The sequence below is a fragment of the Mycetocola tolaasinivorans genome, assembly GCF_003667565.1.
GTDB classification, from domain to species: Bacteria; Actinomycetota; Actinomycetes; order Actinomycetales; family Microbacteriaceae; genus Mycetocola; species Mycetocola tolaasinivorans.
In genome coordinates this window covers 284890-342229 of the sequence record NZ_RCUX01000001.1, presented here as the reverse complement: position 1 = coordinate 342229, position 57340 = coordinate 284890, and the positions used below count along the sequence as shown (strand labels likewise).

Below are 57340 nucleotides of genomic sequence, written 5' to 3'. Positions count from 1 at the left end.
CCGACGCGACCCCTGCAGGATCGAACCCGCCCCGCCGGGCAGCATCGGGGTGATGCCGTTATCCATATCGCGGAGGTATCCACGAATCACCTTGAGCGGAAGGTAGTGATCGCGCTGCAGCGACAGGATCAGCCGAAGACGCTCGACATCCGCGGGCGAAAACTTCCGATACCCGGATCGGGTGCGCTCCGGAGAGACCAGCCCCTGCTCCTCCAGGAAGCGCAGCTTCGAATTACTGAGATCCGGAAAGTCACCGGATAGCCGCGCGAGTACCTGACCGATGCTCAGGAGGGTTGCGGCGCGCGCCGAGGAACCAGCGCCCGGCGCGGTTCGCCCGCGAGCGCCGATCCCGTCGGTACCTAAGTTTTCTGAACCTTCGGGGTAGGAGTGTGCAGCGTGAGCCGACACGACTTACGCGTCACCCGGGAGACGAACATCGTGACGCGACGGGTAGAAGGTGAGACGGAACTTGCCCACCTGAACCTCGGCACCGTCGTAGAGCTCAACACTCTCGACGCGCTCACCGGCGTGATAGGTGCCATTCAGCGACTTCAGGTCGTGCAGCTCGAAGCCCCCCGCGGCGGTGCGGCGGAACTCGGCGTGCTTACGCGACACGGTGACATCGTCAAGGAAGATGCTGGCGTTGGGGTGTCGACCCACGGTGGAGACGTCGGAATCGAGCAGGAAACGCGCACCCGTGTTGGGGCCGCGACGCACGATCAGCAGCGCAGAGCCCGGGGGAAGCGCACCGATAGCGGCCTGCTCTGCCTCGGAAATCTCGCGGTCGATCGGGGCAACAACGGTGCCCAGGTCCTGACTGTAAGCGGCCGTTGCGTCTACCGCGGGCTCCCCTGCGTCACCGCTTGCGGGCCGGCGCACAAACGACTGCGTGTGCGGGTTTTTGTCTTCGTAAATTGACACCGTGTACCTCCTTCGTCCAGCCTATCGGATCGCGTCGGCCCGCGGGAGCCCATCCGCCGGACATGCCGCATCCCGTCGTTTTCTTCGACTGTTTTTCTAACAGGAGCTATAAAAACGACGCCCGCCACCCCCAACATGCGGGACAGGATTGGCGAAATTCGCCGCGCGACCCGCGGATTTTTGGCAAAACCGGTGTGTTCAACACAGTTCTGCGCTAGTGTGAACGAGCAAGCTCAGTGTGCCGTGCGGTTCACCTCGATGTGCATCGAGGGGGAAGTCCACCGCAGACACACTCCGCACCAACACAGGGCCTCTCCCGGTCAGCACAGAGGGAGGGCCTCGGAAATTAGATGTCACGCACTACCTCGAAGGACCCGGCCACGGTGGCCGCGCGTTCATGGCCGTCTGGGCCCACCCCACAGCAGGGTGTCGCAGTCAGTTGTGCCGATGTCGATCGCGTTCGTAGCGTTTCTGGTGTGCCCCTCCGCGATCATGTCGCGCTGAGCACCTCGCTGCGTGAATCCATCGTGTTGGAAGCTTCCGTCCCCCGCGTCGGCCGTTTTACGGTCGCGCCTTCATACTCGTTCATACGGGGCCAGAGGGGTTTTGGTTTCGGCCAAAACCTGTCAGGATCCTCGGTGAACGTTGTCGCACCGTTGTTGTATTGCACAGGTTTTGGGGCAGTCACGTCTTCTTCGCAAGGCATGATCGCTTTTCTTCAGGAGCTAGCACAGAACACCGCGACGAACCGGTTCGAAACTCGTACCGGGTCACCTAAAGAAAAGAGATAATCATGGCAACTGGAACCGTGAAGTGGTTCAACGCTGAAAAGGGCTTCGGCTTCATCACCCCCGACGACGGTTCGGCTGATGTCTTCGCGCACTACTCGGCAATCGCATCGAGCGGCTTCCGCTCGCTCGACGAGAACCAGCGTGTTGAGTTCGAGACCGTTGCAGGACCCAAGGGTCTGCAGGCCGAGAACATCCGCGGCGTCTAATTCCGCGCACCCCGGTATCCCCGTCATCCACTCGGATGGCGGGGATACCGCTTTAAGCGTTCACTCCCCCGCGGCGATAGGCTGATCTCATGAATACCGAAGGGTCCGTGCGCCTCGACAGCTGGCTCTGGGCCGTACGCCGCTATAAGACGCGCTCCCAGGCCACCACCGCGTGCCGTGCCGGACACGTGCGCGTCAACGGAGACACGGTCAAGGCGTCCACCCAGGTCAAGCTCGGCGATGAGGTGCGGGTGCGCATCGCCGGCTTCGATTCGATCCTCGAGGTCACCGGCCTGATCACCAAGCGTGTGGGCGCACCGGCCGCGGCACTCGCCGCGAAGGACAACACTCCCCCGCGGCCCTCAAAGCTCGAAACCGCCGCACCTATTCTGCGCGATCGTGGTGCCGGGCGCCCAACCAAGCGCGAGCGTCGCGCGCTGGACGACCTGCGGGGCTTCGAGCGCGAGTAGCGCGAGCATAGCGGTAGACCGCGTACCGGCGTGGACCGGTATGTGCGAGGGCTCGTGCGTGCGGGTGCTAGTGCGTGCCGGTCAGTGAGGACGCGTCGGAGGGTACCGAGGGGTCCGCGGGGGTTGCCGGGGTGAGACCTGAGTGCACCAGCGAGATCGTGGCGCGGGCAACGCGCACGTAGTCATCACCGCGGGCGATACGACGTGATCCGGCCTCAACGAGCCCCTGAATGAGCTCGACCATGAGGCTGGGGTTTTCGACGCCCATCTGGTCTACCGCATCGCGCAGCGGCGACATCAGGGCCACGTGCAGCTCGATGACCTCGCGGCGGTGGTAGTCCGGCAGGCGGGTGCCGCCAAGTGCGTCGGCCACATCGTGCTTACCCTCGGCCACGAGGCGCAGGCTGGTGAAGATATAGCCGTCCAGACGCTCGGACGCGGTGGCGGAACCGGCGAGGGCTCGCTCGATTTCCCCGGTCCATTCGGCGAAGGACCCGAGGGCGATTTCGGCGAGCAGATCGGTGGCGGAGTTGAAGTACTCGTACACGCTGGAGCGTGCCAGACCGATACGCTTTCCAACCCGGGCGAGCGTGACCGCGTCAACGCCGGATTCGAGAAGCTCCTCGGTGGCGGCCTGGATCAGCTCATCCCGACGACGCGAGCGGTGCTCAGCAACGGTGGGAGCGGTGATACGTGGCATGACTCAAGTATCTCCCACGTTCGTCCAAAAGGTGTAATGATTCCGACATTCTGTCGGATAGGGTTTTAACCATGGAGATCCTGAGAAACGTTCTGCTCATCCTTCACTTCGTCGGTTTGGCCGCCATTCTGGGTGGCGCAATGACCCAGATCAAGGCCATCAAGACCGGCACGGCCCGCCTGGTTCCCGGCATTCTGCACGGTTCCTGGCTGCAGCTGGTGAGTGGCCTGGGCCTCGTCGCCATCGCCGAAATGAACTCCGCGATCGCGGTTGACCACATGAAGGTTGGCATCAAGCTGCTGATCCTGGTGGCCATCCTCGTGATCGCCCTGATCAACAAGAAGAAGGATCCGCTGGCGGGCTGGGTCATCCCGGCCATCGCCGGGCTCACGGTGGTCAACATCATCGTGGCGGTTGTGGTTCGCTAGCCAGCTCCCCGATTTTCCTCCCGCCGGGCCCCGTGCCCGGCGGGATTTTTATGCCCGCGCGGGGCCGTAAGCGTCCCAGATGTCCGCGGCGAGACGCTCGAGGAGCGGACCGGCCTCGGCCATGCTGCGGGCGGGATCGGGTTCGATCGAGGTAAGCGGATAGACCGCCCCGAGGTGGGCATCCCGCGCCTGCGCCGCGGTCAGCAGGGAACGCCCGCACACCGCGATCACCGGAACGTCGTGCGCGTGCGCGACCTCGGCCACACCGACTGGCACCTTTCCGCCGAGGCTCTGGGCGTCGAGGCTGCCCTCTCCGGTAATCACGAGGTCGGCGGCGCGAATGAGCGCGTCCACCCCGGTGAGCTCGCGCACCACCTCGATGCCCGGGCGCCGTTCGGCACGCAGGATTCCGAGCGCCGCAAACCCGACTCCCCCGGCCGCACCGGCACCCGGTGCGTCCGCGGCCGCGCGGATCGAATCGGCCCCTGTGCCCGAAGTATCGGCGAGCACGCGCGCCCAGCGTGCGAGCGCCGCGTCCAGGCGGTCGCGCAGCTCGGCGTCGGCCCCCTTCTGTTCCCCGAACACGTGGGCGGCTCCGCGCGGCCCACACAGCGGGTTGTCCACGTCCGAGGCCAGCACAAACTCGGTGGTGAAAACGCGCGGATCGACGCCGGTGAGATCGACCGATGCCAGTGATTCCAGGCCCAGACCGCCCGGTGGGATCGGTGAACCCTCGGCATCGAGCTGGAGAACGCCCAGGGCGCTCAGCAACCCTGCTCCGCCATCGGAGTTTGCGCTCCCGCCCACCGCGAGAATGACCCGGGAGGCGCCGTGATCGAGCGCCGCGCGGATGAGCTCACCGGTGCCCACGCTCGATGCGCGCCCGGCATCACGCTCCGCGGGCGGAACGAGATCGAGGCCCGAGGCGGTGGCCAGCTCAATCAGCGCGGTCTCCCGGCCATCCGTATCGGAAAGCAGGGCAAACGCCGTGTCAACCGGCACCCCGTTCGGCCCCGTGACCCGCACCGGGACGGCACGGGCGCCGGCGTCCAGGGCGGCGCGAAGCGTGCCCTCACCGCCGTCCGCGAGCGGCACCAGATCGATCTCCGGCGCCTCGGCCCCGCCGGCGTGCGCGGCCGCACGAAGGCCCCGGGCCAGGTGCGTCCCTACCGCCGGGGCGTCGAGCGAGTGCTTAAACTTATCCGTCGCGATCACGATCCGCATGGCGCGCGTAAGACCTAGTCGGCGTCGAAGGGGCGGACGTTGAACGCGGCCGCGAGAGCCATGATCTTGCGGGCGCGGCCGAGACGCGGAAGGTCCGAACCGTCGCGCACGATTTCGCCGCGCGCGGTGAAGTCCAGCAGGAAGGTGTTTGCCCAGCTGACGTCGGTGCGGGTGGGGCTAATGACCTCGTTGACCACGGGGGTCTGGTCGGCGCTCAGGCAGAGCTTGCCGGTCATGCCCATCATCACGGTGATACCGGACTGCTCGCGCAGAATGGGGTGGCTCTCGCCCACGGTCGGGCCATCGACCGGGCCGGGCAGGCCGGCGGCGCGGCTGGCCACCACCAGGCGGGCGCGCGGATAGGCCATCGCCTCACGGTCGGCGCTCATGCCGGTGTCGCGGCGGAAGTCGCCCGAGCCGAACGCCAGGCGGAAGGCACCGGGAGCGCGGGCGATGCGGCCGGCATCCTCGATGCCGAGGGCGGATTCAACGAGCGCCACCACGGGACGCTGGCCGCCCAGGATCTGGTGGGTCGCGGTGACCTGCTCGGGGTCCTCGGTCTTGGCGAGCATGACGCCCAGCAGGCCGGGTGCGTGGCGCAGCGCCTCGAGATCGTCGCGCCAAAACTCGGTGGTGTAGTCGTTGATGCGTACCCAGGCGTTGTTGCCCTCGGTGTGTAACCAGCGGGCGACGTCCTCGCGGGCCTGCGGCTTCCGGCTCGGGTCCACGGCGTCCTCGATGTCCAGGACTACCGCGTCGGCGGAGGAGCGAACACCCTGATCGATCAGATCCGGCTGGGTCGCGTTGACCAGTAGCCAGGAGCGGGCGAGATCCGCGGGTACCACGGTGCGACGCCGAGTAGAGGGAAGATCGATGGTATTCGTGGGCAGCGGTTCACTCAATTTTGTACTCTTTCCCATTCCTCAAGGCGTGGAATGTGTTCGCCGGAGGCTCGCGTGCCCGGGCAAAGCTCGTCCATGCGGGTTTCGCGACGGTGCGAGCGGCACCACGGGGCGGGCCAGCGTCCATCGTATCCCGGGGCTCCCCCGTACACGCCGTAGATCCAAAAAATCCCGTGCGACCACGCCGTTTGTTCACCCGAGCGGTGCGAACGGTACCGAAACTTTTGTTGCCGATACGGATACCGAGACCGCGGAGATCCGCGGTTTTACGCGCCTCGCGGGTCGATGTGGCGCGCCACCATCACCGCCGCCGACAGTTTGCCGTGGATTCAACAGGTCTGGTCGGGCAGACAGAAAACCGTGGCCCCCGTCTGGCTTCCGAGGCGAACCGGCCGTACGCTGGCACGTCGGCTAGACGATGGGCAGCAGCGCCGAGAGGATCGCGGGGCCACTGGCCACGAGCAGCCCGCCATCCGGGCGCTCACCCTCGGAACCGGCAAGCGCCCCGCCGGCCTCGGTGACGATGAGCGCACCCGCGGCGTAGTCCCAGGGGGCGAGGCCGCGCTCGAAGTAGGCGGCCACGCGGCCCTCGGCCACCGCGCAGAGATCCGCGGCGGCCGAACCGCCAATGCGCAGGTCGCGCACGATGGGGGTGAGTGCGGCCAGCACGCCCGCCTGCTGGCGGCGCACCGCCGGATCATAGGCGAGCCCGGTCTGGATGATGGCCCCGGCAAGATCCGTGCCGTCTAATACCCGGATCGGCCGCCCCGCGGAGGTCGCTCCCCCTCCGAGGTGCGCCGAGACCAGCGCACCGGCGCTGTTTTCGGCGCACAGCGCGATGGCCCCGGCCAGGGCCCGCCAGGTCGCCGGATCGATGGGAGCGCTCGGCTCCGCAGCGCTCACGGCAGCAACGCCCACCTCAGCCTCGCCTACGGCCGCAACGCCCACGGCGGCCACACTCACGGCAAAGGGCCCGGCACCGGTGACGAAGTTGGTGGTGCCGTCGATGGGATCCACGACCCAGACGACACCGCTGGTGCCGGGAATGGTGGCCGTACCCTCCTCGCCGAGGAAGCCGTCCTCCGGCCGGGCGGTAAGCAGGATTTCCCGCAGCAGGTGCTCGGCCTCGCGATCCACCTCGGTCACGACGTCGATGGCCGAGCCCTTTTCGATCACCCAGCCAATGCCCGTGCGGCGACGCTCCAGCACGTGCTCGCGCACGCGCACGGCGGCGTCTTCGGCGAGCGCGCGCAGCGCCGGGAGATCGTGGGTCTCGGCGAGGGTGGAATCAGGGGTGGGGGTACCGTGCTCGGTCATGGCCGCGCTCGCTTTCTGCTGTGCGCGGCGATTAGGACAGCCCGACAATGGGCTGCACCACCACGCGCTGTTCGGGGGTGTGGGCGGTGAGGAAGTCGAAGTCGCAGCCCGTGTCGGCCTGTCCGACGTGTCGGCGATAGAGCAGCGGCCAGCCGCGCAGGTCGCGGACCGGGGCGGGGGTCCAGGCGGCGCGACGCTCGGCGAGCTCCTCCTCGGAGAGCGCAACCGAGAGGCTGCGGGCGGGCACATCGAGCGTGATCAGATCGCCCGTGCGCAGCAGTGCCAGGGGCCCACCGATCGCGGCCTCCGGGCTCACGTGCACCACGCAGGAACCAAAGGCGGTTCCAGACATCCGGCCGTCACTGATGCGCAGCATGTCCGTCACGCCCTGCGCCGCGAGTACCCGGGGAATGGGGATCACTCCCCACTCGGGCATGCCCGGGGCACCGACCGGCCCGGCCCCGGTGAGCACCAGCACGGTGTCCGCGGTTACCGCGAGGTTCGGATCGTGAATCTGTCGACGCATGTCGGCATAGCTGTGCCAGACGAGCGCCGGGCCGGTTTGGACGGGGCGGAGTTCGGGTGCCGTGGCCACCCGCATGAGGCTGCCACGGGGGGCGAGATTTCCGCTGAGCACGGCGAAGGCGAGCGGCGCAACGGGATCTTCCAGTGACCGGATGGGCACGTGCTCCCCCACGGTCTCCGCCGGGCGCAGGTGCTCGGCCCAGGCGCGGCCGTCTCCGGCGCGAACCGAGGTGTCGACGTGATCGCCCAGCGCCTCGAGGAGGGCCGGGGTGCCACCGGCACGCTCAAAGTCGGCGAGCAGGCCCACGCCCGCGGGTTCGATATCGGCGAGTACCGGCACGGAGCGGGCAACCCCGTCGAGGAGCGCGCCGGTCAGGGTGATGCCCACCCGGCCGGCGAGGGCGATGAGGTGGATTACGGCGTTGGGTGAACCGCCGAGCGCGCACAGCGTGACCAGCGCATTGCGCAGGGCGGTCTCACTCAGAACGCGCTGCGGGGTTTCGGCGGGGTCATTCCGCAGTACCGACTCGGTGAGGGCGACCCCGCTGCGATACGCGGCGTCCGCCCGCTCGACACTTCCGGCGGCGGCACCGGCAGTACCCGGCAGCATGAAGCCCAGTACCTCGGTCAGGATCGCCAGGGTGCTCGCGGTGCCCATGGTGTTGCAGGTGCCGGGCCCACAGGCGAGCGCTCGCTCGAACTCCTTCCAGGCGGCGGAGTCGCGCGCCCCGCTCTGGCGCTCGTGATCGGCACGCCAGAGCGCGGTCCCGGTACCGAGGCTCGTCCCGTCGAGCACCCCGGCCTGTCGCGGGCCACTCACCACGGCGAGGGTGCGGATGTCCGCACTGAGCGCCCCCATCAGCGCGCCCGGAAGTGACTTATCGCAGCCGGCCAAAACAACCAGGCCATCCAGCGGGTAGGAGCGCGCGTACTCCTCGACCTCGATCGAGAGGAGGTTTCGGTAGAGCATTGCCGTGGGCTTCATCAGGTCTTCGCCGAGGCTCATCACCGGGAACACCACGGGGATTCCACCGGCGTCGCGAATGCCGCGCGACACGTCTTCAACCAGCGAGCGCAGTGGCAGGTTACACGGGTTCAGCGTCGAAGAGGAGTCGGCGATGCCAATGAGGGGTTTTCCCGCCTCCAGGTCATCGCTGATGCCGGAGTTACGCAGCGCCACCCGGTGCATCACCGCAATTTCCTCATCGCCCACAAACCACTCGGCACTGCGGGGGAAATCAGTCACGAGCATCCTTCGACGAGGGCGGGTGGGCGTGCGGGTGGGAGCCCGTCCCGATCATCGCAACAGGGCTCGATGGACGGAATGTGTCTATCTCGTGCCGCGCGGGTAAACAGATTCCGCCGGCCCGGCGGGCCTGGGTGAACAGTGCGAATCAGCCCGCGCGCGCCCCGCACGCACCGCCTCAGCGCGCCTAGAGTGACCACAACTACACGCCGTATTTGGACAATGGCGGCTGTTCGTGAGCGTGCCCCACGCACGCGCCCGCCGAGCCGGATACGGCCTCGCGCCACAACAAGGAGACCCCGGTGACCGACCCCGTGCAGCTTCGTGTTCCCGCCGAACGCCGCGACTATACGGTGGCCAGCGTCGCCCGCGCCCTGCGCGTGGTGGACGTGGTGGCCGAGGCCGGCACCGATGGGCTGACCCTCACCGAGCTGGCTCGGCAGGCCGGGGTGTCCAAGAGCGCCGGCTTTGCGATCGCCCGCACCCTGGTGGACGCCGGCTATATTCGCGAGGTGCATCCCGGCCCGCGCTATCGCCTGGGCCTCACCCTGGTGCGGCTCGGCGACCGAGCGGTGGAAACCCACCCGCTGACCGAGCTCGTCAAGCCCGTGCTGCACGACCTCACCCGGCGCACGCAGATGACCGCCCGCGCCGCCATCAACGATGATGGCTACCCGATGTTTATCTCTCGCGTGGACGCCCCCGGCGTGATCCGGTTCCACGCGCCGATGGGGGTGCGCGAGCTCCCCCACTCCTCGGCCGCGGGGAAGGCGATTCTCGCCCACCTGCCCGAGAGCGAGGCCATCCGCATCGCCGAGGAAACCGGCCTCCCCGCACGTACCCGCCGCACCATCACCACCGTGCCCGGGTTTTTGGAAGACCTACGTCGAACCCGCGAGCGCGGCTTCGGCATCGACGATGAGGAGGATGAGATCGGAGTGTACTGCCTGAGCGCACCCGTATTCGGATTGCACGGGGGCGTTTTTGGTGCCCTGTCGGTGACCACCATCAAGACCGGTGCGCCCGAGCGGCGTGCCGCCGAGCTGGGTGGGATCCTGCGCCGCTTTGCCGCGCAGATCACCGCCCAGATCGCCGGCCGGCCGCGGGGTCGCGACTAGTGCGGGCGCTGCGGATCCCGGCCCCCGGGACGCTGCACCTCGCCGAGGTGCCCGAACCGGTCGCCGGACCCGGTGAGGAGATCTACCGACCCCACCTGGTGGGCCTGTGCGGCACCGACCTCGACCTGATCGACGGCCTCGTGGATCCCGCATTCGTGCGGTATCCACTGACCCTCGGCCACGAGTGGGTCGGCCGGGACTCCGCCGGGCGCACCGTGGTGACCGAGGGGCTCATTCCCTGCGGTTCCTGCGTGCGCTGCGAGGAGGGCCGCGAGAACCTCTGCGCAACCTATGCCGAGCTGGGCTTCACCCGGGACGGTGCCGCCGCCGCGACCCTCGCGGTGCCGCGGCACCTCGCGCACGAGATCGCCGCCGGGGTGGACCCCACAGCCGCGGTCATCGCCGAGCCCGCGAGCGTGGTCTATCGCGCCCTGGAGCGGGCGATCCCGACCCCGGGCGCACGCATCCTAATCATCGGTGACGGCACGATCGGCCTGCTCGCCGCGGCCCTCGCCCGTGTGTGGGAGCCCGAGCGGGTAGATCTCCGGGGCCTCCGTACCGAGCAGGCGACCCTCGCCGAGCATGCCGGGGTCGACCGCTTCCTCACCCGTCGCGCGGCCAAGGGCTACGACCTCGTGGTGGAGGCCTCGGGTTCCCCCGCGGGCGTCGCCGCGGCCCTCGCGGCCACCCGGCGCGGCGGTACGCTCGCGCTCCTGGGCTATCTGGGCCGGGATGTCCGCTTCCCGCTGGACGTCGACGCCCTGATCAACGCGGACCTCACCGTGTTGGGCAGCTTCGCCTCCACCTCGGCGTCCTGGCGCTCGGTCGTGGAGCTGATCAACGCCGGAACCCTGGATGCCGGCTGGCTGGTGACGCACCGCTTCGCGCTCACCGACTACGTGGCCGCGGTGGACGCCCTGCGCCACCCGCACGGGGCCCGCGGCAAGATCGTGCTGGAACTGCCACAAAACTAGCCGAACACACAACGAGTGGGACACACAAAAGCACCGGATGGGAACTCCCATCCGGTGCTTTTGTGTGTGCCCTACTTGATACCCGAGCGCAGGAACGAGTTGATGAACCCGCGCTGCCCGATCAGGAACGCCGCGAGCAGCGGGCCGATCACGATGACCGTACCGGCGGCCATCTTCGGGAAGTCCATACCGGTCTCCGGCGCCAGGAAGCGCACCAGACCCACGGTGATCGGTCGGGTCTCATCCGAGGTGGCCACGATCATCGGCCAGAGGAAGTTGTTCCACTGGGTGGACACCGACACCAGCGCGTAGGCGATCAGGCTGGGCTTTGCCGCCGGAAGGAACACCTTCCAGAGGATGCCGAGCCGCGAGCTGCCCTCAACCTGTGCGGCCTCGACGAGCTCATTCGGCACCGTCATAAACGCCTGACGCAGGAAGAAGATACAGAAGGCGCTGGCCACATACGGCAGGCCGATACCGGTGATGGTATCGAGCAGACCGAAGCCGGCAACCGTGCGATAGTTCTCCGACATGAACACTTCGGGGAAGATCATCAGCTGAATCAGGACAAACGCGAAGAGAGCGTTTTTGAACGGGAAGGTAAACCGGGCGAACGCGTACGCGGCCAGGGCACCAAAAACGAGCTGCGCCAGGGTGATGCCTACCACGAGCAGGGTCGTGTTGAGGTAGTACTGGCCAAAGGGTGCGGCACCCCAGGCGTTCACCAGGTTGTCAAACCCGAACCGGCTACCCGCCGGGGACTCCACGATCACCGAGCGCACAAACACGTACGCCAGCGGGGCGATCCAGAGCAGACCGGCGACCCAGGCGAGTACCCGTTCGATCCGGTCCGAGGTGGTCAGGATGCGATCCACGCGGGTCTCCTAGCGGTAGTGGATCTTGCGATCCATGAGTTTGATCTGGATCAGCGCGAGTGCAACCAGCACCGCGACAACCACGAGCGAAATGGCGGCGGCGAACTGCGGCCAGTGCTGGGCGAACGCCACCTTATAGATGTAGAACAGCAGCAGGTTGCTGGCGTTGTCCGGCCCGCCCTGAGTCATCACGAAGACGAAGTCGACCATCTTGATGCTGTCCGACAGCGCCACGATCGCCGCGAACAGCGTGGTGGGCATGAGCAGCGGAAAGCTGACCTTCCAGAAGTGACGGAACTTGCCCGTACCCTCCAGGCGCGAAGCCTCCTCGAGCTCCGGATCGATGCCCTGAAGTCCGGCGAGGTAAAACAGCATGAAGAACCCGGCCTCCTTCCAGATCATCATGACCATGAGGGAGGGCAGGACCAGGCTGGGATCGCCGAGCCAGTCCGGGGTGGGGAGCCCGATCGCGCCGAGGATCGAGTTGATCACGCCGATGTTGGGCTGGTAGAAGTACATCCAGATCACCGCCACCGCAACCATCGGCAGGATGGCCGGGGCGAAGACGCCGGCGCGGAGGAATCCGCGGCCGCGCACGTTCTGGTGCAGCAGGACCGCGAGAAGCATCGCGAGGCCGAGGGAGACCGGAACGGTGATCAGGGAGAAGAGCAGGTTGTTTCCGAGGGCCCGCAGGAACACCTCGTCGGTGGCGAGACGCTCGTAGTTACCGAGGGTGAAACCGTCACCGTTACGCTTCTGGGTGCTGGAGATCAGCGAGCCGATGAGGGGCTTGACGGTGAACAGCGCCAGGAAGATGAAGGCGGGCAGGAGGAGGAAATAGGCAAAGCCGGCATCCGGCAGTCTGCGGGCGAGCCGGAACGGATTCCAGGCCCACCGCGACCGCGGTGGCACGACTGCGGGGGCGTCGGTCATGACGAGGGAGCAGCCTTACGGGTGAGGGGTGTGTGGGGTGGTTATCCGGAGACGGCCGGGCCCGCGGTGGTGTCCGCGAACCCGGCCGGTGTTCCGGGTGTTACTTGTGCTCAGCGAGGATCTTGGTGATCTCCGCCTGAGCCTTGCTCAGTGCTTCCTTGGCGTCGGCACCGTTCAGCAGTACCGACTGCAGGGCCGGGGCGAGGGTCTGGTAGACCACGCGGTCACGGTCGACGGTGGCCATCTCGGGGATGGCGTCGGCGACGGCGTCGTGGGCGGCGATTGCCTGCGGGAACTTCTTCACGTGGGCGACCATTGCCGGGTCGTTCCAGGCTGCATCCGAGGTGGCGATGTAGCCGGACTTGACCGATACGTCGGCGGCGCGCTCCGGGGTGGTGAGGAACTTCGCGAGGGTTACTGCTGCCTCACGCTGCTTGTCCGAGACGCCCTCCTGGAAGAGCATCAGGCTGCCACCACCGGTGGGGGCACCCGCTGCGACGTCCTTCGGCAGTGCCGAAACGCCCCAGTCGAAGGACGCCTTGTCCTGGATGGTGCCCATACGGCCCGAGGTGGTCCAGAGCATTGCGGTCTGGCCGGCGAGGAAGTCGTCGGTCGAGGTCGACCAGGCAACCTCGGTGCTCGGGGCGATGCCCTCGGCTCCGAGCGAAGCCCAGAACTCGAGTGCCTTCACGTTCTCCGGGGTGTCCAGGGTGACCTTGGTGCCGTCGGCGTTGCTGATCGCGCCGTCACCACCGGCCTGCTGCACGAGGGCCTGGTACAGCCAGTAGGCGGTACCGGTCGAGGTCGGGATGAACAGACCGTACTTGGCGCCACCCTTCTCCTGGGTTGCGCGGGCCGAGTCCAGCAGCTCGCTGCGGGTAGCCGGGCCGTGCTCCGGGTCAAGGCCAGCCTTGGTGAAGAAGTCCTTGTTCCAGTACTGCACGATGGTCGAGCGTGCGAAGGGCACGCCCCAGACGTGGCCGTCGCCATCGATCGAGTTCTTCATGAACTGCGGGTAGAAGCCGTCGAGCCACTTCTTGCTCTCGTCGTCCTTCAGGTAGTCATCCCAGCTGGAGATGGCCTTGCGCTCGACCAGGTCGAGAACGAAGGTCTGGTCCATGATGGCCAGGGCGGGTGCCTTGCCACCGTCGATCGCGGTGTTGACCGCGGTCAGGGTCTGGTCGTAGTCGCCCGAGTAGACGCCCTTGACCTTGATCTTGGGGTGCTCGGCGGCGAATTCCTTGAGGTAGCCGTCGATCAGGGTGCCCAGGGTACCAACCTGGTCGGGGTAGTAAAACTCGATGCTCACTTCTTCATCGGCCGGGGCAGCGGGTGCCGCAGTCGAGCAACCGGTCAGCGCGACGGTGAACGCAAGTGCGGCACCGGCCGTGGCAAGAAGCTTCTTGCGGATCGGGGAAGACATGGGAGATAGGGTCCTTTCTGGAACCAGAGGGGGTGTGATTGAAGGGTGTTACGGGGAGGAAAAGTGTGGGGGCCGAGGCGTGACTAGGACGCCTGGGCAAGGATCGGGCGCGTCGCCTCGGGAATGCGCACCGAGTCTTCGGCGGCAAAGAGGTGAACGTGCTCGAGGGAGGCCGAGAGCACCGACTGGGCGGGCACCGCGTGGGCGGCGCGGACGCGCACCCGGAGGCGCTGTCCGCCCACGCCGTAGGTCGCGAGGCGGTCGGCACCCAGCAGCTCCTGGCGCTCGAGGGCACCGGGCAGGGTGAAGGCATCGGCCGAGGCGGCCGTGCCGGGCACCAGGTCCTCGGGGCGGATGCCGAGCAGCAGGTTCTCGGGCAGGTCGTGGCCGTAGCGGGAGAGCAGGGCGTCGGCGGGAATGCGGACATCCTCACCGATGAGCAGGGCGTCGCGATCGCGACGCACCTCGATCACGCTCATCGGCGGTGCACCGATGAAGCGGGCCACGTGGGCGTTGGCGGGCTGGGCGTACAGGTTTTCGGGGGCGCTGATCTGGTCCACGAAGCCCTCGCGCATCACGATGACCTTGTCGGCCATGGTCATTGCCTCGACCTGGTCGTGGGTGACGTACAGCACGGTGAGTCCGAGGCGCTGCTGCAGCTCGCGGATTTCGGTGCGCATGTCGGCACGCAGGCGGGCGTCGAGGTTCGACAGCGGCTCATCCATCAGGATCAGGCGCGAGCCGCCGACCAGGGCGCGGCCGAGGGCCACGCGCTGACGCTGACCACCGGAGAGCTGGCCGGGCTTGCGGTTCAGGTAGGGCTCCAGCTGGAGCTGACGCGCGGCCTCCAGCAGGCGCTCGTTGCGCTCGGCCTTGCCCACCCGGCGCACCTTGAGGCCGAAGGTGATGTTCTCGGCGACGCTCAGGTGCGGGAACAGGGCGTAGTTCTGGAAGACCATGCCGAGGCCGCGCTCGGCGCTCGGCACGTTGCTCACGTCGCGGCCGCCGATCAGCAGCTCGCCGCTGTCGGCGCGATCGAGTCCGGCGACGATGCGCAGGGTGGTGGACTTGCCGCAGCCACTCGGGCCGAGGATTGCGGCGAACTCGCCATCGGCCACCGTGAATCCGACATCGTGCAGCACCGTGTGGCGATCACCGCGGGTGCCGGTGAAGGATTTGCTGAGCGAGCGGAGAAGTACTTCGGGCACGGGTGTCCTCATCTGGTGTAGCTGGTTCGGGAGGGGCGAACGGGGGATCGCCTTCGCAAAACAGAGTGACACGGCTCCCAGACCCGGCCCGGGTACGGTTCCGGTCCGCACGGTGAACGTCGCATGAAGCCACGGGGTCGGGATTCGGCGGTGCCGAACGCCCCCGTGCATTTACCGCACAGCGTCACCTCGCTCCCAGCGTTTTCTCGGCCGAATGCCCCACCCTGCGCACCCGACGAAAACGAAACGCCCGGGGTTACCCGCCGCGAGCTGCGGTGGGTAACCCCGGGCGCGAGGGGCCGCGGACTACTGACCGGAGACGGTGTAGTGCTGGAGGTACATGAAGATCGACTTGATGCCCGAGCCCACGTTCAGCACGTGCAGCTGGCCACCGGCCGGGCCGAGGTCCACGGCGGTGATGCCCTGAACCTCATCCTTGGGCTCCACATCCTGCTTGAACTGCCAGTTCACGGCACCGGTCACGGTGTTGATCGAGTACACCGACTTGTCACCGGTGATGTCCACCGAGGCGTAGAGCTCGCCGTTGTACATGGTCGCACCCTGGATGCGGCTGAGCGGACGCGAGAGCTTCACGGTGCGGTCCACCTCGAGGGTGGCGCCGGGGGCGGCGGTCAGCAGGTCGTTCAGGCGGTAGGCGATCAGGCGGTCAGTGCCGTCCTCTACCTTCTGGGTCCAGGGGGCAACCCAGACCAGACCCGCGGCGGCATCCACCGCAACCCAGGGGGCACCGCCGGGCAGGGTGTCCAGCGGCAGCTTGACGTAGCGACCGGTGTACTTCAGGTTGTTTGCGTCATACAGCGCGAGCAGCGGGTTCTGGTAGCCGTTCTTGCCGTCCTCGAGCGGGGCCACCACGAGACCGTCGTGATAGGCGATGTCGCCGATGTGGCTGATCTTGAAGTTGTTCGCGAGATCCGCGGGGATCGCGAAGTTGTTATCGGCAACCTCGTGATCGTTCGAGATGGTCGCCTTCACCAGGCTGTAGGGGCCCGAGTAGTAGAAGTAGGTGCCGTCGTTTGCGATTCCCTGACCGCGTTCGAGGGCGTTGAAGCCGGTCCAGCGCTCATACTTTGCGGTGCGGCTCCAGCTGGCCGCATAGGCGGCCTGCGGAACGGTGGTGAGCCCGATCGTGGCGGCGGCCACGATCGCGACGACCGCGCGAAGTCGAGTTTTCTGCATGGTGATCTCCCAAGGGGTGTGGAGCGCGCCCGTCGCGCTCGACACCCAGTGGACCAGAACGTCGCCCCGGGGCATCAGGCGATCCACATGAATTGCGGCAAACATGGGTGTGAACGCCACCTGCACGGGGGAAGTACCCACAGGCGCGGGCGGCCGGCTCCCCCGCCCTGACGCGGCAGACGCACCCTCGGGTTCGCTCCTGCCAAACCCGCGTTTGGCCCCGCACGACCCGTTTACCTCGCGGCCATCCGGCCTCGCCACACTGGGATCACGACCGTGAAAGGTACCCGATGAACCCGCGCTCCGCATCCGCTGCACCGGCACACGCCGCACCCGCCGAACCGGCCCACACCGAACCGGCCCACACCGATGGCTCAGCCGGCGGCACCACCGGCAGTCTTGCCCGCGTGCGGGTGAACGTCCTCAACGTCGGGCAGGGGTCCTGCGCGGTCATCCGGGCACAGGATCGCGTGATCCTGATCGATGGCGGGGCACGCCGCGAGTATGCCGTGCGCACCGACCCCCTCGCCTGGCTGCGCGCCCACGGCATCACCCGAATCGACGACCTCATCCTCACCCACCTGCACCGCGATCACGTGCAGGGGCTCGTCGAGGTGGCCCGACACTTCACCGTGGCGCGCGCCCACCTCCCCTACCCCGCGATCGCCCACCCGCCGATGGGGGCGGCCCGCCGCTCACGGTTCCGCGCGGATGCCCACGTCGATACCCCGGACGGCCAGCTGCAGTCGCTGCGGGAGTTTGCCGAGCTGAGCGCCCTGCTGGGGGCGGCCGGCAGCGAGATTGTGCCCGCCGATCCGGGGGCTCCCACCGAGGTGTGGCGGGCGGGGGCCGTGCGCCTGACGCGCGTCTTTCCGGTGCCCGGCGACACCCCCTATACCCCCGCTCTCGTGGCCGCGATCGGCGAGCTGAGTGAGGATGACGCCGATGTGCCCGCCCTCGAGGCGCTGGCCGATGAGATCTCCGAGGCGGCAAACGCCGAATCCGCGGTGTACGTGCTGCATTCTGTGTCGGGCTCGGGCGAGGAAGGGGCGGGCGAGGGTGCCGTCATCTTTGCCGGCGACCACGCGGGTGAGGGCTCGCACTGGGACGACATCCTGGAGCGAGACTCGGCGGGGCTGCTCGATCAGGCCCTCTGGCTGCTCCCCCACCACGGCGGCGACGACGGGCCCGACGCGGAGTGGTACGCCGAGCGCAATCCGCGCGCCCTGCTCGCCTCGGTCAACACCGACCACGCGCACTCAAACGCGCAGTACTGGGCGGGGCTGCGAGCCCGCACCGGGATCACCGTTCTCGGCACGCACGAAAGCGACCCCGCACCCATTGCGGGTACGGGGTCGGGAATCGAGCTGTACTTCGGCTAGGCCAAGCGCCTAGAAGACGATGACGCTGCGCGCCACCCTGCCCTTCTTCAGCTCTTCATAACCCTCGTTGATCTCCTCAAGTGAGATGGTCTGCGAGACCAGGTCATCGAGGTTGAACCGGCCCTGGGTGTAGAAGTCGGCGAACATCGGCACGTCGTGCTTGAAGTTCGTGGATCCCATCACCACGCCGCGCAGGCCCTTCTGCATCGGCAGCATCGAGGTGATCGGGTCGATCTCGAGGATGGTGCCGGGCTTCTGCATGCCGATCAGGTAGGCGGTGCCGCCCACGGCGAGGATGTCGTAGGCCTGCATCGCGGTGGCCTTGAGGCCGATGACCTCGAAGGAGTGCTTGACGCCGCGTCCGTCGGTGAGGGCCTTGACCTGCTCCACCACGTCGCCGTCGGCCGGGTTGACCACGTGGGTCGCGCCGAACTTCTTGGCCAGCTCCAGCTTTGCCGGCTGCAGGTCGATCGCGATGACGCGGCGGGCACCGGCGATCGCCGCGCCCTGCACGGCCGAGAGGCCCACGCCGCCACAACCGATCACGGCCACGGTGTCGCCCACGCGCACGGCGGCCGAGTTGATCGCCGCACCGGCGCCGGTCACGACGCCGCAGCCAAGCAGCGCGGCCTTCTCGAACGGGATGTCCTCATTGACCACCACGAGGTTGTTTTCGTGGACCAGGACCTGCTCGGCGAAACCGCCGATGTCCATGAACCCGAAGACCGGCTGGCCATCCAGGCTGTAGCGCGGCTCCTGGTCGGCGGTGCGCTGCACGAAGGTCGGGTTGTAGCACTCGTAGGAGCGGCCGGCGCGGCAGGCCTCACAGGTGCCACAGTGGCCGACCAGACAGGCCACGACGTGGTCGCCCACGGCGAACTCGGTCACGTCGGGGCCGATCTTCGCGACGATTCCGGAGATCTCGTGGCCGAGCAGGCCGGGCAGCGGGTATCCGAAATCGTTTTCGGCCACGTGCAGGTCGCTGTGGCAGAGGCCGCTGGCCTTCACCTGCACGGTGACCTCGCGTCCGATCGGCTCGGCAATGTCCACGTCGCGAATAACAAACGGCTGGCCAACTGCCTCGATGATGGCGGCTTTCATGGGGTTTCCTCACTTTCGGGTCGGCTTTGACCCGGGATGATGCGACAACAGGGATCCTGTCAACGGTGGGTGACCGTCCCGTTAATTAAGCAACACTTGTCGCACAAATACAAGACCGAACACGCCGGTCTTGCGAGCTCCCGGCCCCAAATGCCCGAGCGGGTCCTCCCCTAGCTCCACCAGGCGGGAAACAGCGCGTGCACCCCCGCCACAAACTCCGCGCGCGAAATTGTGGATCCCTCCGCCGTCCAGGCATCCACCGCCCCGGTAAATCCGTAGGCCAGGAACCGCGAGATCAGCGCCGGCGGGATCGGCGGAACCAGGCCGGAATCGCCGGTGGCGAGCAGCCGCTCGCAGGACTCGGTGAAGTGATTGATCAGCACATAACGGGCGGCACCGCTCGTGGGCTCGGCAAACGCGTGCCGATACACCAGCGCGAAACGCTCCACGTGATCGGCCACCTGCTCGACGGACTCCCCGATCAGGCCGAGCAGCGAGCCGTTCGCGCGCTCCGTGCGCCGATCCCAGTCATCGGCACGGATCTGATCCAGATCCTCACTCAGCACGCGCGCCAGCAGGTCGGTGGGCGATTCGGCGTGCCGGTAAAACGTGGCACGGTTGATTCCCGCGGCGGCCGTGATCTGTGAGACCGTGAGCCCGCCCAGCGGTTCGGCCGAGGCCAGCGCGATAATCGCATCATCCAGCGCCGCGCGCGTGGCGCGAATGCGGGCATCAACCATGGTTTTGTCCCCTCCGGGTCGCCCGAAGCGACGGCCCCACCTCCGACACTACCGAACGGCTCGCCGCGACACGGAATCGTCCGCGCCCCGCTCACCGCTCGGAACCGCGGCCCGGGAAACGACACATGCCGGGAGGGTGTTCCCTCCCGGCATGTGAGCGATGCCGACGACTAGGCCTGGGGCTTCCCGGGCGGGGAGCCCGGCTCGTGGGCCACGTCGTACTCGGTGTCGGCCTCGGAGTGGCTCACGGAAACCCCGGCATCCGCCGGAGACTGCGCCACGATATCGATCGCCGAGGTGGCGACGCGCACCTGCGGGAGTCCACGCCGGCGGCGCAGGAACCGCGCACCAAATCGGGTGAGCGGGGCCTGCTCGAGCGGTTTATCGACCTCCAGACCGTAGTAGTCACCGATCTGGTTAACAAAGGCCGAGCGTCGGGCCTTCTCGTACGCCCGAATCTCGCGCCGGAACGCGACGGCCGTGGCCCAACAGATACCGAGCATGATGACCGAGAACGGGAGCGCGATGATGATCGCAGCGGTTTTGAGCGCCTCCAAACCGCCGGTCAGGAGTAGCGCGATCGCGAGCAGCGAGGAGCTGCAGGCGAAGAACACGCGAATCCACTTGCGCGGCTCGGCCTGACCGCCGGTGGCGATCATTCCCATCACCAGGGCACCGGAGTCGGCGGAGGTCACGAAGAAGATCGCGATCAGGATGATCGCACCGATCGTGAGCACCGAACCGCCCGGCAGGTTGTTGAGCATCTGGAACAGCGCACCCTCGACATCCACGGTATTGCCCGGGCCGATCAGGCCGCCACCCCCGTTCAGCGCCTGGAAGATCGCGGTGCCGCCCAGCACGCTGAACCACAGGAAGGTGATCAGCGTCGGTACGAGGATCACACCGGTGATGAACTCACGCACGGTACGGCCACGGGAAATGCGGGCGATAAAGATACCAACGAAGGGTGCCCAGGAAATCCACCAGCCCCAGTAGAACGTGGTCCATGAGGCCTGCCAGGCCTCACCCTCGGCGCCGGAGAACGCCGACACGTTGAAGGAGAGCCCAATGAAGTTCTGCAGGTAGTTACCGATCGACTGCACAAAGTCACGCAGCAGGAACTGCGTCGGACCGACGATAAGAATGAAGAGCACCAGCATCGCGGCGAGAATCAGGTTCGTGTTCGAGAGCCACTTCATGCCCTTCGAAACGCCCGACAGCACCGAGAAGAGCACCGCTCCCGTGATCACCACGATGATGATGACGTTGCTGAAGTCGGTGGATTTGAACAGGCCGGCGTGCTCAAGGCCGGCACCGATCTGCAGCACACCGAAACCGAGCGAGGTGGCCACGCCGAACATGGTGCCCACCAGGGCGATCACGTCGATGAGGTTTCCCCACCCGCCACGGACGTTTCGCCCGAGGATCGGTTCGAGTGCCCAGCGAATCGAAATGGGGCGACCGCGGCGGTGAATCGCGTAGGCGAGCGCCAACCCGATCACCACGTAGATGGCCCAGGCGTGCACGCCCCAGTGCAGATAGGTCTGCGAGAGGGCCTGTTGTGCGACCTGCACGTCGGTGCCGGTGACACCCGGGCGTGGATTCGCGAAGTGGCTGAGCGGCTCGCTCACGCCATAGAAGACGAGGCCGATTCCCATACCCGCGGCAAACAGCAGGGAGAACCAGGAACCGAGCGAGAACTCGGGCTCGTCATCGTCCTTACCCAGTTTGATATCGCCGAACTTTCCGAAGCCCATCCAGAGGCAGAACACCACGAAGAAGGCGGCAATGAGGACGTAGTACCAGTTGAAGTTCTTAACAATCGTGGACTGAATGGAGGCGAATGTTGATTCGGCAAACTCCGGGGCGATCATTGCAAACGCCACAAACAGCACCACGATGATCGCGGCGGGCCAGAAGACCCAGCGACTAAACGGCGGAGATTTCTCTACGGTAGTCATAAATAACAGCGTAACGAATCGCCGTACAATCGGCCGTTATTTAGCCAACCCGGGCGCTTCGGCTGGCGCTGACCGCTCGATTCACGCCGTCCACTTCCTCCTAATTGGCCTGGATTTTGACTCAAATTGGCTTGGTTGACGCGACTACCATGGACCCATGTCTTTCGAAAATGCCCCGCGCCCCGCGATCACCCTGACCATTGCCGGATCCGAAGCCACCGGCGGTGCCGGCGCGCAGGCCGACCTCAAGACCTTCCAGGAACTCGGTGTGTACGGCATTACCGCGCTGACCTGCATCGTCTCGTTCGACCCGAAGGACAACTGGAACCACCGCTTCGTTCCCGTGGACGCCGGGGTCATCTCCGACCAGCTCGAGGCCATCCAGACCTGCTACGCGGGCTCGCTCGACACCGTCAAGATCGGCATGCTCGGCAGCCCGCTCACCATCTCGACCGTGCGCACCGCACTGCAGAACCAGGAGTGGAAGAACATCGTTCTCGACCCGGTGCTGATCTGCAAGGGCCAGGAACCCGGCCATGCCCTCGATACCGACCAGGCACTCAAGGCGGACATCCTCCCCCTGGCCACCTTCGTGACCCCGAACCACTTTGAAGCGGAATCGCTCTCGGGCATCACCATCAACACCGTCGAAGACCTCGCCGAGGCCGCGAAGATCATCCACGACATCTCGGGTGCGGTAGTGCTCGCCAAGGGCGGCGTGCGCATCCCCGGTGCCGACGCCGTGGACGTCTTCTACGACGGCACCGTCACCGAGTTCCTGAGCGCGCCGAAGGTGGGCGAGGTTGCCGTCTCCGGTGCCGGCTGCTCGCTGGCCGCGGCCATCACCGCCGAGCTCGCCAAGGGTGCCACCCCGCTCGAGGCCGCCCGCACCGCGAAGGACTTTGTGACCGCCGGCATCGCCGCCCGGGTTTCCTCCAACGCACCCTTCGACGCCCTGTGGCAGGGTGGCGCTCGCGCGGTAGCCGCGGTCTAGCGCTTGCGCTAGCAGCGTTCGCGTTCGAGTTCGCGTTAAGGGATTGTCGGCCCCATCCCCCCTCTCTGTCAGGGGGATGGGGCCGTTCGCCGTTGCGCGCGGCGAGTGATCGGTTAGGCCGGCACCCGTGCGGGCAGAACCCGCGGGTGCGCCCCGGCCATGCGCTCCAGCACACGCATGACCTGGCAGCTGTAACCGAACTCGTTGTCATACCAGACGTACAGTATGAGGTTCTTGTCTCGGACGATCGTGGCGAGTCCATCCACGATGCCGGCGCGGTGCGAACCCACGAGATCGCTCGAGACGAGCTCGGGTTCGGCCACAAAGTCAATCTGCTGACGCAGGGTCGAGGACGCCGCCACGCGGTGCAGGCGCTCGTTCACCTCGTCGCGGGTGGTCGCGGTTTCCAGCTCGAGGTTGAGCACCGCGAGTGAGACGTTGGGGGTGGGCACCCGGATCGAGCTGCCGGTGAGCTTACCCGCGAGTGCCGGGATGGCCTTGGCCACCGCGGTGGCGGCACCGGTTTCGGTGAGCACCATGTTGAGGGCGGCCGATCGGCCGCGGCGATCCCCGGTGTGGAAGTTGTCGATCAGGTTCTGGTCGTTGGTAAACGAGTGCACGGTCTCAACGTGGCCGTGATCCACCCCGTAGGCGTCCTGGAGCACGCGCAGCACCGGGGTGATCGCGTTGGTCGTGCAGGAGGCCGCCGAGAGGATGCGATCCTCGGCCGTGATGGTGTCGTCGTTGACGCCAAAAACCACGTTTTTTATCGCGCCGCGACCCGGGGCGGTGAGCAGCACGCGGCCGGCACCCGGGGCGGCGAGGTGACGCTCAAGTCCCGCGGCGTCGCGGAAGCGGCCGGTATTATCCACGATGATGGCATCGTGGATTCCGAGCGCCGCATAGTCGATGCTCTCGGGGTCAGCGGCCGAAATCACCCGGATCAGGGTGCCGTTGGCGAGGATCGAGGAGTTCGCCTCATCCACGGTGACCGTACCGGGGAAATCGCCGTGCACCGAGTCGTGCCGCAGCAGGCTGGCGCGCTTTTTGAGGTCGTTCTCGCCACCCGGACGCACCACGATCGCGCGCAGGCGCAGGCCGTGCCCGCCGCCCGCGTGGGTGATCAGAAGGCGGGCGAGGATTCGACCGATCCTGCCGAAACCATAGAGCACCACGTCTCGCGCCTCGCCGTGATCTCGCTGTTCCCCGGCACCGGCAGCGGGCGAGACCCCGGCGGGCAGATCAAGGGCCGCGCGGAGGTGCCGCACCGGATCGGTGCCGCCCTCGCGGCGCCAGCCCGCGCTCAGCGCGGTGAGATCGAGCGAGACCGGGCCGGGCTCGATCTCGGTCAGGGCATCCAGAATGAGTTCGAGATCGGCGAGCTCACGGTCGACCCCGGTGAGGTCGTCCGGGTGCACGGCGGTACGGGTGATCGTCCCGAGGACATCGATCGAGGCGAGCCCGATCAGGCGACGCCCACCGAGTGAGGTGACCACCCCGTGCGTGCGATACAGCGCCCCCACCCGGGAAACGATTCGGTCGGCGGCCGCCTCCTGGGCGAGCCAGCGGCGGCGGTGCTCTCGAATGTCGGTATCCACGCTGATCCTTCGTTCCGGCCCCGGGGTGTGGGGCTTCTGGCATCGTGGCGGGTGGTGCCACGCTCCGAGACTAGGGGAAACGATGGATCAGATTGGGGCGTATTTCTCCGAAAGTCGCGTCAAAAAACGCGGTTCTTAAACGGGGGTTAAAACCGCGGGGGCTAGTGCGTGATGCGGCTCGGTCCGGCGGCCGTGGCGGTCACGGTGAGGCGGGAGGGGATCATCTCCTGCATGGCCGGCACGTGGCTGATTACTCCCACGGTACGTCCGCCGGCGCGCAGCCCATCGAGCGTGGCCATCGCGACATCCAGGGTCTCGGCATCGAGCGAGCCAAAGCCCTCATCGATGAACAGCGTGTCGAGCGTGATCCCGCCCGCGCGCTGGGTCACCACCTCGGAGAGCCCGAGCGCCAGCGCGAGCGATGCGAGGAAGGATTCCCCGCCCGAGAGCGAGAGCGGCGAGCGGGTGGCACCGGTGAAGGCATCAAAGATCGCCAGCCCGAGGCCGGACTGCGTCTTTCCATGCTGCACGGCATCGTCGTGTTCGAGCCGGAACCGGCCGCCGCTCATCTCCTGCAGGCGCAGGTTTGCGGCACGCACGATCTCCTCCAGCTCCGCCGCCAGCACGAAGCTCTCCAGGCGCATGCGACGCGCGTTGTTTTCGCCACCGCGCACCACCACGGTGAGCGCCCTCAGCCGTTCAAACGCGGCCAGTTCGGCGGCGATATCCGCCTGGGAACCCGCCAGCTGATCGAGCAGGGTTTCCAGGGTTTGATGCCGGCTACGCTCGTCGTGACGAAGCTCGGCGGCCGTATCGCGGGCGCTATCGGCAACGCGGGCGGCCTCGCGCTCGGCCTCCGGGTCGACCAGGGTGTCTGGGAGGTCCGCGAGGTCCGGTTCGCTCAGGCGGCCGGCCACGGCGGCCAGTGCGGTATCGTGGCGGCGGATCCGCTCGCGCAGGCGCTCCAGATCCGGACGCACCGCTTCCTCGGCCGCCGCAGCCGAGGAAAATCCGTGCTCGATCAGGGCCGCGGTTTCGGCCTCGAGGGCTGCCGCAACGCTCTCGCGGGCGCGACTCAGATCCGCCGTCGAACGGGCACGGTTCTGCGCGAGATCACGGGCATGCGTGGCCGACTCGATGGCCTCGCCCAGCGAGTCAAAGCCCGCATGGGCCGTGGCGACGCGCTCGCTCAGCGCGGTGAGCGCGGTGCGCGCCTCGGTGGCGGCGGACTCGGCACTCGCGAGGGCATCGCGTGCGTCCCGAATGCGCTGATCAGCGAGACGCTGCTCCTCCTCCAGGGCGGCGATGGCCTCGTCCAGCTCGGGCAGCTCGGCACGGGCGGCCTCGGCCGCCTCGCGCTCGGCGGCGCGCTCGCGGCTCGCGGCATCCAGGCGTTCCCGCACCGACGCGGTGCCTGCGAGGTCCGCCAGCTCGTGCGTTTCCACGACGGGCACGGCATCCCCGGCAACCCGCTCCCGCAGTGCGGCCCGGGTACTCTCCACCTCGGCGAGACGGCTGGTCGCGCCGCTCAGGGTCTGGGCGGCGCGCGTCACGGCCTCCTCGGCGGCCTGCACGTCCCCCTCTCCCACGGCATCCGGTTCCGCAACCGCGGGGGCCGGATGAGTGGTACTGCCACACACCGGGCAGGGCTCGCCCGGCTCAAGATCGCCGGCGAGTTCCCCGGCAAAGCCCGCGAGGCGACGGCGCAGAATCTCGCGCTGATGGGCGGCCGCCGCAGCCTGGGCATCCGCGGCCTCCCTCGCCAGCTCGTGCGCGGCGTCAATCCGTGGGGCAAGGTCTTCCAGCTCGGTGAGGGCGGCACGTCGTACCCGCAGGGCCTCCGTCGCGGCGCGCAGGGCCGGGGCGTTCTGGGCGATCAGGGCGGCCCGCCCACGCGCGTCCCGTGCCAGGGCGAGATCCGCGGGCACGCACTCGGCCCGCAATACCGCGGCGTCTCGCGCGCCCTCGGCGCTCGTGGAGGCCACGGTTGCCGTATCGAGGGCACCGCGCAGACGCGGAAGTTCCCGGGCGGCACGCTCCTCCTCCTCCAGGCGGCCCAGCGCCCGGGTGCGGAGGTCGGCGAGGGCGGCGAGGGCCTCGGCACCCGCCGCGGCGTCCCCCAGAAGCATTTCGTTCAGCTTCGAATCATTCTGGTCAGAATCATTCAGCGACGTCATGCTGCCGGCCAAGGCCTCGGCCTGGGCCTGCTCCACATACTCACCGTGCACCCTCTCGGCGGTGGCCTGCACCGCCGCGGCCGCGCGCCGAGCCGCCAGGGCGGGGCTGACCCGCAGGGCACGCTCCGCAGCGGCGGCCTCGGTCGTCAACCCGGCAATAGCGTCGGAATCCGCCAGCAGGGTGGCGTGTTCCTCCCGGGCGCGGGTGAGACGCTCCTGACGTTCGCGCACCCCCTCGCGTTCGCGCAGCCGCTCGCGCGCCGTACGCGCCTCGGTCTCCACCCGTTCGAATGCCGCGGTGACCCGCCTCAGCGACTCCGCGGAGGCCCCGCGGGCACCGGCGTACCACTCTGGATCGGGCACCGCGGGCATGTCCTGCCCCGCGAAGTATCCGGGCGTCGCCTCGCCATCGACCGGCTCGGAAACCGCCTCCGGACTCGGCCGCGCATCACGCATACGCTCCGCCAGGGCATCGGCAGCCTGCTTACGCACGCTGATCGTCCCCTCGGCCGCCCGCATGCGCTCAAACAGATCGGTCTCATAGCGTTCGAACCGGGCGGTGCCAAAGAGCGTGCGCAGCAGCTTGAGGCGATCCTCGCTCTGTGCGCGCAAAAACTCGCCGAAGCGGTTCTGGGCGAGGAGGATCACCTGCAGGAACTGTTCGCGCTTGAGCCGCACGATATCGGAGAGCATCTGACCCACCTCGCGCGGCAGCGCGGACAGCGCCTCCCAGCCATCGGGGCGCTGAATCCACAGTTCCGCGGTCGGCTTCTGCCGAGTAGTCCCGGTACCGCGCGCCTTAGGCCGGTCATATCCCGGCGAGCGCAGCACCCGATAGCGCTCGCCCCCGGTCGAAAACTCGAGCTCCACCACGGTTGGGTCTCCGGGCCCGCAGTGATCGCTGCGCAGCTTGCCCGGGGCACCGTCATAGCGCGGGGCGCCGTCGTACAGGGCAAAGCAGATGGCGTCCAGAATGGAGGACTTCCCGGCCCCGGTTTTTCCGGCGATGAGGAACAGCCCCTCGGCCTCAAAGGCGTCGAAGTCGACCTCCTGGGTGTCCAGGAATGGGCCAAATCCCGTGATGCTCAGTCGGTGAATTTTCATGCGAGCCCCCGGCCCTGTTCGGTGCGGATGAGGTCGGTGATCAGCGCGCGTTCCTCATCGTCCGGCCCCACGCCGTCGCGGACGAGTTCGAGGAAGCCGGCGATGATCTCATCGTCCGCCCGCTCGCGCACCCGCGCCGAGTAGTTTTCCCCGCTGTCCGGGATGACCCCCTCGGGTTCGTGTTCGAGCGTCACCGCGAACGGGAATCGCTCCTGCAGGCGGCGCATCGGATCGAGCGGGCGCACCGGATCGGTCAGCCGGGCCGAGATCCAGTGATCGAGCACCGCCTCGTGGGCGGGGTCGGCGAGAATCTCTTCCAGGGTGCCGCGCAGGATACTCAGCGGGCGCGGGATCGGCAGGTCCACCCAGCGCACCTCGCCGAGGCCGCCCGCATCCAGCTCCGCGATCCAGGCCCCGCGCGGCTTATTCGCCTCGGAGAACGAGTAGTGCAGCGGGGCGCCGCTATAGCGGATGTGTGACGCAAGGGTCGCGCGACCGTGAATGTGGCCGAGGGCCACGTAGTCCACACCGTCAAACACGTCGAGCGGAACCGATTCGATACCGCCCGCGGTAATGTCACGCTCCCCATCGCCGCCGTGCGCTCCGGTGGCAAACACGTGGGCGGCAACGACGGTGCGCGCCGCCGGGCGGCTCTCGATATCCGCGCGAATGCGGTCCATCGCGAAGCGCAGGGTACGCTCGTGACCGCGCAAATCGGCATCGGGATAGCGGTAGCGCAGCAGCGCGGGCTCCAGATAGGGAATGCCATAGATGAGGACGGGCCCGTGCTCGTCGCTGAGTTCGATGGGCTCGTCCAGGCGCTCCGGGTCGGTGCGCACGTACACCCCCGCATCGGCGGCGAAGTCGGCGAGGAAACCGAGGCGCTGCGCGGAGTCGTGATTGCCCGAGGTGAGCACAATCCGCACGCCGGTGCGGTGCAGTTCCCTCAGGATCATGCCGAGACTGGCATACGACTGCGCGGAAGGGGTGCCGGTGTCAAAGATGTCTCCCGAGACCACCACCACGTCCACCCGTTCGGCAACCACGATGGCGCTCAGTTCTTCCAGCACCCGTTCCAGATGCGCCAGGGTGCTCGCCCCGTGGAAGCTGCGACCGACGTGCCAGTCGGAGGTATGCAGTAGTCTCATACCTCCACGATACCGATCCGGGCACTCCCGCCCGGAAACCGCGCACACGCCAATCGTTCATCAGGCCGTTACCGCGGCGCGGAATGAAACGACCGGTGCCTCGGTTAGATCCCTTGATATCCCCGCAATCCCCAGAGGAAGAGTCTTTTTGTCATCTGTAACCACCACACCCGTCTCCGACGAGGTCGCAACCACCCGACGCAATAATCGGGTCATCGCGCTGCTGATCGCCGCCGCGTTTGTGGTGATTTTGAACGAGACGATCATGAGCGTGGCCCTGCCCGCGCTCACCACCGATCTCGGAATCACCTTCGCCACCGCACAGTGGCTCACCACCGGTTTCATGCTCACGATGGCCGTCGTCATCCCCATCACCGGTTTCCTCCTGCAGCGCTTCAACACCCGTCCGGTCTTTATCGCCGCGATGTCACTCTTCTCCCTCGGAACCCTGATCGCCGCGGTGGCCCCCGGGTTCGCCGTGCTCCTGATTGGCCGGGTTGTCCAGGCCAGCGGTACCGCGATCATGATGCCCCTGCTGATGACCACCCTGATGACGCTGGTCCCGGCCGATAAGCGCGGCCGCATGATGGGCTCCGTTTCGATCGTGATCTCGGTTGCCCCGGCAATCGGTCCGACCCTCTCCGGCCTGATCCTGCACTACTTCTCCTGGCGCTGGATGTTCGGGCTGGTTCTGCCAATCGCCCTGATCATGCTGATCGTGGGTATCCGCAGCATCCGCAACGTCACCGAACCGCGCGTTGTTCCGCTCGACGTGCTGAGCGTCATCCTGTCGGCCCTCGGTTTCGGTGGCCTGATCTTCGGTATCAGCCGCATCTCCGAGGAGACCACCGACGGCGGGCTGGTCCTGATCATCTCGCTGGTCGTGGGTGCCCTCAGCCTGGCCGCGTTCATCGTGCGTCAGCTCTTCCTGCAGCGCCGCGACCAGGCCCTGCTTGACCTCCGCACCTTCACCTCCGCCAACTTCACCGTCAGCATCCTGATGATGGTGGTGGCGATGGCCGCGCTGTTTGGCACCATCGTGCTGCTGCCGATCTATATGACATCCGCCCTCGACATGGACACCGTCGAAATCGGCCTGTTCATGCTCCCCGGTGGCCTCGTGATGGGTCTGATGGCGCCGTTCGTGGGTCGCCTGTTTGACCGCTTCGGCCCGCGGCCGCTGCTCATCCCGGGCACGCTGATCATGAGCGCCACCATGTGGTTCCTCTCCACGATCAACCCGAACACCACCGTGTACGTACTGCTCGCCGCTCACATCGTGCTGAGCTTCGGCCTCGCGCTGATGTTCACCCCGCTGTTCACCGTGGCAATGGGATCGGTCAAGCCGTCGCTGTACTCGCACGCGAGTGCAATCGTCGGTACCGTGCAGCAGGTGGCCGGTGCCGTCGGTACCGCCCTGTTCATCACGATCATGTCGATCCAGGTGGCCGCCCAGCTCGAAACCGGTGCGACTCCGGCCCTGGCCACGACCGCCGGCGTATCGCAGGCGTTCCTGGTGGGTGCTTTTATCGCCACCGCGACCGTCATCATCGGACCGTTCATCCGCAAGCCGGCTGACCTGCCGGAGGGTGCCGCGCCGATGGCGCACTAACACCCCGCGCTTTACGCCCCGGTGTGAGGTTCTTCGGAGCCGCACACCGGGGCGTTTTTAATTGCGGGCCGGGCGATGCCCGACTGAATTTCGGCGAGTGGGGAAAAACCTGCAAGACTGAGTTTTCTTCGTTTTCCTTCACGACTTGGACTTTTGTGAGCAGCTCCTCGAATCCCCGCACCGCCCTGGCCACCCAGCTGGCCCGCCGGCGCCCCATCGATGTGCCCGGGGCGGATTCGGGAGACTCCCCCGGGCTCAAGCGCAGCCTCGGGCTCTGGCAGCTCACGATGATCAGCATCGGAGCGACCCTCGGTACGGGCGTTTTTGTGGTGCTCGGCACCGCGGTCCCCATGGCGGGGCCCGCGGTATGGATCGCGTTTATCGTCGCCGGAGTCACCGCGATGCTGTCTGCGCTCTCCTACGCCGAAATGGCCGGAAGCGTGCCCGTGTCGGGCTCCAGCTACTCCTACGCGTACGCGACGCTCGGCGAGGGTCTCGCCTGGGTGTGTGGATGGTGCCTCGTACTCGAATACGCGGTATCGGTGGCCGCCGTCGCGGTCGGTGCGGGCGAATATGTCAACGACGCCCTCGGGGTGTTTGGTTGGACGCTGCCGCAGGCGCTCGTCGCGGGGCCCGATGGCGGCGGGATCATCAACCTCCCGGCCGCGGCCATCGTCCTTCTCGCGACGTTCCTGCTCGCCCGCGGGACGAGCGAATCGATCACGGTCAACACCATCATGGTGGTGCTGAAGATCGCAACCATGCTGATGTTTATCGGTATCGCTTTCACCGCGTTCAACTCGGGAAACCTCGAACCGCTCGCCCCGATGGGTACCGCCGGCATTGCGGCCGCCGCCTCGCGCCTGTTCTTCTCCTACATCGGGTTTGACGCCGCCTCGACCGCGGGCGAGGAGGCCGTCAACCCACGGCGCGATCTGCCCCGCGCGATCCTGCTCTCCCTCGGTATCGTCACGGTGATCTACATTCTGGTTGCCCTCGCCGCGATCGGTGCCCATCCCTGGACCGAATTCACGAATAATGGCCCGACCCTCGCGGCGATCCTCGACGAGATCACCGGAACGCCGTGGATCACCCTGGTCATGGCAATCGGTGCCGTCATCGCTATTGCTAGCGTTGTGCTCACCGTGCTGTACGGGCAAACCCGGATCCTGATGAGCATGGCCCGCGATGGAATGGTTCCCCGGGTCTTCCAGCGCATCTCGGCCAAGAGCCACACCCCCGTTGCCGGCACCCTCATCATCGGTATCGCCGTGGCGATCACCGCGGCCCTCATCCCGCTGGGCGAGCTCGCCGACGCCACCAGCATCGGCACGCTGTTCGCGTTCGCCCTGGTAAACCTCGCGGTGATCTACCTGCGTCGCACCCGGCCGACCCAGGCGCGCACGTTCCGGGTGCCCCTCTATCCGGTGGTCCCGATCCTCGGTTTCCTGTGCTGTGTGGGCCTCATGATCAGCCTCGGTACCAGCACCTGGATCGTCTTTGTCATCTGGATGGCAATCGGTATTGTCTGGTACCTCGCATACTCCCGCAAACACTCCGTGGTGGGGCGACTCAGCGCCGAGGAGTACGCCCAGGCCGTCCGCGCCGGCGAGGCCCACGCGGCCACGCGCGCGAACGAGGCCGAGTAGCCGGCACGGTGTTTATCCCCAGCTGGGCACAGCGAGAGTTGTTCTCCACAGATTGTCCGCGAACCCGATAGGCATACCCACTCCCTGATGGACTGAAGCCCTCACAACCATCACGGAGCGAACCGGGCGCAGGTACCCCGCAGCTCCACGACAGGGGGCACTCATGCGCAGAACCTCGGCCACAACCCGCCCGCGCTTCATCGCGGAACCCGACCCACCCCGGCAGGCACCCGTGTTGGTTCCGATTTCACAGCCGGTTCCGGGTCCGGTATCAGCTCCGGGTATCGATGCCCGCGAGCCTCGGCTGCGCTCTCGAGATTCCCTCCTGCTCCATCAGCTCATTCGCGATCAGCGGTTCCGCTCCCGCTATCACTCGCAGCTCGCCGCCGCGGGCCCAGAGGGCAGGGCGGTGTTAGACGAGCCCTCCGGCGTTTTGAGCACGCAGGCACCCGCCGCGGCCCCCGGGAGCCCCGAGGAAGCGAAGTCTCGGGAGCATCGCGTTCGAGAGCGTGGTTTCGACAGCGCCGACGGAGAGCCCCGGGCCCTCGATCTCGACGAGGCCACCGTGGACTCCCCCTGGGGTCCCCTGATCCTGCTCGCCTCCCCCGACGGTCTCCTCCGCGTCCGATTCGGCGATCATCCCTCTCGCGGCAGCCTCTCCCGCGTGCCCGAGTCTCCGCCGGTGCGCCCCGTCCCGGATCTCGACGAACTCACGCGGGGTTTCCAGCGTGCACCGACGCAGTCTTCCGCGCACCTACGTGCCGCATGCGATCAGCTGCGCGAATACATCGAGCACTCTCGAGAGCGCTTCGAGCTAGCCCTGGATCTTGCCCCCATCGGCGCGTACCACCGTGCCGTCCTCGCCAAGCTCTCCCATATTCGCTACGGCCACACGATCAGCTTCAGCGAGCTCGCCGCGGCGGCAGGCCGGCCGCGTGCGGCCCGCGCCGCCGGTGCCGCCTGCGCCCGCAACCCGCTGCCCATCGTGCTCGCCTGCCATCGCGTCATCCTCTCCGACGGCACGCTCGGCGGCCACGTCGCCGGCCCCGATATCAAACACGCCCTCCTCACCCACGAGGGGGTGTTCGGAAAATGAACTTTCACCCTGCCCGCGCACACAACGCGGCCACCCACACAAAACGGGGCCGTGTGAGGAAACATCCACATCACACGGCCCCGTCTGAGGCGACTCGGGCTACTCCACACCGGAGCGGCCCGAGCGGGTCCTTCGCGCTAGGCGGAGGGCTGCACCGGAATCGAGCCGGTAGCGGTCACCAAGAGGGGATCAACCTCCTCCTCGGCGGCGGTCGCACCGGAGAACTGCGACATGTACAGGTTGTAGTACGCACCGCGAGCCTTCAGCAGCGATTCATGCGAGCCCTGCTCCACGATTCGACCCGACTCCATCACCAGGATCGTGTTGGCATCCCGGATGGTGGAGAGCCGGTGCGCGATCACAAACGAGGTGCGGTCGCTACGCAGCGCGGCCATCGCCTGCTGCACCAGCAGTTCCGTCCGGGTATCCACCGAGGACGTCGCCTCATCAAGAATCAGCAGCGAGGGCTGTGCGAGGAAGGCACGCGCGATCGTGATCAGCTGCTTCTCACCCGCCGACACGTTCGATCCGGCATCATCCAGAATCGTGTCATAGCCATCCGGCAGCTGACGAACAAACCGGTCCACAAACGTGGCCTGCGCCGCCGCGATGACCTCCTCATCCGTGGCGTCCAGGCGTCCGTAGCGAATGTTGTCTCGAATCGAGCCCTCGAAGAGCCAGGCATCCTGCAGAACCATGCCTACCTTGGAGCGCAGCTCCTGACGCGGGACCGTCGTGATATCCGTGCCATCCACCAGAATGCGCCCACCCTGCAGCTCGTAGAAGCGCATCACGAGGTTTACCAGGGTCGACTTACCCGCACCGGTCGGTCCCACGATCGCAACCGTGTGCCCCGGCTCGGCCTCGAACGAGAGATCCTCAATCAGGCTGGTCTCCTCGCTGTACGAGAAGGTCACGTGCTCAAACTCCACATGGCCCTCGGCCCGCTCGGGCAGGGTGCCCGTCGTGTTGTCCTCGCTCTGTTCCTCGGCATCCAGCAGCTCAAAGGTGCGCTCCGCCGACGCCACACCAGACTGCAGCATGTTGGCCATACCGGCCAGCTGACCGATCGGGCTGGTGAACTCACGCGAGTACTGAATGAACGCGGTGGCGTCACCCAGCGTCATCGAGCCGGTAGCCACGCGCAGGCCACCCACCACGGCGATACCCACATACGAGAGGTACGACACAAACTGCATCGCCGGCATGATGATGCCCGAGATGAACTGTGCACCAAACGACGCCTTGAACAGCGACTCATTGCGCTCATCAAAGCCCACGAGCATGTCCTTCTGGCGGCCAAACAGCGTCACCAGGTCATGCCCGGAGAACGACTCCTCGATGTGGCCGTTCAGCGCGCCGGTGTTCTTCCACTGCGCGGCAAACAGCTTCTGCGAGCGCGTCCCGATCACACCGGCCACGATCGCCGACAGCGGCAGAGCCACCAGCGCGATCAGGGCCAGCTGCCAGGACACAATAAACATCATCACCACGATGCCGATAATCGTCAGCACCGCCTGGATCATCTGCGCAAAGGCTTGCTGCAGCGCATTCTGAATGTTATCCACATCGTTGGTCACCCGCGACAGCAGGTCACCGCGCTGGCGGGTATCAAAGTAGTTCAGCGGCAGACGGTTGAGCTTCGTCTCGATATCGCGACGCAGGTTGTAGACAACCTTCATCACGAGCTTGTTCAGGATGTACCCCTGCGCCCACATGAAGAAAGACGAAATCAGGTACATCGCCAACACGATAAAGATCAGTCGGCTGAGGTTTACAAAGTCGATTCCCGTACCCGGGGTGAAGTTGATCTTCGACAGCATGTCCGCACGAGACTGATCCCCCGAAGCCACCAGCCCGGCAATGACCTGCTCCTTGGTTGCGCCAGCCGGCATCGAGGCACCGATCGCGCCACCAAAGATCACGTCCATCGCCTGGCCCAGAATCTTCGGAGCGATCACACCCAGCACCACGGAGATCACTACCATCGCAACAACGATGGACACCCCCAAGCGCTCGGGTGCCAGCAGGCCCATCAGTCGCTTCGCCGAGGGCCAGAACGCCTTCGCCTTCTTGGGCGGCGCACCGCCACCAAACATGTCATCGCTCGAGCCGGCATTCAGCTCGCGCTCGTCGAACAGCTCCTCCTCAAGCCTCTCCTCGGCCAGCGGGACCGTGGTACTCGTGTCACCGTTACTCTTTTTCCGTGCCATGAGCTACGCCACCTCCGATGCGCTCAACTGCGAGTTCACAATTTCTCGATACGTCTCGCTGGAATCAAGCAGCTCCTCGTGGGTGCCACGGCCCACAATGCGGCCATCGTCCATCACCAAGATCTGATCCGCGTCGGTGATGGTCGACACGCGCTGCGCGACAATAATGACCGTCGCATCGCGAATCTCATCCTTCAGCGCGGCCCGCAGCTTCGAATCGGTCGTCACATCAAGAGCCGAGAACGAATCATCAAACAGATACACCCTGGGCTCCGCCACCAGCGTGCGCGCAATGCACAACCGCTGCCGCTGCCCACCGGACACGTTGGTACCGCCCTGAGAAATCGGGCTCTCCAGACCGTGCTCCTTCTCCCGCACAAACTCCGCACCCTGAGCCACGCTCAGCGCCTGCCACAGCTTCTCCTCGCTCGCGGCCTCATCACCGAAGCGCAGGTTGCTGGCCACCGTGCCCGAGAACAGGAACGGGCGCTGCGGCACCATCCCCACCCGCTCAGAGAGCTGCGCCCGGGTGTACTCCGTCACCGGCACCCCATCGATCAGCACCTCACCCTGCGCGGTGTCATACAGGCGCGGAATCAGGCTCAGCAGCGTCGACTTACCCGAACCGGTCGAACCGATAATCGCGGTGGTCTGCCCGGGCTCGGCCGTAAACGACAGACCCTCCAGCACCTGGTTCTCCGCACCCGGATATCCGAATCCAACATCGCGGAACTCAACCACACCGCGCGGGTCCGACACCGTTGCGGGAGCCTCCGGCTCGGCCATGGTCGGCTCCACATCCAGCACCTCACCGATGCGCTCCGAACACACCACCGCACGCGGAATCATCATGACCATGAAGGTACCCATCATGACCGCCGTCAAAATCTGCAGCAGATACTGCAGGAACGCGGTCAGCGACCCGACCTGCATGTCACCCACGTCAACGCGGTGACCGCCAAACCACAGCACCGCCGCGGTCGCCAGGTGCAGGATCATTCCGATCAACGGGAACATCAGCACAAAGATCGAACCGACCTTCAGGGACACCCGGGTCAGGGCGTGGTTCGCATCGCCAAAACGAGCGGTCTCAAAATCCTCTCGCACAAACGCCCGTACGACGCGAATACCGATGATCTGCTCACGCAGCACACCGTTGATGCCGTCGATCTTGTCCTGCATCGAACGGAACAGCGGCATCAGCAGGGTCACGAGGTATCCCACGACGGCCACCAGCAGCGGCACCGAAACCCAAACCAGCCACGACAGCCCGGCATCCTCACGCAGAGCCATCACGATACCGCCCACGCACATGATCGGCGTCGACACCATGAAGTTCAGGGTCATCAGCAGCAGCATCTGCACCTGCTGGACGTCGTTCGTCCCACGGGTGATCAGGGTCGGCGCGCCAAAACGCCCCAGCTCCTGAGCCCGGAAGTTCGACACCCGACCATACACGTCGCGGCGCAGATCCCGGCCCACGGCCATCGCTGTCTTCGCGCCGAAGTAGACGCCGCCAACCGCGGCAACAACCTGGATCAGGCACACCCACAGCATGGTGGCACCGGTAGACCAGATGAAATCAATATCGCCCTTGGCCACACCCTGATCGATAATCTGGGCGTTCAAACTGGGCAGGTAGAGGGCGGCGAGGGTCGCGACCAGTTGCAAAATCACAACGGCCACGATCCACCCGACATAGGGGCGCGAATATCGCAGTAAAAGCCGAACGAGCATTAAAACCATCCTGGTATGGAAGCAAAATCTTGAGGGGTTCAGTAGCGGGCGCAACTCCGCAGAGCCTCATGCTAACGCTGTTTAAACCAGTTTTGCGTCCCCCGAACGACTGATGTTTATTCGTAATGTCGGATCGACCGGATTTAATACCGGTTTTCGGTTTCGAATGCCGCCGTCACCTATCCCGGTCCGCGGTCGTCCTGTACTGTGAGCACATGCGTCTCGGTGTCCTCGATGTTGGCTCAAATACCGTCCACCTCCTCGTGGTGGACGCCCACCCCGGAGCCGGCCCCATCCCCATGACAGACCACAAGTCCGTCCTCCGCCTCATGCGATACATCGGCCCCGACGGCCGCATCAGCGACGAGGGCGTGGCCGCGCTCATCGACGCGGTCTCCGCCGCCGCCCGCATCGCCGACGAAGCGGGCCTCGACGCATTCCTGCCGATGGCGACCTCTGCCATCCGCGAGGCCACCAACGGCCCCGAAACCCTCGCCCTCATCCTCAGCCAAACCGGCGTTGACCTCCAGGTACTCACCGGCGAGGAGGAGGCCCGGCTCACGTTCCTCGCGATCCGGCGCTGGTACGGCTGGTCCGCCGGCAACATCCTCGTCTTCGACATCGGCGGCGGATCCCTCGAAATCTCCCAGGGTTCCGACGAAATGCCCGACATCGCCGTCAGCCTCCCCCTCGGGGCCGGACGCACCACCGTGTCGCACCTGCACAGCGATCCGCCCACCGCGGAACAGACCCAGAGCCTCGCAGAACACGCCCGCAGCGTCATCACCGAGGTGCTCCCCCGGTTCCTCGAACAGGGCACCCCCGACCACATCGTCGGATCATCAAAAACAATTCGCTCACTCGCCAAACTCGCCGGCAGCAGCGGCGAGAGCTCCGACTCACGCAGCCGGCTCAGCCTCAAACGGCTCGCCGACTGGGTGCCCCGCATCGCCATGATCCCCGCCACCGCACGGCACGCGCTCCCCGGCATTACCGAGGACCGCGCCTTCCAAATCGCCGCCGGCGGAATCGTACTCCGCGAGGCCATGACCGCACTCGACGCCCCCGCCCTCGAGGTCTCACCGTGGGCGCTGCGCGAGGGCGTCATCATGCGCTACCTCGACCAGCTTCCCGACGCCCACTCCTAGGGCAAGCCAAAGCACACCCCTAGCCCGAAACCCCCGAGCGGCCTAGGCTGAGGTGATGGACATCACTCGCTCGCAGGAACACTCACGCTACGAACTCCGCGAAGACGGAGACATCCACGCCACGCTCGCCTACACCGAACGCGACGCCCTCACGTACCTGACCTACAGCTACACCGATCCCTCCCAGCGCGGGCGCGGCCTCGCCGCCACCCTCGTCGAACACGCGGTTCAGGCCATCTCCGCCGACCCCACCCACCGCATCATTCCCACCTGCGGGTACGTGCGCGGCTGGTTCGCCGAGCACCCCGAATATCGGCACCTCCTCGCCGACAGCAGCGAAGACTAGACGCCCGCCGGGAGCCACCCGGCCAGAAATCAGGTTCCGGGTTGAGGAACCGCAGCCGAACCCGCGGTGCCCGGGGCAGAAACAGGCACGGGTATCGCCTGGGGCGAACCCGCAGTCGAACCCGCAGTCGGCCCCGCGGCCACAGTGACGGCCACGTCGTCCTCACGCAAACCCGCGCCGATGCGATCCAGGAAACGGATCACCGCCACCTGCTCACTATCGGAGAGCGCGTTCGCCGCGGCAAACATTCGCTCGTGCCGGCCGCCCAGGGTGCTGCGCACCTCGCGATGGGTGCGCTCACTCACCTCCAGCAGGATGGCACGGCGATCATCGGGATGCGGCAGCCGTCGCAGATGACCCGAAGCCTCGAGCCGATCGGTCAGCTTCGTGGTTGACGCCGAAGAAATCCCTAGGTGCTCCGCCAAACGCTTCGCCGTGACCGACTCATCTCGCCCGGCCGACGCGATTAGATAGCGCAGCGCCGCCATATCCGTCTCGCCGAGCCCCATATCGCGCCGCGTGGCTCGCCGCATCGACTCATCACACTCCCGCCAGCGGCGCAGCGCACGCAATACCCCGACCGCGCCCCCCTGAGCGTTCCCGTCGGGTTCTTCGTCAGGCGCACCGTTAGCCTCATCATCAGGCACCGCATTGGTCACGACGTCGGTGCCAACCTCAGTGCCGGCCGCGGCGCTAGCGTCAGGGACAGCCTCAGTGCCCACGACGGAGCCGACCTCGGGTGCCGGATCGGGGGCCACATCGGGTGGATACCAGTAGTTGGGTGCCATGTTTCCTCACCGGGTTTCGCTGCGTTGAATCGCATTTTCATGATACCGTGACTTCATTAGCTAGCCTAGCTAGTTATTAAACAGGGAGGTACGGCGATGAACCCACCGATTGTCCACACACTGACCCGCACGCTGAGCCCGAGTCCCGATATCGCACGCGATACGGGGCATGCTCGCCCGGATCAGGGACGGGAATCGGCGGAGCACTGCCCGAGCGAGAACACACCCAACTCTCAGCTCACCTCCCCGGTAGCACCCGAAAAACCAGCATCACCGCACTCCCCTCAGACGACCACGTCGTCGCTTACCCCGGACGTCCCGGTATCGGAATCGGCCGGCCTCCCGTCGGCCGCCATCGATGCGTGGGTCACTCACCTCATCGGCCAGGTCGAAGACAGCATGTCCGCGATCCTGGCCGCTGGGCGTGAGCGCAGCACGGGGATGGATCCCTCCTACCCGCCACTCTGGGATGCCCTCGGCGATGCCCTGCGCGGAGGAAAGCGCGTGCGTCCCCGCCTCGTACTCGGTGCCTATCTGGCGCTGCGCACCGGCGAGGATGCGCTGGCGGTGCCGGACTCGGTCATTCTCACCGCGGTGGCCCAGGAACTGCTGCACGGCGCCTTCGTGGTGCACGACGACGTCATCGACGGCGACCTGGTGCGCCGCGGCCACCCCAACGTGACCGGAAACCTACTCGCGAGCCATCCGCGACGACACAGCGACCCCGCCCGTGCCCGGCGCGACGCCGAGGCCTCGGCGATCATCGGGGGCGATCTCCTCCTCACCGCGGCGCAGCGACAGCTGGCGCTGCTCGATGTTCCCGCCGACGTGCGCGTGAACCTGCTGGATCTCTTCGACGAGGCCGTGCACGTAACGGCGGGTGGCGAGCACGCCGATGTGGTGCTTGCGGCCCTGCCACCCGGCACCCCGCCCATCACCCGCATCCTCACCATGACCGAGCACAAAACCGCGAGCTATTCGTTCTCGGTGCCGCTGCGTTCGGGGGCTGTGCTCGCGGGGGCGGATCGAAACCTCCTGCGCGCGCTGGACGCCGTGGCCCGGGCCCTCGGCCTCGCCTTCCAGCTGCAGGATGACCACCTGGGCGTGTTTGGCGAGAGCGCCCGCACGGGTAAGAGCATCACCGCGGATCTCGAATCGGGAAAGAACACCGCACTGCTCTCGCTGGCGCGGGCCAGTGATGCCTGGCCGCTGATCTCGGCGCTCACCACGACCCCGGATGCCCACACAACCACGCACTGGGCCGGAGTGCAGGAGGCCCTGATTCGAGCGGGCGTGCGCGACCGCCACCACGCCGTGGTCACCACCGCGCTCGACCGCGCACGCTCCGCGGTCCAGGACCCTGCCCTGCCCCCGCGGCTCCGCGCGTATCTCGACGCGGTCATCGCCGACCTGGAGGAGCGCGATGTCTAAACCCCAGCAGGTACCCGCCCACCCGTTGCCCTCGCGAGCGCCCGCGCGCAAGCAACGACGAACACCCGACACCGGAATCGAACTGTATAACGCGGTGGCCGCAGAAAACAGCGTGCACCTGCTCGGCCGCTACTCGTCATCCTTCGGCGCGGCCAGCAGGCTCCTTCCCCGGGAAAAGCGGGATCCGATCGCCGCAATCTATGCGCTGGTGCGCGTCGCCGACGAGATTGTCGATGGCCCCGGGCAGAGCGCGGGCCTGTCCACCCACGAGTGCGCGGCAACCCTCGACGACCTCGAACGCGAAACCGAGCACGCGATGGACACCGGCTTTTCGAGCAACCTCGTGGTGCACGCGTTTGCCCAGACCGCCCGCTGGGCGGGATTTGGTACCGAGCTCACCCGCCCCTTTTTCGCCTCGATGCGGACCGATCTGGCACGCAGCGTGCACGATCGGGAGAGCATCGCCGAGTACATCTTCGGGTCGGCCGAGGTGATCGGCCTGATGTGTACCGCGGTGTTCTGCGCGGACACCCCGGTGGATCCCGCCCGGCCGGAGATCGTGGCTTCCGCCCGAGCCCTCGGCGCGGCTTTTCAGAAGATCAACTTTCTGCGCGACCTCGGCGACGACCTTGAGGCGCGCGGAAGAAACTACTTCCCCGGGGTCAACGTCGCCCTGCTGACCGCGCGCGACCGGGACGCCATCATCGCCGATATCAACGCGGATCTGGCCCTCGCCCGGGCCGGAATCCGGCACCTTCCGCGCCCGAGCCGCGCCGCCGTGCTCTGTGCCACCGACCTGTTCACGGCGCTCACCGCCAAGATGGCGGCGGTGGATCCGCGCGACCTGCTGCGCACCCGCATCCGGGTCACGACACCGCGCAAGATCGGCATCGCGCTGAGCGCTGTACTGGCCACCCGGGTCGGTTCCGCGCGGACCGGCACCACTGACATCAGCACCGCCCCCACACATCACACCGGAGAGTAGACCACACCGTGACGCACCACGCGACGCACACCCCCGCCCAGCCGCCGCACGCCATCGTCATCGGTGGTGGGGTCGCGGGCCTCGCCACCGCGGGCCTGCTGGCACGGGACGGTTACCGGGTGACGCTGCTCGAGCAGAACGAGGCCGTGGGCGGCCGAGCGGGTTCGTGGTCGCAGGACGGCTTCCGGTTCGATACCGGCCCCTCCTGGTACCTGATGCCCGAGGTGTTTGATCACTTCTTCGCGCTCATGGGCTCCCGCACATCCGATGAGCTCTCGCTCGAAACCCTCGATCCCGGGTATCGCGTCATCGTGGAGGAGGGCCACGAGGCGCTGGATATTCGCGCAAACCTCGCCGCGAATCGCGCGCTGTTCGAGAGTCTGGAACCCGGATCCGGCCCCGCGTTTGACCGCTACATTGCCTCCGCCGACGAGACCCTGCGGCTCGCCAGCGACTCCTTCCTCTATACAAACTTCGAAAACCTGTCGGCGTTTTCGCGACGGGCGGTGCTGCGCCGGGCCGGAAAGCTGGTGCGCCTGCTGAGCCAGTCGCTGCACGGGTTCGCCCGCGCGCACTTCCGCGACCCGCGCATCCTGCAGATCCTCGGATACCCGGCGGTCTTTCTCGGATCATCTCCGTTTCGGGCACCGGCGATCTACCACCTGATGAGTGGCCTCGACCTGAGCGGCGGCGTGCAGTATCCGCAGGGCGGATTCACCGAGCTGGTGGGCGCGATGGCGCGCCTCGCCGAGCGTGCCGGGGTCGGCATCGAAACCTCCTCCCGGGTTCTCGAAATCACGACCGCTCCGGGTGCCCGCGTACCGCGTGGCGTGCAGGAGACGGGCGGGAAGCGTGGGCCGCGGCGCGGAGTACGACAGCGCGCCCATGCAACCGGCGTGCGGGTCGAGCGGAACGGCGAGATTCGCGAGCTCAGTGCAGACATCGTGATCTCCGCGGCGGACCTGCACCACACCGAAACGGCGCTGCTCCCTCCCGCGCTGCAGAGCCGCCCCGAACGCACCTGGAAGCGCACGGTCCCCGGCCCGGGCACCGTGCTCGTCTTCCTCGGCGTGCGCGGAGAGCTGCCCGAGCTCCCCCACCACACGCTGCTGTTCACGACCGACTGGCGCGGAAACTTCTCTCGTATCGATGAGGCCACCCCGCCCGCGGGCGATGCGCACTGGATGCCCGAGGAAACCTCGCTCTACGTGTGCCATCCGTCGGCCTCGGACGCCTCGGTGGCACCGCCCGGGCACAGCAACCTGTTTGTGCTGGTGCCGGTGCCCTCGGATCCCGAGCTCGGCGGGGAGGGCGACGCCGAGGTGGAGCACATTACCGACGCGGCCATCGATCAGATTGCCGCCTGGGCGAAGATCCCCGACCTGCGCGAGCGCATCGTGGTGCGGCGTAGCATCGGACCGCGCGATTTCGAAAGCACCCACAATGCCTGGCGCGGAACCGCCCTCGGCCTCGCCCACACCACCGGGCAGAGCGCGTTTTTCCGCGGACGCAACGTGTCCTCCCGAGTGTCCGGGCTGTACTACGCGGGGGCCACCACGGTGCCTGGAATCGGACTGCCGATGTGCCTCATCAGCGCGGAGCTCGTGCTCAAGCGGGTGCGGGGGGAACGATCAAGCTCACCGCTGCCCGAACCCACGGCCGTCTCGGCCAGCGCTACCGCACCGGCGAGCCACACCGCATCGCCCGCCGAACGCGAGAACTCGTGAGCGGCCTCTACGCGCTCGCCCTGCTGGTATCCATCGGCGGGCTCGCCCTGATCGATCTGCGCCACCGCCTGTTCTTCCGGGTCGCCCCGATTCGGGCGAGCCTCACCCTGGTCGCGGGCCTGATCGTGTTTGTGATTTGGGACGTCTGGGCGATCCACGCAGGTATCTTCTTCCGCGGCGACAGCCCGCTCCTGCTCGGCATCAATCTCGCGCCCGAGTTCCCGATCGAGGAGGTGCTGTTTCTGACCCTGCTCTGCTACTCGGCGATGATCCTGTACACCCTGACCGTGCGCCTCCTGGATGCCCGGCAGGCTCGTCGAGGGGCGGGCACGCGCGCATGATGTACTGGCAGATCTGCGCGATCGTCCTCGCCGCCGGGCTCGGAATCGCCGCCGTCACCCGTGCTGCGGGCGCGCGCGTGCGCCTCGCGGCCGCCGCGGTCGCGCTCGGCGGGCTGGCCGTGGCCACCGCGGTGTTTGACAACATCATGATCGCGCTCGGCCTGTTCGACTACGATCGGTCGACGCTGGTGGGCCTGAACATCGCCCAGGCCCCGATCGAGGACTTCACCTATCCCCTGCTGGCCGTACTGATCCTGCCCGGGCTGTGGCTCGCGCTCGGCCGGCTGAGCGAGCGGGACTGGCGCACCATCCTCCGCTCCTCCCGTCCGGTCAGCTGGATCAACACGGCCTACCCGTTTGCCGCCGCGCTGCTGCTCACCCGCGGCGAGATCGACACCGCCCTCATCGTGGGCACCCTGTTCTTTCTGATCCCGTACAACCTGCTGATGTACGGCATCAATGACGTGTTCGACTATGAATCGGACCTGCGCAATCCCCGCAAGGGCGGCATCGAGGGCGCGGTACTCGAACGGCGCCTACACGCGCCGGTTATCGCGACCGGGGCTCTCCTCGCCCTGCCCGGGTTTGTCTATCTGCTGGTGTCCGGCGGGCTGGCCTCGGGCATCGTGCTGATCCTGTGCCTCGCCGGGGTGCTCGCCTACTCGATGCCGCCGCTGCGCACCAAGGAGCGTGCGGTGGCCGATTCGGTCACGTCGAGCCTGCACTTTGTGGGTCCGGCGATCTTCGGCCTGGTGCTCGGCGACGCGGTCTGGACCCCCGGTCTGATCTGCCTCCTGGTGGCGTTTTTCCTGTGGGGCGCGGCGAGCCACCTGTTCGGCGCGGTGCAGGACGTCAACGCGGATCGCGCGGCCGGCATCGGCTCCTCAGCCACCGCCTGGGGTGCCCGCGCCGCCGCCCGCGTCTCGGTGCTGCTGTATCTCGGAGCGGGAATCGCGGCCCTCGGGATCCCCGGGTGGGGCCGGCTCGCCGCCCTCCTCGTGATCCCGTACCTGGTGCTGACGCTGCCCTCCTGGAACATCACCGACGCCACCGCCGAGCGAGCAAACCGCGGCTGGCGCGGGTTCCTCCTCGTCAATCAGTTCACTGGATTTGCGGTCACCATGCTCCTCATCGTGACCGCGCTTGGGGCACTGCAGGGGTGATGCGCACCCCGGGGCCGCCCCGTTCGGGGTCTTGACCGAGCGACCCAGCCGCGATGGGATATGACAAACGATTGCGAGCCGATGTCACACTCCCCCTCCACCGAGCCCGATCCCGGTGCACTCACCCCCGAGGCCCCGGTCTCCCGGCGCTGGATCGGGGCGTTCACCCTCGCCTGGTTCGGCTACTGGATGGCGAGCCTCGTACCGCTCCAGCTTCTGCTGCCCAGCCAGTTCCAGGCGCTGTCACCCGCCGATAAGGTGCGTGACCTGGCGATCACCAACGGGGTCGCCGGGGTGGTCGCGCTGATCACCCTACCGGTGTTCGGGGCGCTCTGTGACCGCACCATCTCGCGCTTTGGCCGGCGGCGGCTGTGGATCGCCGGCGGAGCATTCGTGTGCGCCGTCTCGGTCTCGCTGGTGGGCGAACAAACCTCAACGATCGGGGTCGTGTTCTGGTGGGCCGTGGCCACCGCGGGGGCGAGCGCCATGATGGGCGGCCTCACCGCGGTCATCGCCGACCGCGTGCCCGAGCGGCAGCGCGGCATTCTCTCCGGGGCAATCTACGGCCCGCAGGCCCTCGGCGTCGTAATCGGCATCGCCGCCGTCACCCTGTTTTCCCTGCAGCTGCGCACCGCCTACCAGCTGCTCGGCATCGCGCTGGTGCTCTGCGCGGTGCCCTTTATCTGGATCCACCGCGAGCGCCGCGGCATGCGCACCCCGGCGCTCACCTTCCGCGCCATCCTGGGCGGCCTCTGGGTGAACCCGCGACGTCACCCCGAGTTTGGCTGGGCGTTTGGCAGCCGCACCCTGGTGAACCTCGCGAACTCGCTCGGCACCTGCTACATGCTCTTCTTCCTGACCGATGGGCTGCGCATGAAGGATCCCGAGGAGTCACTGCTGATCGTGACGCTCGTCTACCTCGCCGCCGCCCTGATCTTCACGTACGTGGCCGGGGCCCTGTCGGATCGCACCGGACGGCAGCGCGGGATTCTCATCATCGCCGGGCTCGCCCAGGCCGTCGCCGCCGCGATCCTCGTGTTTGTTCCGGCGTTTGGCACCACGATCATCGCCGCCGCGTTCATCGGCGGCGGATTCGGGGCCTCGATGTCGGTCGGGCAGGCGGTCGTGACCCGGGTGCTGCCCGATGCCGAGAACCGGGCCAAGGATCTCGGCATCATGAACGTCGGTCTGGTGGTGCCCACCACGATCGCGCCGCTCATCGCGGCCGTCCTGATCACCGTGAGCGGCGGCTACACCGCACTGTTCGTGGCCACCGCGGTGTGCGCGGTGGGGGGCGTGTGGATGGTCACCCGCCTCCGCACCATTCGCTAGAGGCTGCCGCAGGGCAGGCTCTGACTAGCCGTGCAAGCTCACCCAGATGGCCTTTTCTCGGGTCCACTGCTCGAACGCGCGCAGCGACTTCTCGACGCCGCCGAAGCCGGATTCGCCCCAGCCGCCGAAGGGGCTGGTGAGGTCGCCCTCGCTGTAGGAGTTCACCGACACCACACCCGCACGAACAGCGCGCGATACCCGGATGGCGCGATCAATCTGCGCCGACCACACCGAGGCCGCGAGGCCATACGGGGTGTCGTTGGCGAGGGCGATCGCCTCGGCCTCATCGGTGAAGGTCTGGATGGTCACGATCGGGCCAAAGAGCTCCTCGCGCAGGATGCGGGCCTCCGCGGGGACGCGATCCAGCACGGTCGGGGCCACATAGTGCCCGCCCTCAACCACGGGCACCTCGGTGCCACCGAGCAGCACCCGGGCACCGGCGGCACGCGCCTCCTCCACCGCGGCGAGCATGCGGGTCGCCGCGCCGCCGCCAATCACCGGGCCGATATCGGTGTCGAGATCCTCGGGGTCGCCGAGGACCAGCGCCGAGGCGGCGGCCACGAATCTCCGGGTGAACTCCTCGGCGATATCGGTGTGCACGAGGATCCGTGATCCGGCGGTGCAGTTCTGCCCCGCGGTGAGGAACGCCGACTCGATGGTCTGCGAGATGAGGTCCTCGCCGTAAACGAGGGCATCGGCGAAGATGATCTGCGGGCTCTTACCGCCCATCTCGAGCGAAACCCGCTTGAGGTTGGTCTCGGCGGCCGCGGTCAGGATCCGGCGGCCGGTGCGGGTCGAACCGGTAAAGGACAGCGCGCCGATCCGCGGATCCCGGGCCAGCGCCTCCCCCGCCTCGGCCCCCGTACCGGGCAGCACGCGCAGCACGCCGGTGGGGATCCCCGCCTCCAGCGCAAGCTTTTCGACGTGCAGGACCGAGCGCGGCGTGGTGTCCGCGGGCTTCAGCACCAGGCTGTTGCCCACCGCCAGGGCCGGGGCAATCTTCCAGGCGGCCATCGCCAGCGGATAGTTCCAGGGCAGGATCGCGGCTACCACGCCATAGGGCTCGCGCTCGGTGAGGGCGAGTACCCCGGGGCCGGCCGGGAATGACTGACCGGTGAGCTTATCCACGGCCTCGGCAAACCAGCGAACCGACTCGATCGCACCCGGCACATCGTTTTCGACGCACTCGCGCAGCGGCTTTCCGGCGTCGGCGCACTCGAGGGCCGCGAGATGATCGGCATCGCGCTCCATCAGGTCGGCCAGGCGCAGCAGCGCCGCGGCACGCTCCCGAGGGTCGAGGCCCGACCACACGCCGGAGTGGAATACCGCCTCGGCGGCGCAGGTGTGTTCTGCTACCTCGGCGGCGGAGGTCGCCGGAATCTGGGCGTCACCGGCCGATCCGTCTCGGGGGCGCAGCAGGGGCAGGGGTGTGGGCTCGGTCACGAGGGCTCCTTTGGTCGGGCCGATCGGGGCGATCGGCAAGATCGGCGGGTGAGGTGAATGCGGCGGCGTGTGGGCCGGGGCCCGATGGCGGGCGGCGCTACGGCCGTGCCTCCGGTGCCGGGGAGCCCAGTTCCGGATGGGCCTCGCCCTCGGCGAGCGCCCAGCCGGCTTCCGTCTGCACGATGTCACCGCGGGCGGCGAGCTCGCGCATGAAGCGTGCCATCCCGCGATCCCCGCGCTTTCGGAACATCGGAAGCAGGCGCGGCAGAACGTTCGGCATCGTCATGACCGCGCGCAGCAGCCGAGACTCCCCGATACGCGGATAGGCCTCCAGGCGCGGGCGATCCAGCAGCGACATCATCGAGCGGGCGACGCGCGCCGGGGGTTGGGGCGGGTCCTGAAACTGCAGCGAGTTGCCCGCCTCGATGGCCTCCTGGCGAAGCATGCGGGTGTCGGTGGCCGAGGGCAGCACCGAACCGACGCGGATGCCGCGCTGGGCGAGATCCAGCCCGATCGAGAGCATCGCCCCGCGCAGGCCAAACTTCGAGGCCGTGTAGATGGGGGTTTCACCAAGCGGAAAGACCCCGCCGAGCGACACGGTGGAGATGATGCGCGGGTCGGTGGAGTTTTCCAGCAGCGGGATGGCCAGCCGGGTAAGCACGAGCGGGGCGGTGAGGTTGACGGTGAGTTCGCGCTCGATGCTCTCCACGCTGCGCTCGGCGAAGCGCTCGGAGGAGGTCATCCCGGCGTTATTCACCAGCACGTCGATGCGCCCGAACTCGCGCTCAATGCGCGCAATGAGTGCCTCAACCTGAGCGCGCTGAGTAAGGTCGCAGCCAAGACCGGTGTGCCCGCCACCGGCGGAGGGATGGACGGCGAGGGAGGCCGCCGAGCGCTCGGCACGCTCGCCACGAATATCGACGAGCACCACCCTCGCGCCGCGCGGGGCGATCTCGCGGGCGAGAGCCATGCCGATGTCTCCCGCACCCCCGGTGATCACGATCACCCGGCCCGCATACGAATAGGCCATGCTAGCGCTTCCCGGCGGTGGCGGGCACCGCGCTCGGCGGGGTGGATTCGGGGCTCCAGCCCATCCGCTGATAGAGCTTCCGGAGGTGGGTGGTGAGCGCGTGGGAGTCGACGTATCCGCGGTGCCGCGGGGACTTATCAAACTTCACTCCCCCGCTGAGGTCGGGCCGCTCGGTCAGGATCAGCTGACGGAAGCGGGACGCACTCTCGTTGCCGTGGGCACGGGCACTCAGATAGTTGGCGATGAGCTGCGCCTGGAGATCAAAGAGCTGATAGGCACCGCTGTTAGTTTCGACGTAGCCCACGCCATAGAGGCCGTCGTGCTCGCGAGAGAAGGAGGAGAGGTAGAGGTCCGGGTGCTGCGGATCGCCGAAGTACTCCTGTCCGTGCGGGACGAGGTGGCGGTATCCGGTGGCGAGCAGGATCAGGTCGAAGTCCTCGCTACGGCCATCGGTGAACGTGACGGTCTTCCCCGCGGTGGTCTTGATGCCCGGCCGAGCCTCGATATCGCCGTGCTGCAGGTGGTGCCAGAGCATGGAGTTCAGTACCGGATGGGTCTCAAACAGCCGATGGTCGGGCTTTTGCAGGCCGAGCCGCTCGGGCTTACCCACGAGCAGCCGCAGCATCCGGCCGAACACCGCCTGCTCGACGCGCTTGGGCAGGTGCGGGCCGCCCTCGGCAAAGACGTCCACCGGCATTCCGAAGATGTGCTTGGGGATAAACCAGTAGCCGCGACGCATGCTGATCACGGCGCGGTCGGCGCTGCGGGCGGCATCACAGGCAATATCGCAGCCGGAGTTACCCGCGCCCACCACCAGTACGCGCTTGCCCTCGAGCTCATGCGGGCTGCGATAGCTCAGGGTGTGCCGCACCTCGCCGGTGAAGTTTCCGGGGATCTCCGGAATATTGGGGAACCACTGCGCCCCGGTGCACGAGATCACGCTGTCGTGGCGGGTGGTCTCGCCGCCCTCGCGCTCAACCAGCCAGCTGCCGTCCTCAAGCTTCTCGATGCGGGCCACCGACACCCCAAACTCGATGGCCTCGGTGAGTCCGTAGGCGTCGGCGAATGAGCGCAGGTAGGCGAGGATGTCGCGGTGGGGTGGGTAGTCGGCGTAGTGATCGGGCATCGGGAAGCCGCCGAATCCGGAGAGGGTGCGGCTCGAGATGAAGTGGGCAGACTCGTACATGGGGGTGCCCGGGGCGTCGATATCCCAGACGCCCCCGGTGGCGGTGTGACGCTCGATCTGGGTATAGGGCCGGCCATGCTGTTTCAGCGCGCGGGCGACCGCGAGGCCGGCCGGTCCGGCACCGATGATGCAGGTGTCGTGGCGGTTTTCGGGGAGGGCGACGGTGCTCATAAACACTCCATTCATCGGGACGCGGGCACCGCTTCGTGCCCGCCTGTGGCAACGATAGCGCGGCGGCCGCAAATTCCACGGGCCAAAGCGGACTAATACCGGACCTTAGCGGCCAGTGCTAGTGTCTGTTCATGACCGTTAGTGCCGCGCACACCGACAGCTGGCAATCAGGAGCGATTTCGGCGACGATCGCCCCCAATATCCTGCGCTATCTGGCACGCGTGTGCGCCGAGCACGGGCTCGATCTGGCCCCCGCCCTGGATCAGGTTGGGCTCACCCCCGATCTCCTCGACAGTCCGGACCTTCGCGTCTCGTTCCGGCAGGGCGATGCGGTGATTCGTGCGGCGCTGCGGCAGAGTCCCCGGCCGGGCCTCGGCCTCCTGGTGGGGTCGGCACAGCACCTCACCGCCTCTGGGCTGGTAGGTTTCGGCATGATGACGGCCCCCGCTCTGATCGACGCGATCCGGTTGGGCGTCGAGTTTCAGAATCTTGCCGGTTCGATGGTCGCGTGGAGCGTCGAGGAGTCGGCTGAAACCCGGGTGCGCGCGGAGCTGGGCGCGGTACCGGACTCCGATCCGGTGGGACGCTTTCTCATCGAGGAGGGCATCGCCAACATCACCCGGATGGTGCGCAGCACGCTGGATCCGAGCTGGGCCCCGGCACGCGTGAGCTTCCGGCACGAGGCACCGAGCTATGCGGATGCCTATCGGAGCGTCTTCGCCTGCCCGGTGGACTTTGGTGCGGCCGCAACCCTGTGGACCCTCCACGCGGGAGACGCCTCGCGCCCGCTTCCCGGGGCCGACCCCTGGGCGCACGCCCAGGTGCGGGCGCTCCTGCACGAGGGCACGGCCCGGCTCGGCGTGCGGCAGGAGCTCTATCAGCTGGTGGAGGCGCGGATCGGCCGAGCCCTGCCCGATGTTCCCGCAATCGCGGATGCAGCGCGAGCACTACACCTCACCGAGCGCACCCTGCGCCGCCGCCTCGCCGATCTCGGCACCACCTACGCCCACATCGTGGACGGGGTGCGGCGCGAGCGCGGGCTCCACCTCCTGACCGAGGGAACGCTGCCGCTCGCCCAGATTGCGGCCGAGCTTGGATTCGGGGATGAGCGATCCCTCCGCCGTGCCTGCGTGCGCTGGACCGGACTCTCCCCGCGGGCGGTGCGGGCCGGGCCGCCCCTAGTGCAGCAGCACGGCCTTGAGGATGGCGATTCCCGCGCAGGCCGCAGCCAGGCCGATTCCGGTAAACAGTGAGCGCAGCGAGGCCTTCTTTTGGCGCAGGTGTCCAAGGACGAGGCCGAGGAAGCCCATCCGTACCACGGTGACCGCAATCGCGAGGCCGAGGGCAAGATCCGCGGGAATCCAGCCGAGTGCGGCGGCCCCGAGGAGCAGTGCGGGCGTCGTGGTCGACGAGAGGATGGGCAGGGCGTTACGCATCTCGTGCCGCACCATCTCCCGACTCGGCTTTACGTCATAGCGCACGCGCTCACCCAGCGACTCGGCAAAGGTGTGCGCGAGGTAGGTGGTAAACCCGGTGGCGAGCACGATGATCGCCGCGCGGCCGTGCGCAACCTCGTCGGGGTGCTGGGCCACGAGGGCCGCAAGAACCAGGAGGTTTCCGTACACGTATGCGGAGATCCGGGTGGCGGCATCGGATCGGGACAGCTCGGCTCGGTTCTTGCGCATTCCCCCATTCTCTCGCAGCGGGGGTAGGAGGCGTGCATCCCGGGCCGCGGCGCGGCCCGGGACACGGGTCGCCAACCCTATACCGGGAATCCCAGAGCGGCGTAGCGCTCGGCGATCGGGGCGCTCAGGCTCGCGTGCGCACCGCGGGCGGTCTCATCGGCGAGGGCCTCGTGCTCGCCGGCCTCGAGGGCGGCATAGATGTTGGCCACGACGTCGGCCGGGTCGCCCTTGGGCGCATCCACGTGCTCGATCATCGGGGTGTCGGTGTACCCGAGGTGCGCGCCGAGGACGTGGGTGCCCTGCCCCGCGAGCTCGATGCGCAGCGAGTTGGTGGCACCCCAGAATGCGGACTTGGTGGAGGAATAGGCACCGGGGATGCTGAACCAGCTCAGCGCCGAGTGCACGTTGATGATTGCGCCGCCGCCGTGGCCGGCGAGGGTCGGGGCGTAGGCCTGAACGAGCGCGATGGGGCCAAAGACGTTGGTCTCGTAGATGCCGCGCAGGGCCTCGGGGGTCGTGTCGATGAGGCGGCCGAAGATCTCGATGCCGGCGTTGTTGATGAGCACGGTGGTGTCGCCGGTCTGGGCGAGCACCTCGGCAATCGAGGCGGGGTCGGTGACGTCGAGGCGTAGCGGGGTCACGCGGGGGTCTTCCCAGGTGCGCGGGGTGCGGGCGGTTGCGTACACCTTGGCGGCACCGCGGGCGAGGGCCTGCTCAACGAAGTGGACGCCGAGTCCGCCGTTTGCGCCGGTTACGAGAACGACGGCGTTGGTGAGGGTGGTCATGTGTTGCTCCTGTGGGTCATGGCAAGCGCTATCTCGCTTGGATTTTCAAAGCTAGCATGCTGTGTTGGAAAATCCAACCGCGGGGTAGACTGGTGTCATGAATCCCACCGGCCTGTTCCCCGAAAGCCTGTGCCCCATCGCCCGCAGCCTCGACCTGCTGGGCCAAAAGTGGTCACTGATGATCGTCCGCGAGGCCGTGGGCGGCGCCACCCGGTTCGCCGATTTTCGGGCAATCGGGATCCCGAGCGACATTCTCACCAAGCGGCTCATCTCCCTGGTGGACGCCGGCGTGCTCGAAAAACACCCGTACCAGGCACCCGGTGAGCGCGCCCGTGACGAGTACGTGCTCTCGCCCGCCGGACGCGCGCTCCTGCCGGTCCTCTCCGCCTTCGTCGAGTGGGGCACCGAATACCTGCCGATCCCGGCGGGAAGAACCCTCGAATCCGTGACCGCCGACACCGGAGAACGGGTGCAGCTCGCCTACATCACGGAGGATGGCACGGTGGTGGATCAGGATCGCGTGACGATCACCACGATCCAGGCCGAGTAGGCGCGACGCCCACCCGTTAAACACCGAGGGCCCCGCATAACCATGCGACGCCCACCCGTTAAACACCGAGGGCCCCGCATAACCATGCGACGCCCACCCGTTAAACACCGAGGGCCCCGCATAACCATGCGGGGTCCTCGGTGCGGGTGGCCGATACTCGGCGTCAAACGAACGCTTTAGGCGGCGAGGGAAACCTCGGCGCGCAGCGCCACGGCGGTGTCCCAACCGCGACGAACCTCGTCGAGGCCGCGGGTCTGTTCGGCGTAGCCGAGGTGGGTGTGGCTGGTGCGCCACTCGAGCAGGGCCGCCGCGCGGGTGGCCGCGAAGTGACTCGAACGCACGGCGCGTGCGCGGGTGGCGGCGTGGAAGCCATCGAGGAAGAACGCCGTGCGCGGTGCGCGGGTCGGCGGGCTTGCGTGGGTACGAATATGTGTGTTCATGATGCTTGTCCTTACGGTCTGTGCCCGGGGTGCGTCAACGCACACCCGGAGGTGATTATTTGCCGAACGCCGCACACCTGAAATGGTGATGTGGGCCTCTTCGGCAGGCTGTGAGTGCAACGGGATCATCGGGTGGATCCGGTCGGAGGGAACGATCGCGCTAGAGGGGGCGTCGATCAAGTTCACAAAACGCAGCAACCCTTTACTTTAGACGAGGATTTTCCATAACACAACCCCTGTGAATACTTTTTTACTCACCGATGACGTGGATCGCCCGATACTCATCCAGCTCCGCCAGCGCGTCGAGCGTGGCGATCCCCGTGGAGATGGCCAACTGTGCGAGCACCTCCCGACGCTCGTATCCGTGCGTGATGAGACCGCTCGGGAGCCCCGAGGCACCGAGGCGATCCACCCGGGTGCACGCCGAGGTGAGCGTCCGGGCAAAGCGATTCGGCGTCCATCCCAGCGACCGCGCGAGCTGCGTATTCGGGGCCATGGGCGCACGCGAACCGCCGCGCAGCAGCGACTCACTCAGCGCCAGGATCAGAATGCGCTGCGCCTCGGTCAGGAAGAGCCCAGGCACGCCCGTTACGCCCGCGACGGCATCGGCCCCCTCCCGCGGCGCGACGTAGACGGGGCGGTTCAGGGTGACAAGAAATTCATACGTCGTGGGGCCCACGGTCAGCAGTATTTCCTGGGTGGCAAACACCAGGGGTACCTGCGCACCCGGTGAGATGAGCGCCTCAAACCCCGCATTCACGCAGCGCGACCGGGCGTAGACCCCGGTGCCCGAGCTACTGACCAGCCAGAGATCAAGTACCGGAACGATGCGCAGCTCCGCCTCCGCAGGGAAGGTCGAGTCGTGGATCTCGATGTCTCCGCGCCGACCGATCGAGAATCCCAGCCCGGGTGTGAGCGCAAACCGCTCCCCACAAAATTCGACCCAGCCCGCGGGCGGTACCGATTTACCGCCGCCAACCGGCCCGGTGGCCGGGCGGTCGTGGCGGTTGCGAGGGGTATTTTCAGACGAGGGCGTGTGCTGCATGGGGTCCTTTCCCGGGTTATGGCCCCAGGCTCGCAGCGGCCACCGGCGCGCCACAAGGTCAAAATTGCCCACCCGCGAACGGGGGTAATGATGGGCGTAAAAGCCCGCCATCCTGCGGTATTCGGACGTTCGTTCGGAGCCGAACGGAAAACCAAGGCTGTCCCCGCGACACCCGTCATTACTAGGTTCGGGGCGAAGGAGACAGCATGTTCACCACCCCGATCACCCACCCGCCCAGCAAGACCCCGAGACTCAGCCCGCGCGAACGCCAGGTACTCGCCCTCTACGCACTCGGCGAGACCGCGGAGGCCGTCGGCACCACCCTCGGCATTCGCCCGCGGACCGTCTATAACGCCGTCGGCCGCATCCGCGAAAAGTATGCCGCCGTCGGCCGCGAGGCCGCCCATCGCGTACACCTCTATCAGTGTGCGCTGGAGGACGGCCTCCTTCCGAGCCTCCGCGACTAGCCCGCGAGGGCACCCCCAATCATTGGGATCGGCGCCTCGACGAGCGTTCCCTCACGGCTCAGCTCGAGACACCGATCGAGCCCGAGGCGGGCGAGGAACGCATCGTCATGGCTCACCACCAACAGGGCACCGCGATAGCTCGTGAGCCCATGGACCAGGGCGTCAACGCTTGCGATATCCAGGTTGTTCGTGGGCTCATCCAGAATCAGCAGCTGCGCCGGAGGATCGGCAAACAGCAGGCGCGCGAGCGACACCCGAAAGCGCTCCCCACCGGAGAGGGTGTGCACCGCGCGGTGCACGGCGTCACCGCGCAGCAGCATCTGGGCCAGGAGCCCGCGCACCTCACCATCGGTTGCCCCCGAGCAGGAGCCGCGAAGGTTTTCGAGGGCGCTCGCGCGATCATCCAACCCGTCGAGCCGCTGTGCCAGGTATCCCACCCGATCCGTGAGCAGCTGCGCGCGCACCCGCGGGCGGAAGCCCTCAGCACTCACGGCGATACCCGCCACGCTCGTGGCCGGCGCGGCCCGCTCGCCTGAGCTCAGGAGCGCGCGTAGCAGCGTCGTTTTTCCCGATCCGTTTGCGCCGATGAGCGCCACCCTCTCGGGGCCGCGCATCTCCACGGCGTACAGCGCTGACCCTACGCCGCTTTCGAAACGGGCGATGCGGCGGCCCTGGGCCACCCCGGGGTCGGGGAGTTCGAGGTGAATCGTCTCGATTCGGCGAACGCGCTCGGCGGCGCGCTCGCGCAGCTCGCGGGCCGCATCGAGTCGGCCGTCGAGGTTACCGCGCAGCTTGCCGGCGGACACCTGGGCATCCGAGGCACGCTGATTCATGATGATTCGGTCTCCGCGGCGCTGCTCGCTCGCCTTCTTTCCGGCGCGCAACCGCCTGGCCAGGGTGGCCTCCGCCTCGAGCCGCTGCCTCTTCTCCCTCTTCACCGCGAGTTCCGCGCTGCGCTCGGCCTGTACCGCGGCCGCCTGCTCACCCTCCTGATGGGCACGCCACTGCGAGTAGGGCCCGCCGAACACGCTCAGCTGCCCGGCAAAGAGCTCGGCCGTCTGATCCATCCGTTCGAGGAGCGCGGTGTCGTGGCTGACCACCACCAGCGTGCCCGGCCAGGTATCGATCAGGGCCGACAGTCGGGAGCGGGCGTCCCGGTCAAGGTTGTTGCTCGGCTCGTCCAGGAGGGTGATCGGGGTGCGCGCGAGGTGCAGGCCACCGATGGCGAGGAGCATCGCCTCACCCCCGGACACCTCGCCCGCGCGACGGTCGAGAGCATTCTCTGGGAGGCCGCAGGAGACCAGCGTTCGCCGGGAGCGCGCCTCGATATCCCAGTCGTCGCCGAGCGCGTCGAAGTGGCGCTGATCGACATCGCCGGATTCGATCGCGCGCAGTGCTCGCAGCTGCTTCCCCACCCCGAGCACGTCGGCGAGGGTCGCGGAGGTGTCGAGGGTCAGGGTTTGCGGGAGGTAGCCCACCCGCCCCGAAATCACGAGGTGCCCGCTGGTCGGGGTGAGCTCGCCGGCGATGAGCCGAAGCAGCGTGGACTTGCCGGAACCGTTTACCCCGACCAGTCCGGTGCGGCCGGTACCGATCGTTCCGGAGAGGGAGTCGAGGGCAACCGTGCCATCGGCGCGGGTGAGCCCGAGGGCGGTCAGGGTAATTGCGGGAGTGGAAAACTGGGACATCGAGGTCCTTTCAGGTGCTGTACCCGGGCGCGACGGTGCGCGGCTTCCGAGCGAGGGGCCGAGGGAGGGAGAATGGCGCACGCCCACGCGCCGATAATGGGTGACTTCCGGGCGCGACACACCACGTGGTGCAGGCGCGGGAAAACCCAAAAGGCGCGAGAAAGACGCTCCGGGATCCCCGCAGAAAAGGGGATCAACCGTGAGTGCTGGTGCGTGGGCCACCGCGTAGAGCGGTGGCTAGGCCCTGTCGATCTCGTCGATAATCACCCCGGAACGCTAACACGCTCTCACAATTGGGTCAACCAACAGGCGTAAAAACGGGTACTCTGGAAGTTATGACTTCCCCCGACTCCGATACCATTCCCTTCTCCGAACTCGGACTGAGCGATTCGGTTCTGAAGGCCCTGAAGGACGTCGGGTACGAAACACCCTCCGCAATTCAGGCCGCAACCATCCCGCCGCTCCTTGAGGGCCGCGACGTGGTGGGCCTTGCCCAGACCGGAACCGGAAAGACCGCGGCGTTCGCGCTGCCGATCCTTTCCCGGCTCGACCCCGACCAGAAAACCCCGCAGGCACTCGTGCTTGCACCGACCCGTGAGCTCGCGCTCCAGGTGTGTGA

General features: G+C 67.2%; 51 protein-coding genes (2 of these 51 running past the window's edge). 22 read left to right on the top strand and 29 right to left on the bottom strand.

The window, feature by feature from the left end:
• Both ftsR and D9V32_RS01565 read right to left on the bottom strand, forming a co-directional pair.
• Positions 1-348, bottom strand: partial view of a transcriptional regulator FtsR gene (ftsR, locus tag D9V32_RS01570; RefSeq protein WP_121647216.1) — the 5' end (the start) only. The gene continues 354 nt to the left of window position 1, outside the view; the window shows 348 of its 702 coding nt (coding positions 1-348); its start codon is at positions 346-348; its stop codon lies off the left edge, out of view.
• A 63-nt stretch (positions 349-411) separates the two neighbouring features.
• The gene (locus tag D9V32_RS01565) at positions 412-879 is read right to left on the bottom strand and encodes an FHA domain-containing protein (protein WP_121647215.1); all 468 of its coding nucleotides are present in this window, start codon (positions 877-879) and stop codon (positions 412-414) included.
• An 835-nt stretch (positions 880-1714) separates the two neighbouring features.
• On the opposite strand from D9V32_RS01565, the gene D9V32_RS01560 reads away from it, so the two are divergent.
• A complete protein-coding gene (locus D9V32_RS01560; RefSeq protein WP_121647134.1) occupies positions 1715-1918 on the top strand; it encodes a cold-shock protein in 204 nt (67 codons plus the stop codon).
• Positions 1919-2007: 89 nt separating this feature from the next.
• Complete coding sequence (locus D9V32_RS01555) at positions 2008-2388, top strand: RNA-binding S4 domain-containing protein (RefSeq protein WP_121647133.1); 381 nt, start codon at positions 2008-2010, stop codon at positions 2386-2388.
• Positions 2389-2455: 67 nt separating this feature from the next.
• Here the strand turns inward: D9V32_RS01555 and D9V32_RS01550 are convergent, their stop codons facing one another.
• Positions 2456-3088 carry a TetR/AcrR family transcriptional regulator gene (locus tag D9V32_RS01550; RefSeq protein ID WP_121647132.1) on the bottom strand — a complete coding sequence of 211 codons (633 nt, stop codon included), beginning with the start codon at positions 3086-3088 and terminating at the stop codon, positions 2456-2458.
• Positions 3089-3159: 71 nt separating this feature from the next.
• On the opposite strand from D9V32_RS01550, the gene D9V32_RS01545 reads away from it, so the two are divergent.
• Complete coding sequence (locus D9V32_RS01545; RefSeq protein WP_121647131.1) at positions 3160-3516, top strand: hypothetical protein; 357 nt, start codon at positions 3160-3162, stop codon at positions 3514-3516.
• A 48-nt stretch (positions 3517-3564) separates the two neighbouring features.
• On the opposite strand, the gene D9V32_RS01540 is transcribed toward D9V32_RS01545, so the two are convergent.
• The 4 genes from D9V32_RS01540 to D9V32_RS01525 all read right to left on the bottom strand — a co-directional run bounded on the left by D9V32_RS01540 (position 3565) and on the right by D9V32_RS01525 (position 8730).
• Entirely contained in the window at positions 3565-4740 is a 1176-nt protein-coding gene (locus D9V32_RS01540) for a glycerate kinase (protein WP_121647130.1), read from the bottom strand.
• A 14-nt stretch (positions 4741-4754) separates the two neighbouring features.
• Entirely contained in the window at positions 4755-5660 is a 906-nt protein-coding gene (locus D9V32_RS01535) for an HpcH/HpaI aldolase/citrate lyase family protein (RefSeq protein ID WP_121647129.1), read from the bottom strand.
• Positions 5661-6053: 393 nt separating this feature from the next.
• Positions 6054-6959, bottom strand: a complete 906-nt coding sequence (locus D9V32_RS01530) for an inositol monophosphatase family protein (protein ID WP_121647128.1) — start codon at positions 6957-6959, stop codon at positions 6054-6056.
• A 31-nt stretch (positions 6960-6990) separates the two neighbouring features.
• Positions 6991-8730 (bottom strand): dihydroxy-acid dehydratase, encoded by a 1740-nt coding sequence (locus D9V32_RS01525; RefSeq protein WP_220700630.1) that lies wholly within the window; start codon positions 8728-8730, stop codon positions 6991-6993.
• A 302-nt stretch (positions 8731-9032) separates the two neighbouring features.
• On the opposite strand from D9V32_RS01525, the gene D9V32_RS01520 reads away from it, so the two are divergent.
• Positions 9033-9848 carry an IclR family transcriptional regulator gene (locus D9V32_RS01520; RefSeq protein ID WP_121647126.1) on the top strand — a complete coding sequence of 272 codons (816 nt, stop codon included), beginning with the start codon at positions 9033-9035 and terminating at the stop codon, positions 9846-9848.
• Positions 9848-10822 (top strand): zinc-dependent alcohol dehydrogenase, encoded by a 975-nt coding sequence (locus D9V32_RS01515; protein ID WP_121647125.1) that lies wholly within the window; start codon positions 9848-9850, stop codon positions 10820-10822. Before D9V32_RS01520 ends, D9V32_RS01515 begins: the two co-directional genes overlap by 1 nt.
• A 71-nt stretch (positions 10823-10893) precedes the next feature.
• On the opposite strand, the gene D9V32_RS01510 is transcribed toward D9V32_RS01515, so the two are convergent.
• The 5 genes from D9V32_RS01510 to D9V32_RS01490 form a co-directional block, all read right to left on the bottom strand.
• The gene (locus D9V32_RS01510; RefSeq protein ID WP_220700629.1) at positions 10894-11697 is read right to left on the bottom strand and encodes a carbohydrate ABC transporter permease; all 804 of its coding nucleotides are present in this window, start codon (positions 11695-11697) and stop codon (positions 10894-10896) included.
• Positions 11698-11706: 9 nt separating this feature from the next.
• The gene (locus D9V32_RS01505; protein WP_121647124.1) at positions 11707-12630 is read right to left on the bottom strand and encodes a carbohydrate ABC transporter permease; all 924 of its coding nucleotides are present in this window, start codon (positions 12628-12630) and stop codon (positions 11707-11709) included.
• A 100-nt stretch (positions 12631-12730) separates the two neighbouring features.
• On the bottom strand, positions 12731-14053 hold the full coding sequence (locus D9V32_RS01500) for an ABC transporter substrate-binding protein (protein WP_121647123.1): 1323 nt from the start codon (positions 14051-14053) through the stop codon (positions 12731-12733).
• 83 nt (positions 14054-14136) lie between these two features.
• Positions 14137-15261: an ABC transporter ATP-binding protein gene (locus D9V32_RS01495; protein WP_183086123.1), complete on the bottom strand. Its 1125-nt coding sequence runs from the start codon at positions 15259-15261 to the stop codon at positions 14137-14139.
• A gap of 306 nt (positions 15262-15567) precedes the next feature.
• A complete protein-coding gene (locus D9V32_RS01490; protein WP_147440363.1) occupies positions 15568-16458 on the bottom strand; it encodes a hypothetical protein in 891 nt (296 codons plus the stop codon).
• 290 nt (positions 16459-16748) lie between these two features.
• Here D9V32_RS01490 and D9V32_RS01485 point away from each other — a divergent pair, with 290 nt between their 5' ends.
• On the top strand, positions 16749-17840 hold the full coding sequence (locus D9V32_RS01485; protein ID WP_121647121.1) for a ComEC/Rec2 family competence protein: 1092 nt from the start codon (positions 16749-16751) through the stop codon (positions 17838-17840).
• Between the two features lie 9 nt (positions 17841-17849).
• Here D9V32_RS01485 and D9V32_RS01480 read toward each other — a convergent pair whose 3' ends face one another.
• From D9V32_RS01480 to D9V32_RS01470, 3 genes are all read right to left on the bottom strand, one after another.
• Positions 17850-18941: a Zn-dependent alcohol dehydrogenase gene (locus D9V32_RS01480; protein WP_121647120.1), complete on the bottom strand. Its 1092-nt coding sequence runs from the start codon at positions 18939-18941 to the stop codon at positions 17850-17852.
• A gap of 170 nt (positions 18942-19111) precedes the next feature.
• The gene (locus tag D9V32_RS01475; protein ID WP_121647119.1) at positions 19112-19681 is read right to left on the bottom strand and encodes a TetR/AcrR family transcriptional regulator; all 570 of its coding nucleotides are present in this window, start codon (positions 19679-19681) and stop codon (positions 19112-19114) included.
• Between the two features lie 170 nt (positions 19682-19851).
• Positions 19852-21642, bottom strand: coding sequence for a BCCT family transporter (locus tag D9V32_RS01470; protein WP_121647118.1), 1791 nt, complete (start codon positions 21640-21642; stop codon positions 19852-19854).
• A 157-nt stretch (positions 21643-21799) separates the two neighbouring features.
• Here D9V32_RS01470 and D9V32_RS01465 point away from each other — a divergent pair, with 157 nt between their 5' ends.
• Positions 21800-22636, top strand: coding sequence for a hydroxymethylpyrimidine/phosphomethylpyrimidine kinase (locus D9V32_RS01465; protein ID WP_121647117.1), 837 nt, complete (start codon positions 21800-21802; stop codon positions 22634-22636).
• Between the two features lie 113 nt (positions 22637-22749).
• On the opposite strand, the gene D9V32_RS01460 is transcribed toward D9V32_RS01465, so the two are convergent.
• The 3 genes from D9V32_RS01460 to D9V32_RS01450 form a co-directional block, all read right to left on the bottom strand.
• Positions 22750-24234, bottom strand: a complete 1485-nt coding sequence (locus D9V32_RS01460; protein WP_121647116.1) for a glyceraldehyde-3-phosphate dehydrogenase — start codon at positions 24232-24234, stop codon at positions 22750-22752.
• 161 nt (positions 24235-24395) lie between these two features.
• Positions 24396-27515, bottom strand: a complete 3120-nt coding sequence (locus tag D9V32_RS01455) for an AAA family ATPase (protein ID WP_121647115.1) — start codon at positions 27513-27515, stop codon at positions 24396-24398.
• Positions 27512-28663 carry an exonuclease SbcCD subunit D gene (locus D9V32_RS01450; protein ID WP_121647212.1) on the bottom strand — a complete coding sequence of 384 codons (1152 nt, stop codon included), beginning with the start codon at positions 28661-28663 and terminating at the stop codon, positions 27512-27514. The genes D9V32_RS01455 and D9V32_RS01450 overlap by 4 nt, the downstream gene beginning before the upstream one ends.
• A gap of 148 nt (positions 28664-28811) precedes the next feature.
• Between D9V32_RS01450 and D9V32_RS01445 the strand changes: the two genes are divergently transcribed.
• From D9V32_RS01445 to D9V32_RS01435, 3 genes are all read left to right on the top strand, one after another.
• A complete protein-coding gene (locus D9V32_RS01445; RefSeq protein ID WP_245981912.1) occupies positions 28812-30275 on the top strand; it encodes a DHA2 family efflux MFS transporter permease subunit in 1464 nt (487 codons plus the stop codon).
• A 155-nt stretch (positions 30276-30430) separates the two neighbouring features.
• Positions 30431-31924 (top strand): APC family permease, encoded by a 1494-nt coding sequence (locus tag D9V32_RS01440; protein ID WP_121647113.1) that lies wholly within the window; start codon positions 30431-30433, stop codon positions 31922-31924.
• 163 nt (positions 31925-32087) lie between these two features.
• Positions 32088-33020, top strand: a complete 933-nt coding sequence (locus D9V32_RS01435; protein WP_121647112.1) for a methylated-DNA--[protein]-cysteine S-methyltransferase — start codon at positions 32088-32090, stop codon at positions 33018-33020.
• Positions 33021-33157: 137 nt separating this feature from the next.
• Here the strand turns inward: D9V32_RS01435 and D9V32_RS01430 are convergent, their stop codons facing one another.
• Both D9V32_RS01430 and D9V32_RS01425 read right to left on the bottom strand, forming a co-directional pair.
• Entirely contained in the window at positions 33158-35233 is a 2076-nt protein-coding gene (locus tag D9V32_RS01430; protein ID WP_121647111.1) for an ABC transporter ATP-binding protein, read from the bottom strand.
• A 3-nt stretch (positions 35234-35236) separates the two neighbouring features.
• Entirely contained in the window at positions 35237-36970 is a 1734-nt protein-coding gene (locus D9V32_RS01425) for an ABC transporter ATP-binding protein (protein ID WP_121647110.1), read from the bottom strand.
• A gap of 215 nt (positions 36971-37185) precedes the next feature.
• Here D9V32_RS01425 and D9V32_RS01420 point away from each other — a divergent pair, with 215 nt between their 5' ends.
• Both D9V32_RS01420 and D9V32_RS01415 read left to right on the top strand, forming a co-directional pair.
• Entirely contained in the window at positions 37186-38118 is a 933-nt protein-coding gene (locus D9V32_RS01420) for a Ppx/GppA phosphatase family protein (RefSeq protein ID WP_121647109.1), read from the top strand.
• A 55-nt stretch (positions 38119-38173) separates the two neighbouring features.
• On the top strand, positions 38174-38464 hold the full coding sequence (locus D9V32_RS01415; RefSeq protein WP_121647108.1) for a GNAT family N-acetyltransferase: 291 nt from the start codon (positions 38174-38176) through the stop codon (positions 38462-38464).
• 29 nt (positions 38465-38493) lie between these two features.
• On the opposite strand, the gene D9V32_RS01410 is transcribed toward D9V32_RS01415, so the two are convergent.
• Positions 38494-39252, bottom strand: a complete 759-nt coding sequence (locus D9V32_RS01410) for a MarR family winged helix-turn-helix transcriptional regulator (protein ID WP_121647107.1) — start codon at positions 39250-39252, stop codon at positions 38494-38496.
• 96 nt (positions 39253-39348) lie between these two features.
• Here D9V32_RS01410 and D9V32_RS01405 point away from each other — a divergent pair, with 96 nt between their 5' ends.
• The 6 genes from D9V32_RS01405 to D9V32_RS01385 all read left to right on the top strand — a co-directional run bounded on the left by D9V32_RS01405 (position 39349) and on the right by D9V32_RS01385 (position 46231).
• A complete protein-coding gene (locus tag D9V32_RS01405) occupies positions 39349-40683 on the top strand; it encodes a polyprenyl synthetase family protein (protein ID WP_121647106.1) in 1335 nt (444 codons plus the stop codon).
• Positions 40676-41668, top strand: coding sequence for a phytoene/squalene synthase family protein (locus D9V32_RS16160; protein WP_183086122.1), 993 nt, complete (start codon positions 40676-40678; stop codon positions 41666-41668). Before D9V32_RS01405 ends, D9V32_RS16160 begins: the two co-directional genes overlap by 8 nt.
• Positions 41669-41676: 8 nt before the next feature.
• Positions 41677-43395 (top strand): phytoene desaturase family protein, encoded by a 1719-nt coding sequence (gene crtI / locus D9V32_RS16155; protein ID WP_245981907.1) that lies wholly within the window; start codon positions 41677-41679, stop codon positions 43393-43395.
• On the top strand, positions 43392-43736 hold the full coding sequence (locus D9V32_RS01395) for a lycopene cyclase domain-containing protein (RefSeq protein ID WP_121647105.1): 345 nt from the start codon (positions 43392-43394) through the stop codon (positions 43734-43736). The genes crtI and D9V32_RS01395 overlap by 4 nt, the downstream gene beginning before the upstream one ends.
• On the top strand, positions 43733-44899 hold the full coding sequence (locus D9V32_RS01390; RefSeq protein ID WP_121647104.1) for a prenyltransferase: 1167 nt from the start codon (positions 43733-43735) through the stop codon (positions 44897-44899). The genes D9V32_RS01395 and D9V32_RS01390 overlap by 4 nt, the downstream gene beginning before the upstream one ends.
• 81 nt (positions 44900-44980) lie before the next feature.
• On the top strand, positions 44981-46231 hold the full coding sequence (locus D9V32_RS01385; RefSeq protein WP_121647103.1) for an MFS transporter: 1251 nt from the start codon (positions 44981-44983) through the stop codon (positions 46229-46231).
• Positions 46232-46255: 24 nt separating this feature from the next.
• On the opposite strand, the gene D9V32_RS01380 is transcribed toward D9V32_RS01385, so the two are convergent.
• The 3 genes from D9V32_RS01380 to D9V32_RS01370 all read right to left on the bottom strand — a co-directional run bounded on the left by D9V32_RS01380 (position 46256) and on the right by D9V32_RS01370 (position 50061).
• Positions 46256-47674 carry an aldehyde dehydrogenase family protein gene (locus D9V32_RS01380; protein WP_245981902.1) on the bottom strand — a complete coding sequence of 473 codons (1419 nt, stop codon included), beginning with the start codon at positions 47672-47674 and terminating at the stop codon, positions 46256-46258.
• A 97-nt stretch (positions 47675-47771) separates the two neighbouring features.
• Positions 47772-48704, bottom strand: coding sequence for an SDR family NAD(P)-dependent oxidoreductase (locus tag D9V32_RS01375; protein WP_121647102.1), 933 nt, complete (start codon positions 48702-48704; stop codon positions 47772-47774).
• Position 48705: 1 nt separating this feature from the next.
• On the bottom strand, positions 48706-50061 hold the full coding sequence (locus D9V32_RS01370) for a flavin-containing monooxygenase (protein ID WP_183086121.1): 1356 nt from the start codon (positions 50059-50061) through the stop codon (positions 48706-48708).
• A 131-nt stretch (positions 50062-50192) separates the two neighbouring features.
• Here D9V32_RS01370 and D9V32_RS01365 point away from each other — a divergent pair, with 131 nt between their 5' ends.
• On the top strand, positions 50193-51314 hold the full coding sequence (locus D9V32_RS01365) for an AraC family transcriptional regulator (protein WP_121647101.1): 1122 nt from the start codon (positions 50193-50195) through the stop codon (positions 51312-51314).
• Here D9V32_RS01365 and D9V32_RS01360 read toward each other — a convergent pair.
• Together D9V32_RS01360 and D9V32_RS01355 are read right to left on the bottom strand one after the other, a co-directional pair.
• The gene (locus D9V32_RS01360; RefSeq protein WP_121647100.1) at positions 51240-51746 is read right to left on the bottom strand and encodes a hypothetical protein; all 507 of its coding nucleotides are present in this window, start codon (positions 51744-51746) and stop codon (positions 51240-51242) included. The genes D9V32_RS01365 and D9V32_RS01360 overlap by 75 nt on opposite strands.
• Before the next feature lie 77 nt (positions 51747-51823).
• A complete protein-coding gene (locus D9V32_RS01355; protein ID WP_121647099.1) occupies positions 51824-52531 on the bottom strand; it encodes an SDR family oxidoreductase in 708 nt (235 codons plus the stop codon).
• A gap of 97 nt (positions 52532-52628) precedes the next feature.
• On the opposite strand from D9V32_RS01355, the gene D9V32_RS01350 reads away from it, so the two are divergent.
• Positions 52629-53081, top strand: coding sequence for a winged helix-turn-helix transcriptional regulator (locus D9V32_RS01350; RefSeq protein WP_121647098.1), 453 nt, complete (start codon positions 52629-52631; stop codon positions 53079-53081).
• 176 nt (positions 53082-53257) lie between these two features.
• Here D9V32_RS01350 and D9V32_RS01345 read toward each other — a convergent pair whose 3' ends face one another.
• Positions 53258-53521: a hypothetical protein gene (locus D9V32_RS01345; protein ID WP_121647097.1), complete on the bottom strand. Its 264-nt coding sequence runs from the start codon at positions 53519-53521 to the stop codon at positions 53258-53260.
• A 250-nt stretch (positions 53522-53771) separates the two neighbouring features.
• A complete protein-coding gene (locus D9V32_RS01340) occupies positions 53772-54566 on the bottom strand; it encodes a hypothetical protein (protein WP_121647096.1) in 795 nt (264 codons plus the stop codon).
• Between the two features lie 206 nt (positions 54567-54772).
• Here D9V32_RS01340 and D9V32_RS01335 point away from each other — a divergent pair, with 206 nt between their 5' ends.
• Positions 54773-55033 carry a response regulator transcription factor gene (locus tag D9V32_RS01335; RefSeq protein WP_121647095.1) on the top strand — a complete coding sequence of 87 codons (261 nt, stop codon included), beginning with the start codon at positions 54773-54775 and terminating at the stop codon, positions 55031-55033.
• Here D9V32_RS01335 and D9V32_RS01330 read toward each other — a convergent pair.
• Positions 55030-56721 (bottom strand): ABC-F family ATP-binding cassette domain-containing protein, encoded by a 1692-nt coding sequence (locus D9V32_RS01330; RefSeq protein ID WP_121647094.1) that lies wholly within the window; start codon positions 56719-56721, stop codon positions 55030-55032. The genes D9V32_RS01335 and D9V32_RS01330 overlap by 4 nt on opposite strands.
• A gap of 335 nt (positions 56722-57056) precedes the next feature.
• Between D9V32_RS01330 and D9V32_RS01325 the strand changes: the two genes are divergently transcribed.
• Positions 57057-57340, top strand: partial view of a DEAD/DEAH box helicase gene (locus tag D9V32_RS01325; protein WP_121647093.1) — the 5' end (the start) only. The gene runs 1591 nt beyond the window's last position; only the first 284 of its 1875 coding nucleotides appear in the window; the start codon lies at positions 57057-57059; the stop codon falls past the right edge of the window.

What these genes read in the sequence shown, in the direction of transcription:
- D9V32_RS01560 (WP_121647134.1), top strand. Translation starts at nt 1,715, where the DNA reads ATGGCAACTGGAACCGTGAAGTGGTTCAACGCTGAAAAGGGCTTCGGC.
- D9V32_RS01555 (WP_121647133.1), top strand. Translation starts at nt 2,008, where the DNA reads ATGAATACCGAAGGGTCCGTGCGCCTCGACAGCTGGCTCTGGGCCGTA.
- D9V32_RS01550 (WP_121647132.1), bottom strand. Translation starts at nt 3,088, where the DNA reads ATGCCACGTATCACCGCTCCCACCGTTGCTGAGCACCGCTCGCGTCGT.
- D9V32_RS01545 (WP_121647131.1), top strand. Translation starts at nt 3,160, where the DNA reads ATGGAGATCCTGAGAAACGTTCTGCTCATCCTTCACTTCGTCGGTTTG.
- D9V32_RS01540 (WP_121647130.1), bottom strand. Translation starts at nt 4,740, where the DNA reads ATGCGGATCGTGATCGCGACGGATAAGTTTAAGCACTCGCTCGACGCC.
- D9V32_RS01535 (WP_121647129.1), bottom strand. Translation starts at nt 5,660, where the DNA reads ATGGGAAAGAGTACAAAATTGAGTGAACCGCTGCCCACGAATACCATC.
- D9V32_RS01530 (WP_121647128.1), bottom strand. Translation starts at nt 6,959, where the DNA reads ATGACCGAGCACGGTACCCCCACCCCTGATTCCACCCTCGCCGAGACC.
- D9V32_RS01505 (WP_121647124.1), bottom strand. Translation starts at nt 12,630, where the DNA reads ATGACCGACGCCCCCGCAGTCGTGCCACCGCGGTCGCGGTGGGCCTGG.
- D9V32_RS01500 (WP_121647123.1), bottom strand. Translation starts at nt 14,053, where the DNA reads ATGTCTTCCCCGATCCGCAAGAAGCTTCTTGCCACGGCCGGTGCCGCA.
- D9V32_RS01490 (WP_147440363.1), bottom strand. Translation starts at nt 16,458, where the DNA reads ATGCAGAAAACTCGACTTCGCGCGGTCGTCGCGATCGTGGCCGCCGCC.
- D9V32_RS01485 (WP_121647121.1), top strand. Translation starts at nt 16,749, where the DNA reads ATGAACCCGCGCTCCGCATCCGCTGCACCGGCACACGCCGCACCCGCC.
- D9V32_RS01480 (WP_121647120.1), bottom strand. Translation starts at nt 18,941, where the DNA reads ATGAAAGCCGCCATCATCGAGGCAGTTGGCCAGCCGTTTGTTATTCGC.
- D9V32_RS01475 (WP_121647119.1), bottom strand. Translation starts at nt 19,681, where the DNA reads ATGGTTGATGCCCGCATTCGCGCCACGCGCGCGGCGCTGGATGATGCG.
- D9V32_RS01470 (WP_121647118.1), bottom strand. Translation starts at nt 21,642, where the DNA reads ATGACTACCGTAGAGAAATCTCCGCCGTTTAGTCGCTGGGTCTTCTGG.
- D9V32_RS01465 (WP_121647117.1), top strand. Translation starts at nt 21,800, where the DNA reads ATGTCTTTCGAAAATGCCCCGCGCCCCGCGATCACCCTGACCATTGCC.
- D9V32_RS01455 (WP_121647115.1), bottom strand. Translation starts at nt 27,515, where the DNA reads ATGAAAATTCACCGACTGAGCATCACGGGATTTGGCCCATTCCTGGAC.
- D9V32_RS01450 (WP_121647212.1), bottom strand. Translation starts at nt 28,663, where the DNA reads ATGAGACTACTGCATACCTCCGACTGGCACGTCGGTCGCAGCTTCCAC.
- D9V32_RS01435 (WP_121647112.1), top strand. Translation starts at nt 32,088, where the DNA reads ATGCGCAGAACCTCGGCCACAACCCGCCCGCGCTTCATCGCGGAACCC.
- D9V32_RS01430 (WP_121647111.1), bottom strand. Translation starts at nt 35,233, where the DNA reads ATGGCACGGAAAAAGAGTAACGGTGACACGAGTACCACGGTCCCGCTG.
- D9V32_RS01425 (WP_121647110.1), bottom strand. Translation starts at nt 36,970, where the DNA reads ATGCTCGTTCGGCTTTTACTGCGATATTCGCGCCCCTATGTCGGGTGG.
- D9V32_RS01420 (WP_121647109.1), top strand. Translation starts at nt 37,186, where the DNA reads ATGCGTCTCGGTGTCCTCGATGTTGGCTCAAATACCGTCCACCTCCTC.
- D9V32_RS01415 (WP_121647108.1), top strand. Translation starts at nt 38,174, where the DNA reads ATGGACATCACTCGCTCGCAGGAACACTCACGCTACGAACTCCGCGAA.
- D9V32_RS01410 (WP_121647107.1), bottom strand. Translation starts at nt 39,252, where the DNA reads ATGGCACCCAACTACTGGTATCCACCCGATGTGGCCCCCGATCCGGCA.
- D9V32_RS01405 (WP_121647106.1), top strand. Translation starts at nt 39,349, where the DNA reads ATGAACCCACCGATTGTCCACACACTGACCCGCACGCTGAGCCCGAGT.
- D9V32_RS16160 (WP_183086122.1), top strand. Translation starts at nt 40,676, where the DNA reads ATGTCTAAACCCCAGCAGGTACCCGCCCACCCGTTGCCCTCGCGAGCG.
- D9V32_RS01390 (WP_121647104.1), top strand. Translation starts at nt 43,733, where the DNA reads ATGATGTACTGGCAGATCTGCGCGATCGTCCTCGCCGCCGGGCTCGGA.
- D9V32_RS01385 (WP_121647103.1), top strand. Translation starts at nt 44,981, where the DNA reads ATGTCACACTCCCCCTCCACCGAGCCCGATCCCGGTGCACTCACCCCC.
- D9V32_RS01375 (WP_121647102.1), bottom strand. Translation starts at nt 48,704, where the DNA reads ATGGCCTATTCGTATGCGGGCCGGGTGATCGTGATCACCGGGGGTGCG.
- D9V32_RS01370 (WP_183086121.1), bottom strand. Translation starts at nt 50,061, where the DNA reads ATGAGCACCGTCGCCCTCCCCGAAAACCGCCACGACACCTGCATCATC.
- D9V32_RS01365 (WP_121647101.1), top strand. Translation starts at nt 50,193, where the DNA reads ATGACCGTTAGTGCCGCGCACACCGACAGCTGGCAATCAGGAGCGATT.
- D9V32_RS01360 (WP_121647100.1), bottom strand. Translation starts at nt 51,746, where the DNA reads ATGCGCAAGAACCGAGCCGAGCTGTCCCGATCCGATGCCGCCACCCGG.
- D9V32_RS01355 (WP_121647099.1), bottom strand. Translation starts at nt 52,531, where the DNA reads ATGACCACCCTCACCAACGCCGTCGTTCTCGTAACCGGCGCAAACGGC.
- D9V32_RS01350 (WP_121647098.1), top strand. Translation starts at nt 52,629, where the DNA reads ATGAATCCCACCGGCCTGTTCCCCGAAAGCCTGTGCCCCATCGCCCGC.
- D9V32_RS01345 (WP_121647097.1), bottom strand. Translation starts at nt 53,521, where the DNA reads ATGAACACACATATTCGTACCCACGCAAGCCCGCCGACCCGCGCACCG.
- D9V32_RS01340 (WP_121647096.1), bottom strand. Translation starts at nt 54,566, where the DNA reads ATGCAGCACACGCCCTCGTCTGAAAATACCCCTCGCAACCGCCACGAC.
- D9V32_RS01335 (WP_121647095.1), top strand. Translation starts at nt 54,773, where the DNA reads ATGTTCACCACCCCGATCACCCACCCGCCCAGCAAGACCCCGAGACTC.
- D9V32_RS01330 (WP_121647094.1), bottom strand. Translation starts at nt 56,721, where the DNA reads ATGTCCCAGTTTTCCACTCCCGCAATTACCCTGACCGCCCTCGGGCTC.